The sequence below is a fragment of the Saccharibacter floricola DSM 15669 genome (assembly GCF_000378165.1).
GTDB lineage: Bacteria > Pseudomonadota > Alphaproteobacteria > Acetobacterales > Acetobacteraceae > Saccharibacter > Saccharibacter floricola.
Genome location: NZ_KB899335.1, coordinates 57,672 through 115,342 on the forward strand (window position 1 = coordinate 57,672; position 57,671 = coordinate 115,342).

Genomic DNA, 57,671 nt, shown 5'->3' on the forward strand with positions numbered 1-57,671 from the left:
CAGCACGCGTAAAAGAGCGGTCTTCAGCTACCTGCGCCATAATAGCCCAGGCCTCAAAATCAGGCAGTAACGTCACAGTACATTCCTGAAAAACTAAGGTTCACTTCTGGATATGGCACAGTAGCGCTTCTGGCACTACGTCTTCTTCACGTTCTTTTCCCATAATGTGAGGGAGACACCCCATGATTGAGATCCGCCCGTTTACGTCGTTAGGCCACGCTAACCATGGTTGGCTTAATGCCCACCATCATTTCTCTTTTGCCAATTATTACGATCCTGCGCGCATGCATTGGGGGCGGCTCCGTGTTTGGAATGACGACCTCATCGCTCCCCAAACGGGCTTTCCTACCCATCCTCATGCCGACATGGAAATTGTCACCTACGTGCGCAAAGGGGCGATTACCCATCGCGATACGGTCGGCAATGAAGGCCGCACGGAGGCCGGAGATGTACAAGTCATGTCTGCCGGCACAGGCATTGCCCATAGCGAATATAACCTTGAGGACGAAGACACGCTCATCTTTCAGATTTGGATGATCCCCGACCAGCAAGGTCATAAGCCTTCTTGGGGCCAACGCCCCTTCCCCAAAAAGAGCCGAGAAGGACAGTTTGTCGCTCTCGCTTCTGGTTTTCCGGAGGATAAAGACACTGCTTTACCCATCCATACTCCCGGGCGCGTTTTAGGCAGCACCCTTCGTGCTGGGCAAAGCCTAACCTATGCCCTTAACCCCCAACACAAGGCCTATCTTGTACCCTCCACAGGCACCATTGACGTCAACGGCCACCGCGCCAACACACGCGACGGTGTGGCGATTGAAAATGAAGAAACACTGACCATCACAGCTCACGATGATGCTGAACTTGTCATGGTCGAAACAGCCAGCTGACCATCTCCAAATAGGAGGAGTGTTAAGCCTTAGAGTAGCGTAGCAACGGCTTTGCTACGAACAGACAGCCAGAAGAAGGGATCACCGCCCTTCTCTGGCCCCAACTCACACCAAACGAGAGTCCCGTTAGGTCTTGCAAAGCGAAGCAGACCCCCTGCCTTTCACGAGCATGATGCCGTCCGTTCTTTTCTGACCAGAACTCGTCTTTTTAAAAACCGCTTGTTGAGGGCATCCGTCCCAAAGGAACAACCTCCCCATCTGCTTGGGAATCTGTGAGCAAGGCCCAAGCTGTGGAGAGCTATCGCAATCGTAACCAAATGCGGAAAGACTGCACCATTGTGCCTTTCTGCGATCCCTATCGCCGCTACAACAGATTGCTTCAAAACCTCAGCTAATGAGAAGGCTTCTTTGTCCTCTGGGTCATGCTCAGAGAAAGAGCATAAGCTGCAACAATGAAGGCTCAGTGAGCTAGAAAGCCGCTCCATCGCGGCTCATACCCCAGCAAAAAGAGCCCCTGTCATTTCACGCAGTAAACCTCTTAGAGCCAGCTCCAAAAACGCTCCCAGAATCCACCTTTTAAATCGTCTTTACAGCGATCAAACTGACGCTGATACAACTGAGCCCGTGCTCCAACTTTGTCAGCCACATTAATAAGCCACGCCTTGGACGCATAGGTACGACGACGATAGCCGCCCCATCCATCATGATAGGCGAGATATTGGCGGTTTGCATCGGTAACGGGAATATGATCAATCTGCCGTGTGTTGGTAATGTACCAATTCATGAAATTGAGCGCATCAGCAAAATTATCGCGGCTTCCGCTCACACCAGCGCGACGCTCATAGTCATGCCACACATCCGTCTTGGCCTGTGCATAGCCATAGGCTGTCGTGATATACCCCCACGGGATGACCCAGAAAATATGCGTCCGTCGTGTATGGACATTGCTCCGAAAGCTGGATTCCTGGTGCATGATCGCCATCGGCACAGAAGAAGGGATATTCCACTTGGCTTCCTGCCGCATGGCCGCGTGATACCAGCCTCGTTTTTCGTGATAAATAGCGCAGAGATCGTTAGGATGGGTTGGCGGCGCTGTAGCACAAGCCGCCAACGCCGCCATCAAGGCAAGGCTAACCACCAGCCTTGCCTGACGCATGACTACAGGCATCGTTAACAATGCCTCACATCAGAACGGAATTTCGTCATCAAGGCTGTTATCAGCCGGGGCATCCCAACCACCGCCACCACCAGATGAACGCTGCGGTGCCCCAGAAGAACCCCCAGTATTATTGCGGGCAGGGGCCTGCTGATCGCTATATCCGCCTTGTGACGGGCCACCGCCAAAGCTGTCGCCACCGCTGCGTTGGCTATCAAGTAACACCAGATCCCCACGGAAACGGCTAATCACGACCTCTGTCGTGTAACGCTCCATCCCCTGCTGATCGGTCCATTTACGTGTTTGAAGTTCACCTTCAAGATAGACTTTGCGGCCTTTGCGGAGAAAGCGTTCTGCCACATCAGCCGTACGCTCGTTGAAAATAACGACACGATGCCATTCAGTGCGCTCACGACGTTCACCTGTGGTGCGATCTGTCCATGTATCGCTGGTGGCCACGGTCAGATTGACAAGTTTTGCCCCTGACTGTGTGTTGCGCACCTCTGGATCACGGCCCAAATTCCCCACCAAAATGACCTTATTAACGCTTCCTGCCATCCGCTTTGCTTCCATTTTTCAAAAAGATTGCATTATCGGGGTGATCCTAGCGCTCTCAGCGCGTATGATCTACCGTCGTTATGCTGAACGGTGGAACATAATCGCGTGAAAAACTCTCCTGATACCCTTAATCCAAACGCTATCCGGGTTCGTGGAGCCCGCACCCACAACCTTCAGCAGGTGAGTGTTACCATCCCACGCGACCAGCTTACCGTCATTACGGGGCTTTCTGGCTCGGGAAAATCGTCCCTCGCTTTCGACACGATTTATGCGGAAGGCCAGCGCCGTTATGTCGAAAGCCTGTCAGCCTATGCGCGTCAGTTTCTTGAACTGATGGGCAAGCCGGATGTCGATTCGATTGAGGGTCTGTCACCCGCCATTTCCATTGAGCAGAAAACAACGTCCAAAAATCCGCGTTCAACGGTTGGGACGATTACCGAAATTCACGATTATATGCGCCTGCTTTGGGCACGCGCCGGAACACCCTACTCCCCCGCGACCGGTCTGCCGATTGAAGCCCAAAGTGTGAGCCAAATGGTCGATCGTGTCATGGCCATGCCTTCTGGCACACGGCTGATGCTGCTGGCCCCTGTTATTCGCGACCGTAAAGGGGACTGCGCAAAAGAGCTGGCAGAACTAACACGGCGCGGCTTTGCCCGTGTGCGCATCGACGGCACGTTGTACGACATTACCGACACACCAAAGATTAACCGCAAAACCCGCCACAATGTCGATGTGGTCGTGGATCGTATCGTCCTGAAAGAAGGTATCGAAACGCGTCTTGCCGATAGTTTTGAAACAGCGCTCACCCTCTCCGATGGCCTCGCCTCTGTTGAGGAAGTGCTTCGCTCTGGAGAAGAGCGCGAGCCTCTCAAAGCGGCCTTTTCCTCACGCTATTCCTGCCCTGTGTCGGGCTTTATTTTAGAGACGATTGAGCCGCGCCTTTTCTCCTTCAACGCCCCTATGGGCGCATGCCCCACCTGTGACGGGCTCGGCACTGAGACACATTTTGACCCCAACCTCATCATCCCCGATGAAAGCCGCACGCTTCGTGATGGTGCAATTGCCCCATGGCGTGACGAGCAAGACCCTCTTTTCGAGCAAACATTGGCCGCCCTCGCTCGCCATTGTGGGGAAGACTTGGATACACCGTGGGAAAAGCTCAAAAGCAGCACCCATGACTTCCTTCTCAATGGCAGTGCCGATCCGGTCAAAATCCCGTATTTGGACGAAGACAACCGCACCCATACGGTCAACCGACCCTTTGAAGGGGTGATCAGTCATCTTCAGCGCCGCCTTGCCCAAAGCCATAGCGTTTATGTGCGCGAAGCCTTGGGCCGTTATCAGTCGGCCATGCCATGCCCCGCGTGCCACGGGGCTCGTTTGCGCCCTGAAGCGCTCTGCGTCAAAGTCAATGATGCGACTATTGCACAGGCCTCTGACCTCACGATTACAGAAGCTCTTGCATGGTTTAGCGGCGTTGAAGAAAATCTCACGCCACAAAAGGCAGAAATCGCCCGCCGTATTTTGCGTGAAATTGTCGAGCGCCTGCATTTTCTCGACCGTGTCGGCCTCGACTACCTCACCCTCTCACGAAGCTCTGGCACCCTCTCAGGTGGGGAAAGCCAGCGCATTCGCCTTGCCTCCCAAATTGGGTCGGGCCTGACCGGCGTGCTCTATGTGCTTGACGAACCCTCTATTGGGCTGCATCAGCGCGATAATGCCCGCCTTCTCGCTATGCTGGAGCGGCTGCGTAATCTCGGGAACACGGTGCTGGTTGTCGAGCATGATGAAGACGCCATCCGCCAAGCGGACTATCTGGTGGATATGGGCCCGGGTGCAGGCACACAAGGCGGCCATGTCATGGCGTACGGCACGCCTGAAGAAGTCGCTCAAAATCCTGACAGTATTACCGGCGCATGGCTCGCTGGGAAGCGCGGTATTCCTGTCCCGGCTCAGCGACGCAGCAGCAAACGGTGGGTCGGGCTCAAGGGGGCTCGCGGCCATAACCTGAAAAACGTCTCCGTCAAAGTACCGCTGGGCACCTTTACCGCTGTAACGGGTGTGTCAGGGAGTGGGAAATCAACCCTCATTACCGACACGTTCTATAAAGCACTCTCACGTCAGGTGATGAAAACAGGCGCTGTGCCCCTGCCTTATAGCCGCCTTGAAGGGGTCGATCAGCTCGATAAAATTATCGAAATCGACCAATCCCCCATTGGGCGCACCCCTCGCTCTAACCCCGCAACCTATACGGACCTCTTCGCTCCAATCCGCGATTGGTTTTCTGAACTGCCTGAAGCCAAAGCACGCGGCTATAAACCGGGACGCTTTAGCTTCAATGTGAAAGGCGGACGGTGCGAAGCCTGCCAAGGGGATGGCGTGCTGAAAATTGAGATGCACTTCCTCCCCGATGTTTTTGTGACCTGCGACACCTGCAAAGGCGCGCGCTATAACCGCGAAACGCTGGACATTACTTTCCGGGGGAAATCCATCGCCGATGTGCTAGCCATGACGGTTGATGAAGCCCTACCCTTCTTCCAAGCCGTACCGCGCATTGCAGAGCGCCTGTCTATTCTCCAACGTGTTGGGCTAGGGTACGTCGCTCTCGGTCAACAAGCCACGACCCTTTCTGGTGGGGAAGCCCAGCGTGTAAAGCTGGCCAAAGAACTCGCCCGTCGTGCAACAGGCCGCACGCTCTATATTCTGGATGAACCCACCACCGGGCTTCATACCGAGGATGTTAAGAAGCTCCTCGAAGTGCTGCATGCCCTCGTTGACCAAGGCAACACCGTGTTGGTGATTGAACATAATCTCGATCTCATCAAAACAGCCGACTGGGTCATTGATGTCGGCCCTGAAGGGGGTGCCGGCGGTGGGCAGATTATCGCCACAGGCACCCCTGAAGAGATCGCAGCCTGTAAAGACAGCTATACAGGCCAGTTCCTCAACGATATGCTTGCCCGTCCTTCGCTTGCAAGCGAAGCAGAGCGTCCCAAGGGCTCTAAAGACAAGCCTAAAAAGACTAAGAAAAAAACCACCGCGAAAAAGAGCGGGAAGAAAGACAAACACTCATGAGTGCCGCCACCCTTTCTTGGGCCTTTCTCTTTGTCGCCATCGTGCTAGAGGTGGGTGCTACAAGTCTGCTGAACCTCAGCGATGGCTTCCGCAGGATACTGCCCACCATCGGCTCTCTCGCGCTGTATGCTGGGGCGTTCTACTGCCTGTCTTGCGCACTACGCCATATCCCCCTTGGCATCGCTTATGCCGTCTGGTGTGGCTTTGGCAGTGTGTGCATTGTGGCGATCGGCGTGGTGGTTTTTCGTCAGTCCTTTCCCCTCCCCGCCTATGGAGGGATCGCCCTGATTGTGCTTGGCACCATTTTGGCCAGTCTGTTTGGTGGGGTTAAAGGCTGATCCACGCTTATGGCACTGATAGAACGCCTTTTCTTGCCGCCTCACTCAAAACGACGATGGGGACTTGTCTCTTTCCTCCTCATCGCTCTCGTGGGGCAACTGGGCCTTCAATCATTCGCTTATAGCGGCGAAAGCCCGCGCGCAACGCTCTACCGCTTAACCTCTATTGATATTGCCCCTCAATCGGCACCCATAGAGGCACCGCACTGCGCAGAAGGGCACCATCACCACCCGGTTTCTCACCATCAGCATGATGGGGACTGCCCGCTTTGCCCACTTTTGGGGCATATCCTCTTTGCGCTCAATGCGCTGGCTTTCTTCTTAGGCACTGGTGCGCTCATGCAGGCTCTATGGCGCTGCACCCCGCCATCGCAAGCGCCGCCACGCCTCACACGCGACCGTCCCCCCAGCCGCGCCCCACCACTGCCTGCCTGAATCTGTTCTCGTAACACCCCTGCCCACTATGGCGATGAGGGTGTTTTGCCGTGACCTCTTTCAGGATAACATCTCGTGTCCTCTACTGCTCCCTTTGCGCACTGCTCTGCGCATAGGCCGCGAACCCCTGTGTTCCCAGCCTCTCTGCTTGTTTGTACGGTAATCACCTGCGCACCTTTTGGCGCTGCCTCCGCCCAAAGCACCGCCGTGCCCTCCTCACCATCCGCCTCTCCTGCGCCAACGGAGAGGATGACGGTTGTCGGCAGTCGGCACTCTTTCCAACAAAGTGCTGACACACTCTCGCTCTTCAAAGACACACCCGGATTTAGCTCTTACGCCACAGGAGGCACAGCCTCTCTCCCCGTTCTCAACGGCATGGCTGATGACCGTGTTGCAAGTTTTGTTGACGGCATGCGACTGGGCTCTGACTGCCCTAACCATATGAACCCCGCCTTTTCGCAAATTGACCCAGACGCCGTTGCGACCAGCAGCGCCATTGCGGGCATAACCTCGGTCAGTATGGGCGGTGACAGCACAGGCGGAACCATTTCTGTTGAACGCAAGGCCCCGCAATTTGCTCAAAAGGGGAATATCCTCGTCACAGGGAATGGACGGCAAGACTGGCGCAGTAATGGTGGCGGTTCTGGTGCCTCTGGGTCTCTCACCATCGCCAATGACAGTTTCAGCCTGCGTTATGAAGCCTCCTATAACCATGCCAGCGATTATAGCGCAGGCGGCCGTGGCGGGCGCGTCCTCTCCACCAGCTATCTCAGCTATAATCACGCGGTAACGGCCGGCTTTAAGCACCGAAACCATCAGTTTAGCTTCACCTTTGGCCAGCAAGATGTGCCTTATGAGGGCTTTCCCAATAGCTATATGGATGAGACCAATAACCGTTCAACCTTCGTAAACGGCAAATATACAGGCCAGTTCCATTGGGGAGAACTTGAAGCGCGCGGATTTTGGAAACGCACCACCCATGCGATGAATATGCTGTCTGATAAAGGCGGGCATAGCGCCACTACAGGCATGCCGATGAATAGTGACGGGCGTATGGCTGGGTATGCCATCACTGCTACCATCCCCCTTACCAACCGACACCACCTAAAAGTGGGAAGTGAATTCGAGCATAACGGGCTCAATGATTGGTGGCCCCCCGTCATGGGCAGCATGATGATGGGCCCCGGTACCTTCCATAATCTCAATGGAGCCTCTCGCAATCATCTGGGGCATTTCTTCCAGTGGAATGCACAATGGACACCGCGTTTTTCCACCGAACTCGGAGCCCGCAGTGACGTCATTATGATGAACACGGGCCCGGTCAGCCCCTATAGTTGGGGAGGGATGAGCGGCATGATGGGGATGATGGGGGGCATGGGTATGATGAGCATGGGAGACGCCAAAAATGCCCATGCTTTCAATGCCGCCCATCGTGGTCGCACAGACAGCAATCTCGACATCACCGCCCTCGCACGCTGGAACCCAACCGATCAGATCAGCCTAGAAGGCGGCTACGGGCGTAAAACACGCTCCCCCAACCTTTATGAACGCTATGGCTGGAGCCAAGGCGGGATGACCGCCAAAATGATTGGCTGGTTTGGCGATGGAAACGGCTATGTCGGCTCGCTCAATCTCCGCCCTGAAATTGCCAATACCGCAAGCTTTACCGTGCATTTTCATGATGCCCACCATGCCGTATGGGACGTGATGATCCAGCCCTTTTATACCTATACGCAGCATTATATTAACGTGGTGCGGCTGAAAGGGCTTTCACGCGGGTTTAACCTGCTTCAATTTGCCAACCATAATGCTCAAAGTTACGGCATTAACGCCGCAGCACACACGATTTTATGGGACAGTCACCGTTGGGGAATGGGCCATCTCAGCACAACGTTGAACTGGGTGCGTGGGCAGGATAATGTTACCCATTCCGGCCTTTATCAGCAAATGCCCCTCAACGGAACCATCAGCCTGCACGAAACGCGCGGCCCTTGGTCGGGGCATGTCGACCTCACTCTTGTTAAAGCCAAGCACACCGTTGACTGGGTACGCAATGAGCCCAAAACCCCCGGCTACGCCCTGCTGGGGCTCGGCATGGGCTATCATTGGCGTTTTGTCCGCCTTGACCTGAGCTTAGAAAACCTTCTCAACCAGCGCTACTTCCTCCCCTTAAGTGGGCGGGCTTTGTCCTCGCTTCCATCGGATGGCTCTCTGCCCTCTCCGGTGCTGGGCATGGGGCGCTCGGTCAACCTTACCTTGCGTGAAAATTTCTAAGAGCCATACAGGGCATCACTCATCCCCCAAACGCCTCCATAATGCTTACAATACACCCACAGCATTATAAACGAGGCTCTCACACAAACGGCCATGCAGTTTTCACACTACATGGCCGTTTTCTTGAACCGCTCAAAGCATGTTTTAAACTTGGGTTTCAGCCTTTTCCCCAAGATGCGCCTTCCCACGTTTTTCAGCTAATTTCGCTTGGTGTTGCCGCTCCCGATAGCGCTGACGCTGGGCGTCCGTGCGCGTATCATAGCAGTGAGGGCAGCTCACCCCCTCTTCATATTGAGGAGAGGCTTTATCCTCATCATCAATGGGGCAACGGCAGGCGTGACAGAGGTCATAATGCCCCAATTTCAGCCCATGTCCTACCGAAACGCGTTGGTCAAAAACGAAGCACTCTCCATCCCAGAGGCTTTCTTCTTCCGGGATTTCCTCAAGATATTTCAAGATACCACCTTGAAGATGGTACACGTCATCAATCCCTTCCTCACGCGCAAAGGCTGTCGACTTCTCGCAGCGGATCCCCCCTGTGCAGAACATCGCCACTTTGGGCGTACGCCCTTGTGCCTCAATCTCACGGCGCCAGTTCCGGAACCATTGGGGGAATTCACGGAATGTTTTAAGGTCTGGGTCAACCGCGCCACGAAACGTACCAATCGCCACTTCGTAATCATTGCGCGTATCCATCACGACCGTATCCGGGTCAGAGATCAGCGCATTCCAATCTTTAGGTTTTACATAACGCCCCACGCAGGCCAGCGGGTCGATATTTGGTTGGCCCATCGTGACAATCTCACGCTTAAGCTTCACCTTCATACGCAGAAATGGCATGTCTTTCGCGCGGGATTTTTTGAAAACAAATCCCTCACAACCTGGCAACTGGTTAATATAGGCAAGAACGCGGTCAATCCCTTCATCAGACCCTGCGATTGTGCCGTTAATCCCTTCTGCAGCCAAAAGAAGGCTACCTTTAATACCAGCCTCCCGACAGCACTGTAGCAATGGCTCGCGCAACGCTTCATGGTCGCTAAATCGTGTGAAATGATACAAAGCCGCAACGCAAATGGGCAGATCAGTTTCAGACATCATGGTATCTCCCAAGTTATGGCCTCTCTCACATGTCCAAAGGCCATCTTTTTACTGCGTTCTTCCCTAGCATATTCTTCCCTGCATGGGGAGAATAGAGCCAAAGGACACCGACACAAAACGCTCTCACTTTGGTGACAATGCCCTATAAAGGTCAAAATTCTTTCCCATAATATCATTTCTTCTCTTCATGACTTTGTTCTTATAACTGACTCTTATGGGCTTTACCTGCTCATGGCTCTTTCTTCTTGTACGTCCTCCCGCAGCACGTGGCTCTCCCCATGGGGGTATGCTGGTTTTCTGGTCCTTTTTTGCGCTCAAGAAGCGCGCGCAGACCAGCATCTTTTCAAGAATTCACCCAGCCCGTGGCTCCGTGACGTGACGCTCTCTGGACTGCTCGAAGGTGGGATTACAGCGAACCCGGCCCGGCCGCATGACGGGGTAAATTTTGGTAATTTTATCAGTGATCGCGCTAATCAAGCACAAATTAACCAGCTTGAACTCACTCTAGAAAAAGCAAACGACCCGACCATCCCCCGATATCAAATCGGCTTCATACTTGAAGGAATGTATGGCTCAGACCCCCGTTATTTCCACCTCTTGGGCGTCTCCAACAAATTAACAAAAGACCGCTACCAGCTTGTCCCCGCCCAAGCTCACGTGAATTTTCACCTCCCCATTTTGACCAAAAAGGGTCTCGACCTCCAAGCCGGTATTCTCCAAACCCCCATGGGAGTGGAGCCTCTCGATCCTTCCGAGCGTCCCTTTTACACATTGACGTATATCTCCCAATATTCTGCGCCAGTCGAACATCTAGGCGCAATGGCTTATTGGCATCTTACCCATAGGGTCGACCTCAATTTTGGGATTGATAGTGGCAACCAAACGACGTTTGGCCACCGGGAAAATCATGGCTCCGCCGCCGGTTATGTCGGGTTTACCCTCAATAACTTGGCACATGGAAAACTCACCATTGTTGAACTCTCCCGTATCGGTCCTGAAAACACCGTCTCTCCTGAAGGTACTCCCCACAAAGCGCAACGCTACTGGAACGATATTGCCGCTTATCTCAGCGTTACAAAACGTCTTTCCCTCACGGGAGAATTCAACTTTCTTCGCGATAACGGCATGCGCACTAATGCGTGGGGGCTGGCTACTTTTCTTTCCTATAAACTCTCACCAACAGTGACCTTCAATTACCGAGGTGAACTCTACCGCGATAGTTCCGGCAATCTTGTAGGCAGCACGACGCCCCAAGGCACAGCTCTACCCACCACGTTTGGTGCGCTCAGCCTCGGCTTTGCTTATAAACCAGACTTAGGGCACGGAATACGCGTGTTTGAAATCCACCCAGAAATCCGTTTTGACCGCTCTCTTAATGGACGACGCATTTTTAATGATCGCCGAAATATAGGCATGTTCACCTTCGGAGGGGACATGATGATCGGCTTTTAACCCCAAAGCCACCGCCTCACCGTATGCGCCCCCTCACTCTGTTCTTTTCGACGATACACGCGTCTTACTCTTTCGTTTCTTTCCCAATTTCGGCACAGCATAGTCCTGACAAACACGATCAATCGTCGCTTTGACGTAGTCCGCAGTAATAATGCGTGTGCACTCAAAGAAACGCGGCGTATCCTTATGCCGCGGGCAAAACATGTAATCATCATGTTTAAAGGGCGTGCGCACATCATGCCAGCAGCTATTACAACCATGCGTTGAAAAAACACGATACGGCGTGTGAAATTCATTACTTGGATGGGTAAAGCCGCTAATGAGCACGACTGGTGTTCCTACTGACCATGCCAACCAAGAAAGACCTGACGACAAACCAACAAAGAAATCCGCATGTTTAAGCCAACGTGCGCGTTCCTTTAGAGGACGATTGCCTGTTTCGTCCTCGACCCCATTGGGAATCACGTTCCAATGGATCGAACTAGCGACAGCAGGGTCACGGTCAATGCAAATAACCCGATAGCCTTTTTCTTTAAGATGCTGGATTGTATCCATCCATCCTGTCGGATTGTTCCACATTTTACAGCCACATGAAGCTTGCACAGCCACAACTACGTAAGGCTCTTCTATCGGGCGTGTCTCTTCATCCTCAATAGCAACACGCGGCGCTTCTTCTGTTGGGTCAACACCTAAAATATACCCGGCAGTTCGATGAAGCCCGACATAGCGGAAATCAGCCGGTTGCCAACTATTCTCCTCATCATCAAAGAACAGGCCCAAATAATAGGTCGCGTAGAGCGTCTCACGAATAGCATCAAACTCATCCGCTAAGATAAACCGAATATCTGGATAAACAGGCTCTAATAACTTCTTCAACGGTTCTGACAACATAACAGTCAGGCGGCATTGATGTTTTTGCGCAAACCGCACCGCATAGGGGAACCAACCTAGGGAATCCCCCAATGTCCCTCCAGGCATGACGACAGCCACATCTTTGCCTGCTGCGTCATAATCATGGGTCCAAACAATCTCGCCATCTTTCTCAAGCTCAATCCGCGCATTAATAAAATGGCGTTTGCGCGATAAAACCTGAAGAGCATCACCCTCCGTTTGATAAAGAACCGTATATGTATCAAGGTCTCTAAAACGGATTGTCCATTTCCCCGGCGGCAAAAGCGCCCGGATGCCTATATTAAAATCAAACCGCAGCCCATGCGCTCCCTCTTGTGTCGGCATAAAAACCGGATCGGGGAAGGGCATTCCCTTCATCATCCCAGCCCCGGCCTTTTGATCGTCTGAAGACGTGTGCGACGATGCTGAGGATGCCGATGATGCCGATGATGCCGATGATGCCGAAGCACTAGACGATGGTTGCGCGGAAAGAGAGCGCCCATCCAGATAAACCGAAGAGGAAGAACGAGAAGACAAAGAAGACGTTGATGATGACGGCTCAAAACCCGACACTAACGAACGCTTCTCTGGCGCTGAAGATGGCCCTTTGAGGGTCACAATATCATTAAGAATGCGGCTTTTATCATGTTTATCAGTCATCACGCTGCACTCCAAACCCTGGGATAGTCTCTATAACAGACGTCACATGCTGTGCAGAAATAGCCCGGGTACATTCGAAAATACGGTCTGTTCCCTTATGATACGGACAAAAGAGTGGATCTTCTGGATGGAGGCGCTGCGTCACATCATTCCCACAGCTATTGCAGACATGGCGGTTAATAATCCGATACGGCGTGTAAAACTCATTATAAGGCTGTGTATAGCCACTAATCATCACCACAGGTGTTTCTACCGCCCATGCGAGCCATGATAATCCAGATGATAATCCAACAAAAAAATCAGCATGTTTGAGCCAACGCGCCCGCTCACTCAAAGGTCGATCGCCTGTTTCATCCTCCACACCATGTGGAATCATGCGCAGCGCTGTTTCCGTTCCACCAATCCGAGACCGGTCAATGCAAATCACACGATAGCCATGCTCTTTCAAAAAACGCACCACCTGATACCAGCCCACAGGATTGTTCCAATATTTACTCAACCCTGACGCTTGCGAGCCAATACACACATAACGCTCTTTTATGGGGCGCCCACCCGGATCAATCGTAATGCGTGGTCGACGCTCCGCATAAGGGAGCCCCAACGTATCAGCCCCCATATGAATCAGGCCAGATTGGCGATAATCAATCGGTTGAAAATTATGCTCTTTATCTTCAAAAAACACTAAAACACGATAATGCGCATAATAACGCTTCATCGCGTCATCATCGACATTTGAAACAAAGTGAATATCAGGATATGTCTTCTCAAAAAGTGGAATAAGCGCTTCTTGCATACAGCACGTCAGACGGCATTGATGGTGCTGAGCAAAAGCAGCAGCATGCCCTATCCATGCGAGCTGATCCCCTAACCCACCCAAATGCATGGTGATGAGCACATCACGCTCTTTAAGGTCACAATTATGAGTGAAAACGAGCTTATCGTCTTTCCATACTTTGATCTCGAATGGAATATAATAGCGCTTAGAGCTTTGAACCATGCCTGTTGATGTAAAATCATGCTGATACACCACCGTATCAGCAACTCTATCACGCAAGCGGATGCGCCAATTACCGCCTTCTGGCACCCATACACGGCAACCATCCACAAAGTCATAGCGGATGCCTTCTGGGCCTTCTTGTGTCAGAACTACTACGTCACTCATCAGTCCCGCCTACGCGCTTTTACATCCATGTTTCTTGCCTATCTCCCAGCACTATCTCGCCCTTACAGCCGCATTTCAGGCCGGTTAATGACCTCAACCGTTTTAAGCCTCTCTTCTCCAAACTGCTGGTCATCCAGCACAGGAAGGCCCCCTTCTTCCAAAGCTGTACGCGTTGCTGAGAGACGTATCTTACCGCTTGGTGTGCGGCAAATCCCCCCCGGTCTTACCAAAACGATACGCATAGACCTCACAATCGGGCATACCCGCGCAAGTGCTCGCACCATTGTCCATGCCAATGCCTCTCGCTGAGCACTGGGTACGGACGCGGCAACCTCTCCGAGAACGCATAAATCATCATTTTGACGAAAAATAGCAAGACTCCGCCCTTTAAAAACTGGACAGGCGACACGAACCACATGCGCTAAATCGTCAGGATCAAACACCCGCCCTTCAAACATGATCTGATTTTCCATCCTCCCCGTGACATAAAGCTCACCCTGATGGAAGAACCCCATGTCACGACTACGGAAAAAACGCTTCCCATCATGTTCAAAACTAAAACGCTCTCGGTTTTCATCATCACGATTAAGATAACCGGGTGTAATAGAAGGCCCACTGAGCCAAAGCTCACCGACACATCCTTCCGGTAAGACATCTTCACTCTCAGGATCAACCACAAGAATAACGTGGTCTTCAATCACCTTGCCACAACTTGCTAATACGCGCGCATCATCCTCATGCTGTGGCGACTCAACATGTTTGCAAGCAAGTGCGGAACGTGAAAAACGACCAAAAGAGACGACCTCATGCCCTTGCCGCCCCCCACTGGCAATCATCAAGGTTGTTTCCGCCATGCCGTAACCAGGGCGCAGCACAGTCTGCGCTAGGTTGGACGATTCAAACCGCTTGAAAAACGTCGCAACAGAGTCTTCTTCAATCATCTCCGCACCGATGACAGAACGTCGCCAACAGGATAGATCAAGCCGTTGCGCCTGTTCATCAGACACATGATGCGCACAAAGCTCATAGGCAAAGTTGGGCCCTGCTGAGAAGCCAACACGGTAACGATCAATCGCCTCTACCCAGCGTTGTGGCTTTTCAATGAAATGCTGCGGCAACATCAACCAACAGGGCCCACCAGCCACAACACCAATCAACAAGCCAATCATCAAACCCATATCATGCGATAAGGGCAACCAGCTCAACCCTAGGCCACCATCATAAAAACCTGTGCGCTCCAACAAACGAGACAAATTGGCGCCTAGATTGCGATGGGTAATACATACTCCGCGTGGCCGTCCAACAGAGCCAGACGTATATTGCACAAGAGCTGTATCATCCATTCCGGTTGCATGATGGCGATAAAGCGGCTCTGCCTTTTGGGCCCCTTCAATAGGAACCCATTTCACGCCTTTCCCCCGCCCTTCTGCTTGACGACGAAAATCCATCAAGGTTTGCCGCAACCCAATCACCGCAACGGCTTGAGAATCATCCAAAATATCGAACAGTCGGTCTCGGCTACCAACAGAGGACGGGTACACGCCAGAAACCGGCACCATATTGGCGTAGGCGCAACCAAAGAAGCCCGCGATCGCCTCCATGCCATTATCAAAGCACAGCAACACCCGTGACCGTTCAGGCACAAAGCGCGTCAACAATCCCGCAACCAAACAAGCCCAATCATGTGCCTGCTTAAATGTCATCTCATCTGTAACATTTTCCCCATCCCCCAATACGGCGAACTGCCGTTGATCGGGCCTCTCCAACGCCCGAAAGCTCAGCAGCTCATCTAGCGTTGAGTTCTGCCAGTCCAAAAGCACACGACCATCATCATAATAACAGCAGCGATATTGGTCTAAATGTGCCATCAACGCGCCTCATCAGCTGAGCTATCTTGCGTCGTCGGCAGAGCTGCCTGCCCATTTTTGACCTGTAGCGCTTGGCGTAACAATGACCGCGACATATCAATGATGGTCTCATTACGAGCGAGCAGCACCAACGACACATCCACGCCAAACTCCGAGCGGATCGCCATTTGCAATTCCACACCTGCCAGCGAATCAATCCCTAGCTCAGAAAGACGCGCATTATCGCTGATGCTTTCAGGGTCAATTTGTAAGACGGAACCGAGCTTCTCTTTCAATTTAACCAACACATAGCCCAGACGCTCCATCTCCGGCATCGCAAAAAGCGCTTGCAGCGTGTCAGACAGCCCATCTTTGCGGATTTCTTGCCTCACCGTCGCGAAACGCGCCAAAGGCTCCAGCCATGTCAGGGCATTAAACGCCTTAAACAGGTTAATATCGACAACAGAGACATAAGACCGCCCGGTCTTTAGCAAGGTTGGTAAAAACGCGAGCGCGTCTCTTGCTGCCATGGGCGTCACACCCACCGTATCAAACACACGCGCTGCTGCATCATGGCGGGTTAACATCCCCACATCACCAACAGCACCCCAACCCACAGCAAGCGCAACCTCACCACGTTGACGGCGACGTTCAGCTAAGGCGTTCAGATAGGAATTTGCAGCGATATAAACACTTTGCCCAATATTGCCGATCTCCGTCGTGAAGGAGGAATAGAGCACGAAATAATCCAACTCTACCCCACGACAGGCTTCATCCAACACATGACCACCTTGCACCTTAGGGGCCAGAACCCGTGCAATCGCATCAGCTTCCAAATTAGGCAGCATCACATCATCAATGACCCCCGCCGCATGAAAGACCCCACGCAATGGTTTAGGCCCTTCTTTAAGGGAAGAAACAAGCGCGCTCATCTCCGCTTGATGTGTCACATCGGCCTGATGAGGCACAACCTCACACCCCATAGACTGCGCCGTCGTGCTTAACTGCTGAAAAGCCTCTTTCGCTTCGACCGTTTTAGGGAGGTTACGCCCCAAAACATGCACCGCACCCGCACCCTGCCGCACAAGCTCTTCAGCCGTTTTAAGGCCCAGCCCCCCAAAGCCACCCGTCACAAGATAGGACGCTCCTGAATGAACATGAGGCTGCGGCTTCTTAACTGGACGCACTTTAAGAGAACTCATGTCCTCAAAAGACAGCATGACCTTGCCAATATGTTTTGACGACGCCAAAAAGCGGAAAGCTTCCGAGACTTCTTTGGCAGGATAGACGGTACAATCAATAAAATGCAGTTTGTGCTGACGTGCCAACGCGAGTATCTCGTCCAAAATATCATTCAGACGTGGATCAGGCATCAAGCGATCCATATCGAATGAGAAGAAGGACAAATTCTCATTAAAGGGCGTTAAATCAAGCCGGCGATGTTCCACAATATCGCGCTTACCGATTTCTACAAAACGTCCCAATCGCGCTAAAAGCCCAAGACTATGGGTCATTGCTTCACCCGGCAGTGAATTCAGCACGACATCCACGCCACGTCCGTTTGTGGCCTCACGCACACCGTCAACAAACTCTAACGTGCGTGAATCCCATACCCCAGCACAGCCTTGTTTACGTAAAAATTCGCGCTTTTCTGGGCTTCCCGCTGTGGCATAAACCGTCGCCCCACGATAATGAGCAATTTGAATAGCCGCTTGCCCCACACCGCCAGCACCTGCATGAATCAAGACACTCTCACCATGTGACAAATGAGCAAGCGTAATGAGGCAATAATAAGCGGTTACAAAAACCAGCGGAGCGCCTGCCACAACATGAGGCGAATAGCCCGCCACTTCATCGTTGAGCGCCACCATATTGACACCAATATCAACAACACGATGCGACGCGAAACTATCAGGGTATACCGCCAAAACGCGATCCCCAACACTATATTCTGTTACACCTTCTCCTACAGCGACAATTTCAGCAGCTGCCTCCATCCCTAAATGATGGCCATTATAGGTGCCTTCCATCACACTTTCAGGCAGCACAGACATAACCTTCAGCACGTCTTTAAAGTTCAAACTGGCTGAGATAGTTCGTAACGTCACCTGATGAGGGCCGGGCTCTGGCACGTCATAGGCTTGCCATGTCAGCCCTTCTAAGACACCAGAACTCCCTGGAGTAAGGCGCACACCAAGGCGATCTGTGCCATAACCGTCAAGGCTCTCAAATGGCACAGGGTCCGGCTCAGGATTGAGGGCAGGCGTCATCAGGCGCTGAACAGCGCGTTCCTCCGGTCGCAACGCCACCGTATCTTCTGATGTCTCTTCCAACACGATTTCCGCAGCGAGCTCTTCCATCATCGTATCTGGGACATCAACGGGAACATCGACACAACGGATCGCTAAGTCTGTTCGCTCACTTTGAACCGCACGGAAGAACCCCGCTACTGCGCGCTGTGCTGGACTAACAAGAGGCGGATGCCCGTCAAGAGCATAAGCCCCACGGGTTACCACGACAAATGGAAGACGCTCTTCACGCACACGCACCGCTATCGCATTCACAACCTGACGCGCTGTATCAATGAAAGGAAGAACATCGTCCTCCGACATATCAGCCGGAAGCATCCACACGACAGACCGCAAGCCAGACAATGTCTTATCATCCCCCAATAAGGGATGAAGCGCTTCAAGCTGCGTATCTGGATAGGCGAGAACATCAATCCCACTCTCTTGGAGATACGCCCCCAAACGCGGCGTTAACCCGCTTCCCTCGCCCAAAAGCGCGACGCTCATCGGCTCACTCATCAGCATTTGCTGGTCAGTTACCACCCAACTCGGTGAGTAGAGGTAGCGCCCAACACGGCTCGCTTCATCATGCCCTGCCCGTGCCAAGCGGCGGCATGTCAGCCCCAAAAGCTCCGCAACAGGCGCACCCTCAGGGGTGTAAAGGCGCAAATCTGCCTCTACTTTTGCCTCTGTCCGTAAGGTTGGCGTCACTTTAACGACCAGCTGTGATGTTTTCATTCCCCAATAGCTGAGCCGACGCAGCTGTGTGGGCACAAACACACCCATGTCCCCCTCAAGTGGGAAAGCACCAATCATCGTGTGCATCGCTCCATCTAACAGAGCTGGATGCAGCCAATAATCATCTGCGGCTTGGGCCTCTTTGTCGTTGAGCGCAACCTCCCCAACAGCAAACCCTTCCCCACGATGAAGCCGGGTTAATGTGCGGAAAGATGGGCCATATTCTAGCCCATGCTGTGCAAACTCATCATACACCGCCTTCCCCTCAAAAGCGGTAGTTTCTTTGTAAAGCGATGGGATATGAACAGCTGCTTGCCCCCAAGGAGCAGCCTGCAGAACGGTAACACGCCCATGCTGCTGCCAATCACCATTCCACGCGACCGTTTCACTGGAGAATGTAAGCTCACGCGACGCTGGATCAAACGACCACATCACGACAGGGGCTTGACCTTCTTGCAGCACAAGAGGGGCATCAAGGCTAAGGTCTTCCAGCACGGCAGGCTCTTTGGACTCAAGCTGGTAATGAGCCGCTAGGGCAGCCTCAATATAACCCGCAGCAGGAAAAAGCGTCACGCCATCAATGCGATGGTCAGGCAACCACGGCATGAGAACCGTCGTCATATCCGCCCGCCAGGATGGCTGGTTCGTCAGTAAAGAAGGCGTGCCCAATACGGGATGCACGTGCAGATCCAACCGGTCTCGTCGAGCTGCTTCTGTCTCAAGCCAGAGATTGTCTTCAACACACCAAGAATAGAAGGGCAGATCAACACGCCCGGGGCGCATAATATAGCGCCAGTCCGGCTCTGCCCCAGCCAAAGACAAGCGCACCAGTGCTTGCGTTAAGGTATCAGCAACCTCTTTATTACGCCGCAAGGTCGGGATAATCGCGACATTATGGCGGCTCTCCGCGGCCATCTGTTTAATGAACGCTCCCAAAACAGGCTGAGAACCTAACTCAAGGAAAACAGTCTGTTCGTCTTCCAGCATATGCCGAACCACATCAGCAAACCGCACGGACTGACGCGCATTGTGATACCAATAGGTCGCATCATGGCGTGCTCCCTCCTCCCAACGCTTTCCTGTAACGGTGGAATAGAGCGGAATGGTTGGCGCTTGATCGTCCAGATCAGCCAAAGCACGGAGCATGTCTTGCTCAATCTCGGCCATTTGTGGGCTATGATAAGGCACGTCTACCTTAAGGAAGCGGACAAACACGCCCTCCTCTTCCCATGCAGAAGCCAGCTTCTCGAGCGCTGCACGCTCACCAGCGAGTGTGCAAGATTTTGGTGCGTTCACCGCGGCAATCGACACTGTCTCTGCATAAGGGGTGAGGGCTGCTTGAAGGTCATCTTCACTCAACCCCACAGCCAACATCGTCCCACGGTCTTCTAAGCGCGCCTGCAGCTGACTGCGATAATAAACAACCTCAATCGCATCCTTCAGGCTGAGCGCACCGCTCACATAAGCCGCTGCGACTTCCCCCACACTATGCCCAACAACAGAGCCAGGGCGAACACCATGCTGCGCGAAAAGTTGAGCAAGACAAATCTGAACTAAGAAAATCGCCGGCTGAGCAATCCGTGTATCATGAATGCGGGACTGTTTTTCAGGCTTGCGCAACTCTCCAAGGATAGACCAGCCTGCTTTTTGCGCAAACAACGCATCGCAGTCTTTTGCCAGTGCTTTCACCGCCGCAGGGGCTTTGTTCAGGATGAAGCGCCCCATCCCCCACCATTGCGTGCCCATTCCAGAGAACACAAAGGCTGGACTGACTGGCTGATCCGTCACAGCGTCTTCTGCAACTAAGGCGGGATGTTTCTGGCCCGCTTCTAAAGCGCGCAACGCCTGTAAAGCCTCTTCACGCACATCTTCTCCAGCACGCGGCAACACAAGCCCACGATGGAGAAAACGCCCGCGATACCGCACAGCCGAGAAGCACAAGGCCTCCCAATCAATCTGCGGCTTGTCTTCCAACACATCAGCATAACGTCCCGCCATCGCTTGAAGCGACTTTTGAGAAAAGGCAGAGACAAGCAGTGGAATCCGCTTCATAAAGCCAGCAGGACGCACGCCCTTCAGTCTGTTTTTAGGCCCCACTTTACGCGTCGCAGACGTACGCTCTGCCTCTGTTGGCGCGCGCAGCAAGGCCACGGCATTCGTCCCGCCATACCCAAAGGAGTTCACCACAGCATAGAGCGGCCCTTCTTCTGGCAACGAAACAGACTGATGCTGCGGAATAGACAGCCGATACTCATCAAAAGGGATGGCCGGGTTCAGTTCCGTTAAGTTCGCTTGAGCTGGCACACGACGATGCTGCAAGCATAAAGCTGCTTTAAGAACGCCCAACGCCCCCGCAACCGCTTCTGTATGGCCCAAATTCGCCTTCACTGCCCCGACAACGAGGGAGCGGTCTGCAGGCTGATACTGCGCCACAGCACGGGAAATCGCCTTGGTCTCAATCGGATCCCCCACTGGGGTTCCTGTCCCGTGCGCCTCCACATACGCCACCTCTTGAGGGGAGACATCAGCACGGGTCAGCACGTCACGGATCAGCTTTTCCTGTGCGTCTGCATCCGGCATGGTCATCACCGGTGTTCGGCCATCTTGGTTCACCCCTGACCCACAGATGACACCACGCACATCATCCCCATCACGCAGCGCATCATCAAGGCGTTTAAGCGCCAGCATCACACAGCCTTCACCACGGCCGTAACCATCTGCGGAGGCATCAAAGGTCTTGGAACGCCCATCCTTAGCCAAAAAATGCCCTTTGGTCATGAGCATGGCCGTTTGTGGGGACGACATAAAATTCACCCCTCCCGCAAGGGCGAGGTCACATTCATGAAGACGTAAGCTATTACAGGCCTGATGCAACGCGACGAGCGAAGACGAACAGGCCGTATCCATGGCCAAAGTCGGCCCTTCAAAGCCATAAACATGCGCAATACGTGCAGCCAGCATCGTCATCGGAGCGGAGACAGCGGCAAACTGATCGCGAATTTGCGACCGCATAAACGGGCTGCCACAATGAACCAAATGGTCTTGCGTAAAGCCACCAATAAACACCCCAGTCCGGCTACCATTAAGGTCTGACGGCACGAGAGACGCATCTTCCAGCATGTGCCATGTCACCCCCAACAGCAAACGCTGCTGAAAGTCCATCACCGTGCCTTCACGCGGGGAAATACCAAAGAAAAGCGGTTCAAAATGATAAGATGCTTGATCGAGGAAGTTCCCCCACCGCATAGACGTCTTGCCCGGCGTCTGCTCAACGGGGTCATAGAAATGCGCAAGACTCCAGCGATCTTTAGGAATTTCAACTGCTGCATCCCGTTGTTCTTCAAGAAAAGCCCACAAAGCATCAGGCGTGCTTAACCCAGCGGGAAGCTCGCATCCCATGCCGATAATGGCAATATCACCATAACGCTTCTGACCCATGACCGACCTTTCTTGACTTTAAGTGCGTGGCTTTAGCAACGTGTCTAAGTTCATTCATTGGCGTTCTAAATGAACGGAAAGCGACTGTGCGAGCCTCTCCCGATCCACTTGCCCGGCTTCCGTATAAGGCAACTCCCTCACCCAAATGACCGTAACGGGAGGAAGAGCGCTATAGCGTTGACGCAACCGCTTTGACAATGCCTCTCCATCAAGCTCTCCGGTCGTGATAAGTGCGCAATAAAGCGCCTGCTGTCCGTCCTTACCCCACCGCACAAAAGACGCTGCATCTTGCACAACGCTTTCTTCTTTGACCATCTGATCAATAAGATGAAGGTCAAACTTCCCACCACCAATAGCGACAAGGTCATCCACCCGACCACAGAGATGAAGCTCCCCAATCGCTGAAATAAATCCGCGATCGCCCGGATAAAACCATCCGTCACGAAAACGCTTTTGCGTCACATCCGGCTCATTCAGATACTGCGTAACGGCCCCTGTCGCACGCACACGGATCACCCCTTTCTCCCCTTCGGGTAGAGGGTTTTCCTCCGCGTCAACAATTTGCACCCCGGCCCAAGGAAGCACACGCCCAACACTTTGAGGGCCCTCTCGCTTAGCGGCATCTATACTAGAGAGCACACCACACTCATCAATCCCATACGCTACAGAGACATGAGGAGTAAGACGACTTTGTGTGCGCTCCAACAACAACGGTGACAAGGCCGCCCCCACGACGGTTAAATGTAGGTGGGAAACGCGCTTCATCCCCGGCGGTAAAGACCGTAATAAATACTCTAAATGCACAGGGGTCAGTACGACAAACAACGCATGTCCCTGTGCAACTTCTGCCCCCATAGTTTGCTCACTCGCGATACGCACCGTCGTGCCCGCCACCAGCGCCGCCCCCACCATGAGAAAGCCACTCATCGACACAGGGCTAATGGTGCACAGCAAATGTGGCTTTTGCCCATCAGAGGCCATAAGAGCCAAGGCCTCGCCCATGTCCTGATAAACCAGCCGCAACAAAGAGGCCTCAACATCAGCGTAACTAAAGCCGAGAACATGCATATCACGATCTGTTCCCATCGCGACGGCAACGCGGCATAGCGCATCCGACGCCACAGGGACAGGCGGGTAATAATCCTCAGAATGGTCATCGTCCACGCCATCAAGCACAGCACGAAACCAACCATCATCAAGAGAGAGACGCCCTTCTTGAGCGGGAAGATCCCCATTATGAAGAATAATCAGGTCAGGCGACAAAACAGCCAGCATTTCCTGAGGTACATCAGCATCGGGAAGAGAAACAGACGCCACACCAAGACGACTCAGCACAAGAAGGAGCATCCAATGGCGCCAACTATCGACACATTGCACCGCAACCAACCGCGGCGCGAGCTCCCGCAACCCCTCTAAAGCACGTGCTAAACGACTAACCGACGCTTCAAGCTGGTCAAACCGACACTGGCGGACAAGTCCACCTAATGCCACGACATCCCCACAACGACGCGCGTTATGGAGCACGAAACGATCGAGCACGCCTTCTCCTCACATAATAACTGTTTCTCTAAACATTAAATGCACTGATAAAACCACCCTATCGGCCCTTTATCTCGCACATCTCGTCCCCTGCTTTCGCGTAAGTCCTTCTTCTCATTAAGGAAGTCTATCAACTTTCTTCAAGAAAAGAGAGCGCTATAGACTTTATAGAGAGATTTTTCTGTCACGTCTGGATGATAACGGCGTGCTGTAGCCACACCATGCTGTCGCATTTTTTGCCACACTATCCCCCCGTTTTCAGTCATCTCAAGGGCCAAGGCTAGTGAATCAACTACCCCCTCAAGGTCTTCTGGAGAATGCCAAAACCCATTTTGAGCCGTTGCATAGTCTTCCCCACCACTCCCATGAAAGCCTACGACGCAACATTCTGCCGCCATCGCCTCTAGGGCTGTCATGCCCAGGGCCTCCAAGCGCCCCAAAGAGAGACAAACGGTCGCTTGTCCCATCGTGTCCGCCACGACCTGCTCTGACACCTCCCCTAATGCTGACCAAGGAACAGATGTGAGAGCAGGATATTTCCGCCGCAACATCTTACGAATAAGCCGGTCATAAGGTGGCAGATGGTTCTCTCCATCCCATTTCCATCCTGCTGAAACGATACGCGGCTCTTTATCGCGTGCCACGAAAAGCTCTGGATCAATAGAGGGCTGGACAACCTCCACATCTTCAACGCCCAAAACGGACTGCACAGTCCGTTTCGCCCATTGGCTTGGGACAATGATGCGCTCAACACCCCATTGCTCAAGCTCTTCTTTAGAATGACAATACCAAAAGAAGTAATAGGGATTTTGGCAAAAAATAACCTTCTTCGCCGGCAAAGGCGCGCGGATCACCTCCCCAAACCATCCACTCAATGTTTCCGGGAAAACAGCAACATCACCGCGATCCAACGCGACATCCTGACAAACAAGTTCTTGAGCACGTGTATCTTTGAGGCGCACAGGCGGCCCTTCAGGCTGTAAGACATGCACGTCAAACCCCTGCGCTTTCAGACATACCGCATGGTGATAAGTTGTTTTAATCCCTCCTGAAAACTGATCTTTCGGAAAGCAATTAAGAAAGACAATCCGTCCCATTGAACATTCCCTTATAGTCTCTACGAATGATCGACAGAATGCGTAATCATGTCGATCACCCCATGGGGCGTTAAGATTTGAGGTAATGTCGTACCGTCCTGGTGCGGCGGGTAATAAAGATAAAACGGCACGCCGTCGCGCCCATGTTTTTTCAGATAAACCGAAATGGCCTCATCACGATTGGTCCAGTCCCCACGCAATGTCACAATATGGTGCTGATCAAACAAAGCCCGCACAGACGGCGCCTCAAGAGCAACGCGCTCATTCACCATACAGGTAATGCACCACGATGCCGTCATATCCACAAAAACAGGTGTGCCTTCAGCACGTAAGGCCGCGAGCCGGCTTTCTGAAAAAGGCTCTACAGCACCACTCTGCTTCCGGGCCATCTCCGATGAGGGCGCCGTCTGGTCAGATGACAGCGCCATGCCCAGCCCGACGCAGCTTAATATGCCACACAGCACGGCCAAACCATACGCCATACTCGTCTCAAACGCGCCACCCTCGCGCATGGCACGACGCTGCCCAAGCCCGTAAAGCCAACAGCCCAACGCCAGAAGCACCGCTCCTCCGGCTGTCACGAGCACAAAGCTCGAACCATGCTGGACACTCACCACCCACAGCAACCACACGCAGCTTGCTAAGAGGGGGAACGCAAGGAACTGTTTGAGCACTTCCATCCAAGCCCCCGGCCGTGGCAAGCGTGATGCCAGCCCCGGCACCGTTGCGATCAGCACATAAGGAGCCGCCAAGCCAAGCCCCATAGCAAGAAACACAGCCATACCAAGCAGCACAGGCCCTGCAAGCGCCCCAGCAATAGCCACCCCCATAAAAGGAGCTGTGCAAGGTGTCGCGACCAAAACAGCTAAGAACCCCGTGAGAACATCACCACTGCGCCCTTGTGTGCGGCCCATCTGGTCTAATGTTCCTGCTAATTTCCCTGTCGTTACTTGGAAGACGCCCAGCAAATTGAGCGCAAGAATGAAAAGAAGCCAACAGACCGCCACGACAAAACCAGATGACTGAAACTGAAAGCCCCATCCAGCCACCGACCCCACAGAACGCAACGCGATCATGACAGCACCAAGAGCACCAAAGCTCACCACCACACCACAGGCATAGAAAGCCGCACTCTCGACTTGCTCACGCCGTCCAGCCCCGCCCATACGCGCTAAAGAGAGCGCTTTCATCGCTAATACCGGGAACACGCAGGGCATCAAATTTAAGATCACCCCTCCCAAAAGAGCAAAAAGCAGCACTTTTGCAATCCCCGGTGCCGTGAACGGCGGCGGCATTGGAGACGCAACAGGCGTGACAGGCTGGGCAAACACCTGCATAGCAGAGCGCTCCCCCGCTTTATCCTCCAACACCACCACGCCTGAAAGCGGCACTTGCCATAATGGGGCATGCTGACTGGCGTCCGGCAACAAGCTCAACGACACACGGCCCTTTGTGACGGTCAGCTTTTGCGGAGCCGTTTGACGGATCATCCCCCCTTGAAGAGGCAGAAACCACGCATCTTTGACCATCTCTGGAGAAAGCCCAGCGCCTTCCATCTGGAGAACCCCATCAGGAAGGAGCGTCGTCTGGAAAGGAGACGTTTGAGGTAAAGCCGCTTCAGCCGCATGAAAGAGCGACGCTTCTGCGCTTTCCTCACTAGAAGCTGAGGCACTGCGCGGAAGAGTGAGAGTAAACTCCCCGTTTTCTGGCACACAGACATCCGCGCACACCAACCAGTCCGCCGTTGCCTTTAGGGTGACAGAAGACCCGGACGAGCCAACCACATGAAGCGTCTGAGACAGCAACACGGAACCTGTATAGGCATAGGCCATCAAGCCGCCTTCATTAATCCGCTCTGGCACCGGCCATTGAAAAAGATGGCTTTCCCCTCGGGCGCCCCCACTCGCCTCAACACTCATATGCGGCGCATCGCCCGCATCTCCGGGGTTAACCCAGTAGGTATGCCAGCCCGGCTGTAGTTGAAGACGAAGCCCAACCTTGATCGTCCCATCAGGGCCGATTGTGTTATGATCTGTGATTAAACTCGCGCGACTATGAGCGGTGATATGAGCGGTACTTTCTGCCGCGTTACCATACTCACCCCCTAGTACAATGGCCACTAGTGCCATCATTACGATGATAAAACGCGGCATCCTCATAAAGATTCCATTCTGTCGCTTAATATTATGTCAAAAAACAGCATACAAAACTTTATCACAGACAAAAATGCCCGCTCATCAAAATGATGAACGGGCATTCCAAAACGCATGACAAAACTGACAGAAAGATTAATGCATAATCCCCGTATGACCAATGCTATACCGGCCCGGTTGTGGCCAAACTGTCAGACCATGGGGCTCATACCCAACACGAATTTTCTTAACCGCCCCTGTTTGCGTATTGATCGCGTACACTTCGTCATCAAAACGCCCAGAAAGCCACAGCATAGACCCATCCGCACTGACATTGCCCATATCTGGGCTTCCACCACCGGGGATCGGCCATGTTTTGAGGACTTTATCCGTCGCAAAATCCACAACAGCTACGCTGCCTTTGCTATGACGTGGGCCATGAATCATGTGAGAGCCACGATTGGCGACATAAAGCAGCTTCGCATCACGGCTTGGATAAAGCCCATGTGTCCCAAGCCCCGTTGGGATAAAGCCTGTTTCCTTAAACTGGTCTCCGTCAATGATAAACACACCATCAGCATGCATATCAGCAACATAGAATTTATGCCCATCAGGAGCTGCGAGCACATCTTGTGGCATCCCCCCTTTAGAGAGCTTCAACATCCCTAAAAGCTGACGATTAACCGTGTCAACCTTGGCGAGATACCGACCAAACTCACAGGTAAAGAGCGCATAACGCCCATCTGCAGAAAAGGCTGCATGGTTGATCCCTGCACAACGTGGCGCTTCCACAGAACCTTTGAGCGCCATTGTATGTGGGTCGCGAAAATCAAGCCGATGATGAGCTTCTGCCACCACAATGGCATTCTGCCCATCGGGGGTGAAATACATATTGTAGGGGTCATCCACGGGAACCGCCTTCCCCGGCTTGCCCGTCATCGGGTCAATCGGCGTAAGCGACCCATCCGTGCGCTCTTCGCTATTATTGGTTGTCCACAGCGTCTTCAAGTCCCATGACGGCACAACATGCTGTGGGGAACGCCCAACAGGGAACGTATCCACCACCTTAAATGTGCTTGGGTCGATGACTGAAACACTATTGCCGCGTAAATTAGGCACATAAACACGGTTAAGCTGTCCAGCAACCGCCGGAGACATTTTGTCAGGCCCGCTGGCTTCACTATAAATATTAGCTGGATCAACCACCGGGGGCATTCCGGGAATTGTCTGCACAGTCGTCGCGGCCGGTTGTGCGGTGGCAGGCGCCTGACCTGCCACGGTGGGAGCCGTGCTTTGTTGTGCTTGAGCATGCCCCACGCCAAACAGCGCGCAGGCTGCAAGAAGAGACGTTTTCAGCCTCATAGATGACTCCTGTTAAATGAAGAGATGGCCTCAACAGCGGCCTGCACTTGCAGATCAGTCCCAAGCCGACCCAGCTCAGCCGTTGCCTGCCGTGGGTCGCCACCATAAACCCCATCGGCAGAATGTGGTTGTGCAGCGTGGCGTAACGCCTCTTGCCGCACAAGGGAGGGGTCAACCGCGAGCATGAGCGACGTATCGCTCAGCTCTGCATGTTGCCCAACAGCATTCCCATAACCGCGCTTACGCAAAAGCTCTGCATAACGGGTGGGAATAACCTGATAATAGTTATGCACAAATAAAACCTGTGCCCCTTGGTGCTTCCATGCTGCATTGAGCGTTGCCGCCACATGAGCGAGAGCGCGCTGATACCCGCCATGATCGCCCAATAAAACAATCGTCTGGAAGCCCTGCACACGCAAGCTCTCCGCCGCACCACGCACCACAGCCTCAAAAATATCGGGCGGAAGTGACAGCGTGCCGGGGAAGCGCATATGAGAGCGGCGCGGCGTCGTGCTTCCCTCCGGCACATACGCCATCACGGGCGCAACAATGGTATGGCCTAACTGATGTGCGATAAGATCAGCTAACAGTTGAGCGCGCACATTATGCTTTCCAACAGCGATATAAGGCCCGCTTTGCTCTGTCCCCCCTATGGGGATAATAGCCGTACGCGTCCCTGCTTTTTGTGCGGCTGCGATCTCCGTCCAACTTTGGCACGCAAGCTCTACCTCACCTGCCAATGCGGAGCATGTTGGCTGTGGGGACAGTGGAGCAAAAGAGCGTTCTGCCGCCAGACTACGCGCCCCCCCACCAAGCATTATGATCATGACCAGAAAAGCACTCAGCAGAATAATACTATCTGCCTGCGCTCTCTTTACGTCCCGCCCTGTATCGCTGGCCTGCATAACGCGTCTTATGTCCGTCTCTATCGTTACGCGCGCATGGTATTCTAGAAATGGTGTGAAAGTCTTCCCCCATTTTCTAAATGTTTCTTAGAATAGTCTTAATTCCCCACCGAACACGTCTCACAGTCAACGATGTCATGCCCCTCCCCTTGAAGAAGCCGCGATCCTCCCTCAGAAAGAGACTTTCTCACCATGAATGAGGCGCGTGTCTATGAGTTTACCCTTCACACCAGAGACTGAAACCATTGATAGCGCTGCGCATCTGATCCAGATCGCTCTGACACCGGTCTTTATGCTTTCTGGGATTGGATCGCTCATTAATGTGTTTAACACACGCCTTGCCCGAGTGTCCGACCATCTGGAAGACGTCACAAAGCGCCTGAACACACCAAGCGATGATCAAGGCGATAACGGGAACCTCTGTGAATCACCGCATCGCCTCCGTGTGCATCAAATCCGCCTCAGACGACGTATCTTTGTCTTAGATTTGGCCATTATCTTAAACGCGATGGGCGGAGCAGCGACATGCGGAGCCGCTCTTGTACTCTTTATTGGCTCCTTGCGTGATAGCGCCACATCCACATGGCTTCTCAGCCTATTTGGCATCGCATTAGCCTGCACAGTGGCCGCCCTCACCGCCTTCTTTGCCGATACACTGCTAAGCTGGCACGGCATGAGACGGGAGGGCAAAGCCTCACTGCTTAATGAGAAGGAGACGTCTCCGACGAAGGCCAGCTCTTCATAATGCTTTCTTGCACCGTGCGAGGTAGGCCAACATAACCAAGCGTGTGATTGACCTCCTCACCATGGTCAAAACCCCAAGCAAAGAAGTCATGCACACCCTTCCCCTCAGGGTGTGACACGGCTTCCTCAGGAACTAAGACATAGGTTGGGGACACAATGGGCCAGCTTCCTGCCCCGGCTTGATCCAACAAGCTGACAGCATAATGGTTTTTCTCCTGCCAATCAGCCGCCTTGGATGCTGCCGCAAAACCTTCCAAGGATGGAGAAACAAAGTTGCCATCATGGTTCTTAAGTTGGGCAATGTTCAGATGGTTCTGCGACGCATAGGAATATTCAACATATCCCAAACTACCGGGTGTCTGCTTCACAAGAGCGGCAACGCCATCATTGCCACGGCCTCCTGCACCGCCTTTCCAATCCACCAACGTGCCAGCCCCGATCTGATCGTTCCATGATGGAGAAACACACGATAGATAAGACGTAAAGACATAGCTCGTGCCCGATCCATCCGCGCGATGAATGGCCACGACATCATCATCAGGCAACGTGACCCCAGGGTTCAATGCTTGAATACGAGGATCATTCCATTCCGTGATCGTGCCATCATACAGCATCGCCAATGTTGGGCCATCTAGGTGCAGCTTTCCTTCAGGAACATCTGGCAGGTTAACGACGACCACAACCCCGCTCATCACAGAGGGGAACTGGTAGAGATGGTTCTTCGCCAGCTTATCAGCCGCCATCGGCTTATCAGAAGCGCCAAAATCAACCGTCCGATCTGACACTTGGTCTTGCCCAGCGCTAGAACCAATACTTTGATAATTCACACTAATACCTGTTTGTGTCGCAACAGGCATACTCCAACTTTGATACACAGGAGCGGCAAAGCTAGAACCTGCCCCTGTAATCGTCACAGCCTGCGACGCTGCATGAGCAGAAAACGGCGTCACGAGAGCCACAGACATAAGCGCCCAAGCTCCACGAAAACAGTTGGACAAGACGGCGTGATTGCAGCCCATAAAGAGCTCCTCTTTTTGGAGTAGTCCTGTGTGGCTTTATAGTCTCACTACTGCTTTAAAACAATCAAAACAAACAATTCGATGCTGTATTTTTTACGATATTGAAATAGAAAAATCGTGTCCTTTCACTCAACGGCAGGCGCCCAAGATGACACCTTTGCCCCGCTTCAGGACCGCTCGTTTCCCCTCTCTGCTTGTTGCGATTACCGCACTAGCAGCTCTTATCCCCCCTCTCATACCCCGTCACGCCCATGCGGCTGGCTCCGCTGATGCCATCAGCATCATGGAAAAACAAATCCATGCCATGCAGGCTCAGCTGGCCACAATGAAACAGCACCAAGCTGCAGAAAATAAACGTATCCGCGCGGAACTCCGCGCCCAACGTGAACTGATCGAGGCAGACCCTTACGCCCCTCGCGCTCGCCTGACACGTAGCTCTCTTTCAACACCATCCATACTTGCAAGCCCAACGTCGGGATCATCAAACTCGGTTGATAGTTTCGGCATTGATAGCGCTCTTCTCTCCCCACCACGCACAGCAAGCACGCCTTACGGAGAGCTTACAGCCACACCTCCTGCCCATCCCGACCTCTTCAGCCCACTCCGCCGGGGGCAGCTCCAAATCGGTGGTATTCGCCTAACGCTCGGTGGCTATCTCGAAGCGGCGACTATTTGGCGCTCCCGCTATACGGGATCGGACATTTCCACAGGCTATAATGCCATTCCTTGGGGGAATAATGCCCTCCATCATATGAGCGAATTTCGCCAGACAGAGCGCCAAAGCCGCCTATCCGCTTTGGTTGAAGGCATGCTCACCAAAAATATTGAAGCCGATGCATACGTGGAGACCGACTTCCAAGGAGCTGGGTCTGCGTCCAACTCACGCCAATCCAACTCCTATGTTTTGCGCACCCGCAACGTCTATGGTGAACTCAAAGACAAAGCTGATGGGCTCTATCTCTTAGGCGGACAAAACTGGTCACTTCTCACCATGTTCAACAAAGGCATGTTCGCCCGTGATGAACAAGTGCCTCTGGTCATTGAAGCCCAATATGTTCCCGGCTTTAACTGGACGCGCAACAGCCAGATCCGCTTAGTGAAAACCTTTGGCGCACAAGAGCGTTACGCCGCTGGTCTTTCGATCGAAAACCCCAGCGGTGTGCCGGGGGGGAAAGCCTATCTGCGCCCAGGACAGACCAACACTGACCGTGTTTCTGGCACGAATGTAAACAATCCTGACACCTATTACGCGACAGACCCCGCCCCCGACCTCGTTGCCAAAATTGCGGCAGATCCAGGCTGGGGGCATTATGAGCTCACCGGGATTATGCGCTTCTTCCGCAACCGCACCAGCACTACCGGAGAGGGCCATAACCACACCACGATCGCCGGTGGTGGTGGTGGCGGTATGGTACTGCCCCTTATCGACAAAAAATTCTACTTCCAAGCATCCGGCTTAGTGGGCACAGGGCTTGGCCGTTATGGCACCTCGAACCTGCCTGACTATACCTATAACCGAAACGCCGCCGTTACCCCGCTGCCCGAAGCCAATGTGCTGGTTGGTTTTTATGGAGACCCCATGGCCTCTCTACGCCTTTATGCCTATGGCGGCGCTGAAACCGTCATGAGCCGTCGCGGCTTTGACGAAGGCGGCTCCCCCTACGGCTATGGCAGTCGAAACACCGTTATGAGCGGATGTTATACGGAAACGTCTTCTGCCTGCGGGGCGTCGGGTAATGTCCGCACGGTTGCTCAAGCCACAGGCGGCTTTTGGTACACCGCCGCCAAAGGCGATTACGGCACGCTCCGCGTTGGCGGACAATATGCCCATACCTACATACAAGCGTTCTCTGGTATTGGCGGAAAACCCCATACCGATGCTGATATGGTGCTGATGTCACTCCGCTATATGCCGTTTAACTAAGCCCTTTACTCATCCTTCTGACAGGGCCATAGCGCACCCCGCTATGGCCCTTTTCGTAAATCTATGCTTCAAATAGATCTCTATAGAATGTAATAAAACTGAAACATTATTATACCGTTATAACCATCTATTCGGATAAGCTTTGATGAAACGCCCCTCTCTTATTGTTTCCCTTTGTGCGCTTCTCATAAGCCTCTCCCCTCAATCACACGCACAAACAGTCACGGCTTATTTCCATTCGATTCTTTTTGAAGAAATTTTTCTAACGGGAGAGACCACCTCTATCCCCCACATGACCGATGACGGTCGCGCAGGAACCATCTTCCATACATGGCGCGAAAACGGCAATGCATGGGGATACCATGTCTATATGGTCATGGCTGACTCCGACAAAACAGACGCATCTATCAGCCCAACCTCTCTTGTCGAGATTGACGGGAAAGACAAACTCACGACCCACCCCCATACAGGACAAGATGCTCTCTCTTCAGCGGTCTTTGCGAGAGGAACAAAGCAAGGAGACACGACCTCCCATCTCTACCTCATTACCGCCAAACGTCCTCTTTTGGAGTCCGTCCCCGATCCCAGCCCAACCACTGTCCGCATTTACCGGCTCATCCATAGCTCCCCCGAGAAAGCTGGGCACGCAACGCTGGATCGTTTTGTCCTTCAAGAGAGCATCAATGTTGGAAACAGTTCAAACACTGAAGAAGTTCTGAGTGACGTCGTTGGGTTAAGCCAATTAGCGCATTAACCTCCCAAACGGTCTCCCTATGCTTATCACTATGAAAGACACACTCACCTCTCTCGTTTCAAACAAAAGCACAGGCATCACGTTTATGAAGAACACGCCCATACGTTCCGTCCCATACGCTGTTGCATTCCTGACCATCCTCATTTTAGGGACGTCCTATGCACACGCTGAAAACACCGTGGCGGCTTCACAGCCCAGTACATTTGACCTCATCCCGTTTGATCATAACAGCGCAGATGTTCCTGATATGACGACTGATGAACGTGACGGAACGATCACACGCACATGGCGTAGAACAGGGAAAAACCAAGGATATTACCTCTATTTCGTTACAATCGGCGATTCACCATACGGTAATGACTTTAATCCAGCTGGCCTCGTTCAAATTGCTGACCAAGACACGATGGCAACTGACCCGCAACATGTAGGAGAAAACTCTCTCTCAACGATTCTTTTCGCCCGTCGACAGACACACGATAACAACCATACGACGCTCTTTCTCCTCAGAGCTACACGCCACCCCCAGAAAGGCGTATCCACTGCTTCTCCACTCCCGACAACAGTAGAACTGTACGCCCTCACTGCCCGCCCACGGGAATTTACAATTGGTGAAACTCCTTATTATTTCCAACTTGATGCCAGTGCCGATATCGGTCATTTCACACGCGCTGAAGCAGCCCTTGATGCTGTTGTGAAGAAACATCTTGATCATCAGACACTCATGCTCCTTGGCATCCCGTAAGAGTCCTTCCTTCCTCGCGGCCTCACCCATAGAACCGTTTGAACACCTCCGTTTTACCCCTTTGCAGCGTCCACTCTGCTCGTTAGAGAGGATCATGCATCACCGTGGAGGGACATCATGAAGATTGCCATCATTGGCGGAGGCTATGTTGGCCTCGTCTCTGGAGCCTGCCTGGCAACCTTTGGGGCGTCTGTCACGATTGTTGACCGCGACCCTACCCGTTTTGCGCAGCTGCAAAGCGGCCATGTGCCCATTTATGAACCCGGGCTAGATGCTCTTTTCACTCAAGAAGCCAAACGCGGCACGCTACGCTTTAGTGCTGATATGGAAACCGCGTTAGCAGAGTGTGAAGCCGTCTTTATCGCCGTCGGCACCCCGACACGACGCGGGAGCGGCCATGCTGATTTGAGCTATGTTTATGCCGTCGCCCATGACATCGCCAAAATGGCCTCGCATTCTTTACTCGTCGTCACCAAATCCACCGTGCCCGTCGGAACAGGACGTGAAGTCAGCCGTATTTTACGCGAAAATCGCCCCGATCTTACCTTTCATATCGCTTCTAATCCCGAGTTCTTGCGTGAAGGGAACGCGATTGATGATTTCATGCGCCCCGACCGCGTTATCATTGGCCTCGACCAACAAAGCCCTGACAAAGGGGCGCATGCCCGCGCGTTACTGACAGAGCTTTATCATCCACTCACCACCCCCCATAACCGTCTGACCTTTATGGGGTTGGAAAGTGCCGAACTGACCAAATATGCCGCCAATGCCTTCTTAGCCATGAAAGTCACGTTCGCCAATGAAATGGCTGATCTGTGCGAAGCAACAGGGGCCGACATTCGTGAAGTCACCCACGGCATGGGGCAAGACCCCCGCATTGGCCCCGACTTCCTCACGCCCGGCCCCGGCTATGGTGGCTCCTGCTTTCCAAAAGATACGCGCGCGCTGGCTACCTCAGCCCGCAAAGCGGGCACACCAACACAGTTGATTGACATCACGATCGCCGCCAATGAAGCGCGTAAACAACGGCTTGCTGACCGTATTTTAAGCTTGCTCGACCATCCCATTCACACGAAAATTATCGCCGTTCTGGGCCTCACCTTCAAAGCCCATACCGATGATATGCGCGACGCCCCGGCTTTAAGCATTTTACCCGCACTGCATGAAGCCGGGGCACGCCTCCAACTATTCGACCCACAGGGGATGGACCAAGCCCGCCCGCTGCTTCCCCAAGACATCCCGTATGCAGACAGCGCTCTGAACGCGACAGAAGGAGCGGATGTTGTGCTTATTTTAACAGAATGGCCTCTCTTCAAAGACCTTACCCCTCAGCAGCTAAGCCGCACGATGAAAGGACGCCTCGTGCTGGATTATCGCGGCATTTGGGAGCCCACAGCATGGCAAGAGGCCGGTTTTACCTATCACCGTTTGGGACGCAAAAATGAAACGATTTCGTAATATGACAATGTCATTTTTCCCTATTTAACATTGACCTTTAATGGTTTTTAAATAGGTTTATGAAATTTATACACATATATAGATTTTTTATGGAGAATAGGTATGCCCCTTAGATATGTTGATACAAAAAATTCTGTTTTGTTTTTAGGCTCTGGTTTTTCAAAGTTCGCAACTAACATCTTAAATGAAACCCTTCCTGATGGACAGGAATTATTTAAAAAGCTATCAGATATACTAAATGCAGATGTGAATGGCTACGATCTGAAATCAATATCTGATATGCTTATGGACGAAAAAAAGGAAAGCATATTTGATGTTCTCTACAAAACATTTACTGTGGCAAGAACGTCAAATTTCCAACATGCTATATTATCACTTCCATGGGGTCGCATTTATACGACAAACTATGATGATATTATCCAAAATATTAAAGGATCCGAATTTAAATGCTTTACATTTTATGATGATGTTCCTAAAAAGCTGCCTAAATCATTTTCTATTTATTTACATGGCTCTATATCTAGAGTAAATGAAGAGGATTTTAGTGATAAAATTATACTCAACAATAGCTCTTATGATAGCATAAACCGTGAGCATATACAATGGCTCGATGAGTTTAAAAGCGATATAAGAAATTTTAATGCCTGCTTTTTTCTAGGCTATAGCTTAAGAGATCATCACATATCCTCTCTCTTGAGTTTAAGCTTAAAAGATACCAAAAAGGTATGTTTTATAGCGGGTAAAAATGCACCCAAACATTTCATAAAAAGAGCTGCAGAATATGGGGAAGTTCTTCCAATTGATTTTGATGTTTTTGCAAAAAAAATTAAAGAAGCTCCTACACCTGAAAAACCTCAAGATTTAAACAAATTACCGTCCTTCCGCTACCTGCATCCAGGACTTGATTCTAAATCCCATTCTACTCCAACCCCTACAGAAATCAATAATCTTGTTTGCTTCGGAACATTCTATAAAGAACGATTTTTTAGTTTGAAAGATATAAAAGACTTTGTCATTATACGAAAAAGAAAAGTGGATGATGTTATAAAACATCTCTCCGATAAAAAAACTATTCTTATCCATTCAAGAATTGGCAATGGGAAAACAATTTTCCTTTACATATTTACCTATATGGTGAAATCTTTTTCATATCACTGCCTATTTTGGAAAGGGCGGAACAGATGTTTTTCTCAAGAATTAGAACTTATAAAAAAATATAACAAAGTTATTGTCATATTTGACGATTATGATGAAGCTATTAATAATATAGAAAAAATATCAAGCGAAGCTCCTGATGTTAAATTCATCGTAACGATGAGAACAAGTCTCCAAGAAGTAAGGCTCCACGAGATTAAAGAAAAGCTCCCGTCTCCCCTTCAAAGAATAGATATAAATACACTATCTTCTGAAGAAAAAAATGATTTTTATAATCTCTTGTATAAAAACGGAGCTCAAAAGCAGAATCTTGAGCACTCTATAAAGAACAAATCCCGAGACATAAGGGATATTGTCACTAAATTATACGAACACAAAGAAATTAGAAAAAAAATATTAAACATATGCGACAGCTTATCTTCCACTTTACGAGAAACAGTTATAATTCTTTCTCTAGCAAAATGGTCCGGAATTACAGTTGATGACTCTACAATAAATTATATCCTTAAAAAAGACGTATTTCTTGACATAAAAGATCCAAACAATCACTCCATTAATGATCTTATAGAATTCAATGAAGAAAAAATAGATATGAGATCATCTATGCTTTCAGAATACATTATTCAACATATGTTAGATACTGATCATGTTTTAAATATTTGTCAAAAAATAATTATATGCCTTACGAATAAAAAACATAAAAATAACTATAGAAAATTTTCTAGAGAATTGGTGAAGTTCTCTACTTTCAAGCATCTATTTAAGCACAAAGAAGACTATATTCCTTCACTAGAAAAACACTACCAAATACTATCACAGAACAGTAAAGTAAATGATGATCCTTTATTTTGGCTTCAGTATGCAATATTTATGAAAATTAACAACCGAATAGAAGAATCAATAAACTTCTTAACGGCAGGATATGCTCGAGCAAAAAACATAAAGGGCTTCAAGTCATATCAACTAGACACACAAGCACTAAGTATATTTCTTTTGAAAGAGTCAAACAATACCAATAGATGTATTGATAATTTTGACCGAATTACACATTATATGAATATCGTTGTTAATATGATAGAAGACGAAAGTCACAGGCACTATGCTTTAGTCGTTATAGATGAGATTCCTGATTTCTTAGAAAAGAGAGGGGAGTTCTTAACGAAACCGCAAACAATACGTATCATTGCATACACAGGCAAGGTGATCAAAATATTACAAACTATCAATCCAGATACCTTATCCCCACACGAAAGAAATATCGTAAACAGACTAGAAAAGGAGAAAAATAAGCTAATACCTCATTGAATCTGCCTTAGCCTACACTTATCCCTATAGTTTACTATTATCTATTCATAATAGAGGGAGAGGCTATTTCCAAAGCCCCTCCCTCTATTGGCCCTTCTTACAGGCTCACAGCGCGGTTAACCACCGTGACGAACTCAGTAATGCAGGCCTGCTCATCACCATCGGCAGGCAGCACGATGTCGGGTTTTTGCGGGGCTTCGTAAGGGGCGGAAACACCTGTGAAGTCTGAAATACGGCCATCGCGCGCTTGTGCGTATAAACCTTTCGGATCGCGCTTTTCACACAAGGCTTGCGGAGCGTTAACGAAGACTTCGTGCCAGCCTTCCCCAATAATCCGCTGAGCAATCGCACGATCCTCCGCTAAGGGAGAAACGAGTGCGACCAACACGATCTGTCCTGCATCCGCCAAGATCTTCGCAACATGAGCCGCGCGGCGAATGTTTTCACGTCGATCCTCTGGCGAGAAGCCAAGGTCAGAGCATAGACCAGAGCGCAGCGTATCGCCATCAAGGACGGTCACCGCACGTCCGGCCGCAGCGAGGCGTTCTTCTGCACCACGGGCGAGTGTGCTTTTGCCTGACCCTGGCAGGCCCGTCATCCAGAACACACCGCTCTTATGGCCCTTCAACGCTGAGCGTTCTTGCGGGGTCACGCGGCTCGCCGTGGGGTGAATCGCATGCTGTCCCTCAGCCGTTTCAGCAGGGCCCAACAAGGGGGCTCCCCCCACAATACGCTGATGACGATCCACCAACACACCGCGCCCATCAGGCATGCCCGGAGCAAACGCATCAAACAGCACATTATGAGAAGCCGCCAGCGTGATTTCGGCAAATCCGTCAGGGGGCACTTCCTCACCGGGACGGAGGCTGAGATCATCCAGATCCACCACCGCATCAATAGAAGCAACCGTCACATCATGCTCGGCTGTTGCGAGACGCAGACGGAAGCTCTCACCAACCTGTAGCGGTTCACCACGCAGCCAGAAGAGACGCGTTTTCAGACGGGGCGCACAGAGCGGCTTCGCAGCCTCATCATGCGCAGGATAAAGCAGATCACCACGGTCTGGCACTAAATCGGGCTCTAACCGCAACGCGATAGATTCACCAGAACCCGCCACGCCACGATGAGGCGCATGCCAACGACACACTTCCGCAACCGTTGCTTCTTGGCCTTGGCTGCCAATCACCAACCGATCGCCTTCACGCACCGTTCCACGTTCAATGCGCCCAGCGACATAGCGCACGCCGTCAAAGCGATACACGTCCTGCACAGGCATACGGAACGGCAGCGCCCAGCGTGACGGTGGAGCAGGAATAGCGGCCAGTGCCTCCAACAAGGTGGGGCCCTGATACCACGCCGCCCGCTCTGAGCGGTTCGCGATATTATCCCCATCGCGTGCCGATGCCGGGATGACCTCTGTCACCGGAATCTCGAGCTGTCCAAGGAACGCACGTACCTCACGTTCGGTCTGAGCCAGTTTTTCCTGATCAAAATCAACCGCGTCCGCTTTGTTCATCAAGACGATGACATGACGAATGCCGATCAAGCGCAGTAACATGGCATGACGACGCGTTTGCTCCCGCACACCTTCACCCGCATCCACCACCAAGACAGCGGCTTCTGCATCGGCCGCCCCCGTAATCATGTTGCGCAAAAACTGGCGATGGCCGGGTGCATCCACAATCACATAATCGCGGTCATTGAGTTGAAAAGGAATACGTGTTGAATCAACCGTTACCCCTTGGTCACGCTCAATCTGAAGAGAGTCGAGCAAAAAGCTCCACTCCACCGCCAGACCACGTTTCCGGCTCACCTCAATGATCTGTGCAACCTGCCCATCGGGCAAGCTGTCTGTATCGTAAAGAAGGCGGCCGATGAGGGTTGATTTCCCGTGATCCACATGACCCACGATCACAATCGGTGTGCTCACCGCGTGACGACGCGGTGATGATGATAAATCTGTCATAAAATACGCCTCAACCCTTAGAGATAACCAGCCACACGAAGACGCTCAAAAGCATCCTCAGATTCATGATCCATCGCACGCCCTGCACGTTCTGACGTGCGACTATGTTCAAGCTCTTCAATCACCTCTGCGACGGTTGAAGCATTGCTCTCAATCGGGCTTGTAATGTCTTGGTCACCCAATGACCGGTAGCGTTTGCCGTTCTTGGCGAAATACAGATCCACCAGCGGAATATTCTCTCGCTCAATGTAACGCCAAATATCAATTTCACGCCATGACAGAAGCGGATGAACACGCACATGCATCCCCTCTTCATAAGGTTTGGCGTATTGATCCCAAAATTCAGGTGGTTGATTGCGCACATCCCAACGATGGCCAGCCCCACGAGGGCTGAACACGCGCTCTTTCGCCCGGGTTGCCTGCTCATCACGGCGGATCCCCGCTACAACACCACGCAGCTTCTCTTTTTCAATCAAAGACGCCAACCCTGCCGTTTTCCGCGCAGCAGAACGTGCAGCGGGGGGAAGGGACGGATCCATCTCTTCCACAGGGGGGCAGTCCCCCAGCAAAAGATCAAGATTCCATTTTTTAACGTATTCCTCTCGAAACGCATACATTTCCGGAAATTTCTTCCCGGTATCCACATGCATCACGGGAAACGGCACATGCCCCATAAACGCTTTACGCGCGAGCCAGACCATAACGTTGCTGTCTTTGCCAAGGGACCATAGCAAGGCCATCGGTTTGAGCGTGCGGTAAGCCTCACGCAGGATGAAAATGCTCTGGGCCTCCAGCTGGTCCAAAGCGTCCATCGCTTGCGGTTGTTCAAGGGTCGTCATGCTTATGCCTTTCGTAAAATCCTGTCCGGCGATACGTATTTTATGAGGGAGAAGAAACGGGGCGATGAATACCACATTCAGTCTTCGCCTGCCCGGCCCAACGTCCAGAACGGCTGTCTTCGCCTGCTCCTACCGCCCTCGTGCATGGCGCACAGCCAATAGAAGGGTAGCCTTGTGCAACAAGGGGGTGCGCAGGAAGATGATGAGACTCCATAAAAGCGAGAACCTCTTGTCGGCCCCATCCCGCCAATGGGTTGAGCTTTACGCCGCCATCGTCCTGCGGTTCCACCACGGGCAGAGCGGTGCGCGTTGATGCTTGGTTACGCTTCCGCCCAGTGATCCACACATCAAACTCTGGCAGCACGACATCCAAGGGTTCTACCTTGCGCAGCGCGCAACACGCATCGGGGTCAAAATCAGCGAGCTGATCATGGGGATCACGCGCCTCTAACGCTGGCCGCTGAGGTGATAAGACGCGGACATCACGCAAGCCCAGCGCCTGGGTCAATGTCTCACGATAAGCCAATGTCTCGGGAAAATGACGTAACGTGTCGAGGAAGAAGACAGGGATTGTCGAATCATACTGAGCAACCTGCGCTAATAAAACGGCAGACTCCGCCCCAAAAGACGATACGACAGCCACACGTCCTCGCAATGTATCCGCCACATAACGCAACACATGCTGTGTTGTTTGTGCGGCATTACCGGTTGCTTCTACCTCTCTAAGAGCGGCTAACTCCTGTGTTGAGAGCGCCATAGACTCCTGTCCTTTCGCTTCTACGCTTCCTTAGGACTAGACCCTTATTCTCTATTTATCAATGTCCTTTTACAAAACAACGATCTATTATCGTCTATTTTTCATCCTTTCCTTCCCCGTCTCCTCAAGATGGGCCTATCATCACAGAACAAGAGCCCCTATACTGTCTTGTCATTTCGGGAATTGTGACCGCAGAGAGTATAGCGCCCCTAGCGCGTATTATTCTCAAGCGTCCAACATTGGGAGTTCATGCGTGAAGAAGCGTCCTATCCTGTCCGCCCTCCCTCTTCATGGGCATATATTCGCTCTCAGCTTACTGAGCGCACTCACGGTGGGTGCCCCTCAGGTTCACGCAGCGCCTGCCACGCGCTCCTCCGTCTTTTCTGGCGACGAACTTGACCTCAGTGCCCCCTGTGCCTCTGTTCATTTAAAAGTGGATCCCGCACTGAAAACAGGACTTTCTCTCGACGAGGCAACTAACAGAGCAACAGTCGTCCATACAACAAAAGACGGTGCCGAACAGAGCGTGCATGTCGCTTTGCCAAGCTGCCGGCAACATCTCCCGCTCTTCCTACGTCTGGCTCCAGGCACCACGCTCACCCTACATGACAGCCCCCTTGCGACGATTACTATCGCGGGGACACTCTCCACGTTAGAAAGCAACCTCACAGATGCTTCTTTAGAGATAGACCATGTGCAATCGCTTGACCTCTCTCTTCGTGGCACATCATCTGTGCATATTCATCAGCTAGACCGCGCTGCTGAAATTCTCATCGCAGAACAAGCCCGCTTGCATGTTGATCAAGCCTTCCTCACCGCTTTATCGGCACAAATGAGTGGATCAAGCCAGCTCTCTATTACACAAGGGCAAATCGACACATTGTCTCTTATGATGGCAGACCAGTCGAACGCCTCTATCATGGCCCAGCTTGGCACTGCGAACACCTCCACACGCGACAATGCTTCCCTCACACTTGGTCATATTACCGATAGCCTCAATCAATCGGGAAATGGTCATATCCACCAAACAACAGAAGCTGAACAAGCCGCAGCCGCCGCACCGCCCCCAGCGAGCCCCGCTGCGCCTGCACCCAATAAACCAGATGGTTCGGCTCAGGGGTTAGGCACAGCTCAACCCATCCCTAGCCCGCATGTTTCTACACAAGAGGCTCCCCATCTGCACCCGGTGCCGCCTTCTCATTCATCACCAACAGTTCCGACACCGCCGGCGGCTACGCCATCACCGGCGCCCCCTCAGAAAACACCGTCCTCTGCCCCTCCTGTCTCCCAGACTGACGGAGCCGCTCAGGGGTTGAGCAATACACCACCACTCTCTAATGCACCTTCATCCCCAACGACGCAGACGGCCCCTTCTCTCTCCACAGAACATAAGGGCTCGTCTGCCACTCCCCACCCGCATATAACGCCATGAGGCAGCTCTCTTACATGGCGACCACGCGTAACAAACCGTAAGAGAGGGCTAGCGTGTGAACATCTTTCTATCTCCCTTCGTCCATCTTGGACGCAGCACTCTTTCCATCCTACAGCGGGTCGGCAGCATCGCGCTTTTCGGCCTGAAAGGGCTCTCTGGAATTGTCCGCCCACCTTTTTACGCTGCTATCTTTGGGCGGACATTGGTCGAAATTGGGTTTCTCTCACTCCCTGTTGTCGCTTTAACAGCGATCTTCTCCGGGGGGGTTATTGCGCTGCAATCTTATAGTGGTTTTCGCCATTATCACGCAGAAAACGCCATAGCGAATATTGTGGTTCTTTCCATCACGCGAGAGCTTGGCCCCGTTTTAGCCGGCCTCATGGTCGCCGGCCGCGTTGGAGCAGCGTTATCGGCCCAAATTGGCACGATGCGGGTGACAGACCAGATTGATGCGCTGCGCACTCTATCCACCGACCCGATGAAATATTTGGTCACACCACGCCTTCTTGCAGCGATTGTTGCGCTGCCTTTCTTGGTGCTCATCGCGGATATTCTCGGTGTTTTTGGCGGCTTTACCGTTGCGGTCGGGAAGCTTGGCTTTACACCAGAAAGCTATATGAACAGCACGCTGGCTTCTCTTAATGCGATGGATGTGAGCGTTGGGCTTATTAAAGCGGCTGTCTTTGGCTTTCTCATTGCTCTGCTAGGCTGCTACCATGGCTACCACAGTAAAGGTGGGGCTGAAGGTGTCGGCGCTGCGGCAACAGCCACTGTGGTGACCGCTTCCATCCTTCTTCTGACCTTTGATTATCTCCTCACTGATCTTTTCTTTACCTCCTAATCCCCCCTGTCTCTGAGCGCTTTTATGACCCAACAGCCCCGCATCCGTATTCGTGGCCTTAAAAAATCTTTTGGCTCTAAAGTTGTCCTTGATGGGGTTGATCTGGACGTCGAAACAGGCACATCCATGGTCATCATTGGGGGCTCTGGCACGGGAAAGTCCGTCCTCCTACGGTGCATTCTCGGCCTCATTGAGCCTGATGCCGGCACAATCGAGATTGATGGCGTCGATGTCTTGCGTGCCAAGCCACATCATCAGCATCAGATCCGTCAAAATATCGGAATGTTGTTCCAAAATGCAGCCCTGTTCGACAGTATGAGTGTGCTTGATAATGTGATGTTCGGCCTGCGTGCTAAACGCCGCGCTCAATCCAAGCCTCTCCTACGTTCCGAAATGCAGCCTGAAGCCCTCACACTCCTCTCTCAAGTTGGGCTTGATGAAGCCGTCGGCACTCTCAGCCCATCGGAGCTTTCCGGTGGCATGCAAAAACGCGTTGGCCTCGCTCGCGCTATTGCTGGGCATCCCAATATTCTCTTTTTCGACGAGCCTACCACCGGACTGGATCCCATCATGGGGGCGGTGATTGATGGGCTTATCGCAGACTGTGTCAGCCATCTTGGGTCTACAGCCATTGCCATTACCCATGATATGGCCTCCGCCCAGCGGATCGGCAATCGAGCCGCCATGCTCTATCAGGGCAAGCTTATTTGGCAGGGCCAAGCCTCTGAGCTCATGCACTCAGGCAACCCGATTGTTGACCAATTCACCCATGGGCGGCGTGAAGGGCCCATCAAGACTGAACATCCCCTTTAAGGGTTAAAGCGATGGCCAAAAAACCTGCAACTACGTTCATCTGCCAATCCTGCCACGCCCGTACCACCAAATGGGCCGGACGTTGTGAGCAATGTGGGGAGTGGAACACGCTGGAAGAGGAGACCGTCAGCGCCACACCTAACCGCACCTCACCCAAAAAAGCAGGGCGTCTCGTAACAACGCGGCTGGACGGAACCGTCCAACCACCAGAGCGGATTGATACCAGCATTACTGAGCTCAACCGCGTTCTTGGCGGTGGCATTGTCCCCGGTTCTGCCGTGCTGGTTGGCGGCGACCCAGGGATTGGGAAATCCACCCTCATGCTGCAAATGACCTGTGCTTTAGCGCGCTCGCAGCACCCTGTACTCTACGTATCGGGAGAGGAAGCAATTGACCAAATCCGCCTGCGGGCCCAACGCCTTGAGCTTGACCATAACCCGCACGCTCTTGATAGTCTCGACCTCGCAGCATCCATCAATGTGGCTGATATTGCGGCCACGTTGGAAGAACGGCGCGTTCATAAAGTCGTGGTGATCGATTCAATCCAAACTATGTGGCTTGAAGATGTCGCCAGCGCCCCCGGTTCTGTCTCGCAAGTACGCCATTGCGCTTTTGAGCTGATCCGCTTGGCCAAGACAGTGGGCTTCTCACTCGTGCTGATTGGCCATGTGACCAAAGAAGGCGCATTAGCAGGCCCACGCGTGTTAGAGCATATGGTGGATGCCGTGCTCTATTTTGAAGGCGATCGCGGCCATCAGTTCCGTATCCTCCGTGGAGCCAAGAACCGCTTTGGCGCAACCGATGAAATCGGCGTGTTTGCTATGACCGATACGGGTCTGCGTGAAGTGCCCAACCCTTCGGCCCTCTTCTTGGCAGAACGACGCGGCAATATTGCAGGCTCCGCCGTTTTTGCGGGCCTTGAGGGCACAAGACCCGTCTTGCTGGAAGTCCAAGTGCTGCTCTCTGCTAAAGCAGGCGATGGCGCCGCTCGCCGTGCCGTCTTAGGGTGGGATAGTTCACGTCTCAGCATGATCTTGGCCGTGTTAGAAGCACGATGCGGGCTTAAGCTCGGCTCTATGGATGTGCATCTGAACGTCACGGGGGGGCTCAAGATCTCTGAACCGGCAGCAGACCTTGCCGTCGCCGCCGCCCTCATCTCCGCCGCAACAGGGCAACCAACCGCGGCGAACTCTGCCTATTTTGGGGAAATTGGCCTCTCTGGTGAAGTGCGGCAAGTGCCCCAAGCCGAACTCCGCCTTAAAGAGATTGGCAAGCTGGGCTTTCAACAAGCCGTCGTGCCGCGCCATGTCGGCAATGCCAATGCCCGGCCCAAGCCTCCCAAAGGACTCGCCTTACAAGAAACGGGCCATCTCAGTGATCTCGTCGAACGTTTCGCTACGAAGGAGGATAAGGACTAGACGCTCATAACGTGCGAACAGCCCCACTATAACGGCACATATATTGAGCTCGAATGAATGCCCACTCGGCTTCCTCCAAAGATGATTAAGATGTCAGTTTATAACTCTCAGCCAGCAATTCCTGTATGGTCTTTATGGGTAACGGTCCAGACAGAAGGATGCTAACCCAGTGTTTTTTGTTCATATGATAGGCAGAGAAAATACCATCTTGCTTACGTAAGGCCTCGACATGTTCTGGTTTAACCTTAACATCAAGAACATCAACTTTCTCATTCGTTTTCAATCCAATTTTTTCTCCGGGAATATCCATAACGATACCGAACCATTTTGCACTCTCATGGTGTCGAAATACGGCGTAACGAGGGAAATTACTCCACAAATATTCCGGTGTTGCGTGAAATTGTTCTTGAACGTCGTTAAATAACGTTTCTCTTTTCATCGTATCTCTCCTAGGGACACTCATTCGACCTTTATACAATCTTCAACATACTGAGCGCTATTTCTAAGGCTCTGCCCCAGAAGCGTACTCCTTCAGCCCCCTTATCGACAACCACTACACGGCAAATACCATCTTTTAAAAAGCTCACCCCACAATCACACAGTAGCCTGCGCCTCAATTCTCTATCCACATCGCATAAGACGCTACGCTGGATCGTCCAAAGCACGGATGGGTTTTTGTCCACGCGTAAGGTCACGCAACCACGTCGTGACGGCCTCGCACTCAGCAACAGGGACAGCCAGCACCATCTCCGCCCCTTCTGCGTCAAACTCACAGGAAAGCGTTTCCACCTGCCAACCGGGAAGTTTGGCTTCTACCTCACTGTAAATATGAAACGGGCAATGAAAACCAAGCCGTGTGCGTTCAATATGTTCGCTCTTACTCGCCTCCCGCAAGCACGCCGCTGCAGCGCCGCCATAGGCACGGACAAGCCCACCCGCTCCGAGCTTCACACCGCCAAACCAACGGGTAACGACCACCATCACGCCGTCAAAATCCTGCCCCTCAATGGCCGATAAAATGGGCCGCCCCGCCGTGCCAGATGGCTCCCCATCATCACTCGCACGGAAGCGCCCACCAGCTTTAAACGCCCAGCAATTATGCGTTGCATCCGGCACGGCAACCTCACTGAGGAAAGCAAACGCTCCGGCTTCATCAGCCACTGGCGCCGCCCGCGTGCGAAAGACGCTGTGGCGGATAACGCTTTCATGTTCTGCAATACCATCGAGTGTCCAAGTCATGGCCATTATTGTGCCGAAAAAAAAGGATTCTGTCAGCTCTCAGTAAACAACACTCGTCATCAAAACAGGGATAGAAAAAAACATCCTAGAAGAGTATGGGTCATACTTATGCTCTCGGATCTGACAAACAGGCTCAATGCCTTCTGCGCCCGCCACGCTTTCCTCGTCGTGGTTCTGTTCGTCCTCCTCTGCACAGGAGCAGGATGGCTCAGTATGAACCAGCTCGGTATCACCACCGAGACAGACAAGCTTTTTGCTGATTCACTGCCTTGGAAGCAGCGCAACACAGCCCTTGAGCACCAATTCCCGGGGGAAAAGGGCACCTTAGTCGCCATTATTGATGCCGCCACCCCAGAGGAAGGACGTGAGACGGCCCATCAGCTCGCCCTCTCTCTACAGGCCGATAAAGCACATTTTGTCTCTGTAAGCGAACCAGACGCAAACCCCTATTACACACGCAATGGTCTCCTCTTTTTAGACGCAGACACGCTTGAGCCTGTGTTGGATTCCACCATTGCCGCACAGCCATTTCTCGGCTCCTTAGCGGCTGATCCTTCGGCTCGTGGCCTCTTTAGTACGTTCGGGCTCATGGCTATGGGCCTTCAACATGGCCAAGAGCTGCCCTCAAGCTTTGCAAGCGCTCTTGGCACCATGGCCACCACGTTAGACCGAGCCTCACGCGGGGACGCACAACCGCTCTCATGGCAAACCATGCTGGCCGGTAAGCTGCAAGAAATGGGCGGGCATTATCAGTTTGTCGTCACGAAACCGCGTGTTGACTTCTCCTCGTTTGAGCCCTCTTCCGCTTCTACAGAGGCCATGCGCGCCGCTTTTAACCAGCTTCCCACGGTGAAAGCAAAACGCGCTTCTGCCCTGATTACAGGGGAAGCCAAACTGAATGATGAGGAGTTCTCAACCGTTGCGAGCGGCATGGTTTTAGGGCTCATCCTCTCGCTCGCTCTCGTCACCCTTTGGCTCGTTCTCGCTGTGCGCTCTTGGCGGATGATTGTGCCGATCTTGCTGACCCTTATCTCAGGGTTACTCCTCACCACGGGCTTCGCAGCCCTTGCGGTCGGTACGCTTAATCTGATTTCCGTCGCGTTTGCCATTCTCTTTGTCGGGATTGCGGTAGACTTTGCCATTCAATATGGCGTCCGTTTCCGCAGCCAAGAAAACCACAATGGTCGCCCTCTTTCTGCTCATGACGCCATTGAGCGAACCGGGAAAGAAAGTGGTGGGCAGATATTTATCGCAGCACTCGCCACCGCTACGGGCTTTATGGGCTTCACCCCCACCAGCTTTGTTGGCGTCGCACAGCTTGGCCTTATTGCCGGGGCTGGGATGATCATCGCCTTCTTCTGCACGTTGAGCCTGTTACCTGCGCTCCTGACCTTATTTGGTGCGCAACCTGTTGCCCGTAAACGTGCTACATCCCGTCTGCTGCCCGTTGATCTGTTCTTACGGCGGCATCGTCGCCCATTGTTAGGCGTCTTTGCACTTTTGGGCCTCGCAGGCTTAAGCCTCACGCCTTTCTTGTCGTTCGACTCAGACCCGCTGCATACCAAAAACCCCAACACAGAAGGGATGAAGGCGCTCACGCTGTTAGAGGCTAATCCTCTCACCACCCCTTATAATGCACAGGTATTGGTAGCAGACAAAGAAACAGCTGAGAAACAAGCGAAAGCCTTTAGTGCCCTTCCAAGTGTGCATGATGTCCTATGGCTTGGTGCGCTCGTTCCTGAAGACCAGAACACGAAGTTTCAGCTTTTGCATGATGCGGCTGATATTTTGCTCCCCACCCTCACCGTTCCCCATCCTGCTGCCCCACCTTCTGCGCAAGAACTTCGTGATGCCGCACATGCAACAAGCCAGCGCTTAAGTGCCCTAGGCGACAAAGCGCTTACCCCATCATTGCGCACGTTGCGCGAAGCTCTTGACCGCCTCTCACAAGCACCAGATGCAACGGTTATGGCGGCAAATGCCTCCTTAACACGCTTTCTGCCAGACGAGCTTTCACAGCTTCGCACAGTGCTGACCCCATCACCCGTTGGGCTGAAAGATATTCCTGACGATATTCGCGCCAATTATCTCTCCCCTGATGGGCATTATCGCTTGGTCATCCACCCAAAAGGGCAAATGTCTAACCCCGAAACACTCCATCGCTTTATTACAGAGCTTCGCACCGTAAACCCGACCATTGCGGGCCCTGCTTTGGAGATTACGGAGAGTGCGCACACCATTACGCATGCCTTCCTGATTGCAGCCTTATGCGCCATCATCGGCATTGCACTTATCTTGTTGGTAACACTCCGCCGGTTGGTCGATAGTCTCCTTGTCCTCATCCCCTTAATTCTTTCGTCCTTACTCACCGTCATCTTAATTGTGGCGATACCAGAACCGCTTAATTACGCGAATATTATCGCTCTGCCGCTCCTCCTTGGCGTCGGCGTGTCGTTTAATATTTATTTTGTCATGAATTGGCGTGCAGGGATCTGCCATCCATTGACCTCCCCAACCGCACGAGCCGTGCTCTTTTCAGCTCTGACAACAGGCTCCGCCTTTGGGTCTCTTGCTCTGTCAGCCCATCCGGGAACAGCCAGCATGGGGCGGCTTCTCCTGTTATCACTCGGCTGCACATTGCTATGCTCGTTGTTCTTCATCCCGGTTTTGCTGCCAAAAACACCACAGCAAGACAGCGAGTAACCCCTCATGAGCGGGCAACAAGCCCGCTCATTTACGATCTCGTTCTGCTGATAAACCGTTCAGCTAGGCAGATACCTTTTCCCAAGCTCTTCCAGCTACCAGCTAAACGTCGCTCAACGCGTGGGAGCACCTGTATGAGGTGCGTTCCTTCAGAGCAGTTGAGCCATTTCCATCCTGATCTCTTCGGTAATATAACGGTGATGTTTCAGCATACGAAGACGGTCTTCCACATCTCTTTCCCTTTGAAGAAAGCTTTCTTCTGCTCCAGCCGTCCAACGGCCTGAAAGACGCTCAAGATAGCGCCTTAAAGACCTACATTTCTCGATCACCGCACGATAAAGACGCTGGCACCTAGCATCTCCCTCTTTGAGATCAACAGAGGCCGTCACCCCTCCTGAAACCACGCCAGACCATGCAAGATTTTCTATATGAGGGAGCTCAAGATAATCATGAAGCGTTGCAAATTTGGGAGATAAAATGCCAAATTCCACCAAATACGATAAAGGCATGAAAAGAGCTTCCAAAAACCTCATGGCATGTTCTTGCCACATGTTAGGGACATGACCGTCTCCACCAGCCGTATAAAAACGAGCAAATAACTTTTCTCTCATTGTATGAATATCATCGTTCTGGAATGCATCCAAAAACATTGTCGTCCTTCCTGACGTCTAAAAATACCTGTGCGTGGGATAGAGATGTATCTTGTCAACAATAAGATTTTCCTCCCATCATCAGGGAGAAATGTGTGAAGGAAAACAAGGCGGAACAAACGTCTGGCCCAAATATAGTCTCCATGAGGACAACCAAACAGCCAAGGCAAAGCCGCTCTTCAAGGCATCACCTCACCGCTTCTTTGAACCATCATGATGATCTTCAAAATGCCCCAATAATACAGAAAAAGGATGCGTTTTTACCCTATCTCCGCCAAGAAGGGTCACAGATGCACGCGGGAATAATGGAAGGGGCCAAGGAATGACAAAATGGATCATGGTCTGGGGTATCGTCACCTGTCTTATATCACTTCTTTATACCCTCACTGGCCTAATCCCATTTCCCAGCAATCTCTTCTATGCTGCAGCTATTTCATTCGTCTTGGTTCTGCTTTGCGTCATACTCGCAGCTCATAAGAAGAAAAAGAAAACGCAACAAGACGCCCTTTCTTCCCCAACCATCCCTCTTCAAAATGGCACGTTAAACTTGGCCAAAGAATCCAATGACAATAAGGTTATTCTAGAAAACGGTCTCGTTATCCAACCACCAAGCCTTTTTCTGCCCGAACCAGAAAAATTATATGAAACGCATGCACAACCAAGCCGCCTAGCGATCACCTACAAAGACGATGACACCCCGACTAGGCGGATCACCTTTGTGATCCACCCTATTGAAATCATCTATATCGTGCGTGAAAATAACCTAATTATCACTGAAATTCATGCCTTCAACGAAACTGAGAATGACACCGATACTTTTACGTACCGCGATATTCTCAGCGCAACGGATACACGCCATCATCAGCCTATCAATAATCTAGGCCTCACCCTGTTAGGGAAAGAATTTCGTCATGATCAAGCGGACGCCCCGTCTTAAAAAACAGCGTCCCACAGAAGCTTTCCGTTGAGCACCACGACAATGCCAACAATCACCCACGACACAACCATAAGAGGGCGTGAGAGACGGAACGCCCCCATGATACGTTTATGAGACACAAAATAGACCAACGGAATCACCGCAAAAGGCAGCTGCATGGAAAGGACAATCTGACTGAAGACCAGCAAAGCCCCGACCTTACCCTGTCCATAAAGCCCGACAATCACCACCACAGGCAACACGGCAAGGCCACGCGTCACCATACGCCGTGCCCAATAGGGAAGGCGCAGATTTAAAAAGCCTTCCATCACAATTTGTCCGGCTAGCGTACCCGTCACCGTCGAATTCGTACCAGCTGCCAGCAGTGCCACCGCAAAAAGAGTAGAGGCCAGACCAAAGCCTAAAATAGGGGAAAGAAGCCGCCATGCATCGCTAATCTCCGCAACGTCATGATGTCCCGTTCGGTAAAAGGCCGCCGCCGCAACAATGAGGATAGCCGCATTCACAAACAAGGCTAAGGTGAGCGCAATTGTGCTATCCCATGTTGCCCAGCGTAACGCGTCTTTCCGCCCCTCAAGCGTACGATCATAATTACGGCTCTGCACGAGAGAAGAATGCAAATATAAATTATGCGGCATCACCGTCGCACCCACGATGCCGATGGCGATATACAACATATCAGGCTGCGTCAGAAGCGTGGAAGAGGGCAGAAAACCTCGAAAAACTTCGCCTATATCTGGTGATGAGGCGACCATCTGTATCCCAAAGCACACGGCAATGATCCCCAGAAGGGTCATCACAAATGCTTCCAACCATCGGAAGCCATGCCGCATAAGAAGCAGCACTAAAAACACATCAAGAACGGAGATCGCCGTCCCTACCAAAATGGGGAAGCCAAATAGAAGCTGCAAAGCCACGGCCGTGCCTATAACCTCGGCGAGATCACAAGCAATAATCGCAACTTCACAGGTCAACCACAAGGGAAGGCGCATCCATCCCGGCAACCAAGCCCGGCATGCTTGAGCCAAGTCATGATCCGTCACGACACCCAGCCGCGCGGACAGTGCCTGCAAAATAACGGCCATAATATTGGACAGCAAAATAGCAAAGAGCAACGTATAACCGAACTCAGACCCACCTTGAAGGTCTGTCGCCCAATTACCGGGGTCCATATACCCTACCGCTACCATATAACCCGGCCCAACAAAGGCCAGAAAACGCCGCAGCCAAAAAGCGGCTCGCCCCGGCACAGACACTAATCCTGCCGGATGCATGGAAGAAGACGGCTGAGCGTCAAGAAACGATGGCGGATTTTGCTTCATAGATTGACGACTATAGGCGTAATTCTTTTTATTGCCCAAGAAGTTATTGCCTATAGACGACAATAAACGCTTAAGCGCCAGCAAACCTGAGGCAAGTGCCCCTTCATCCCGCTCTTTAGGAAAACACTCTTCATAAGAACAAAAGAGTGAAGAGGCCACGTCTCACCTTTGATGACGACAGCCTACTCCACCCTTTTTTACTCTTTATGATGGTAGCGACATGTGACGTGCTAAACAGAAAAGAACTCTCTTACCACACGTCACCGCCCTACTTACTGAGCGCCTCCCCCTGTATGAAACAAGAGGGAAGAACCAGCCCCCATTACGTGTCTTTTAACACTTTATGGGTCACGCGTGGATCCACTCCACGAAGCATACCATTCCAGTATAAGCGTGGGAAAATCTGCGTTTTTAGCAGCCACGCAAAACGGCTTGGTTTACGCTGATCATATGGGAATGTCGGGGCAACCTTCCCGCCATAAAGGAACTCTGCCAGCACAACACGCCCGTAGGACACGGTCAAAGGGCACGCCCCATATCCATCATACTGTTCTGTTAACGGACTACCGGAAAGAGAATTCAGCACATTCCCCGCCACAATCGGAGCCTGATCGCGCGCTGCCGCGGCCGTTTTTGCGTTACTCGTCCCCAACACATCACCAAGACCAAAAACCGTCGCATAACGTTTATGCTGCAATGTATGAGGATCGACATCCAACCAGCCATTGTCATTCGCTAATGGACTATTTTTAACGAAAGCTGGCGCACTTTGTGGTGGAACGACATGTAACATGTCAAAAGACCGCACCACCGTTTCATCAGTGCCTACTTTCTGGAACGTCGCTTCCTTCTTCTCTCCATCAACGGCGATAAGATTTTCCTTATAATGGATATCTACCCCGTAATAATCCATCGTTTTTTGGAGAGACGGCACAAAATAAGGAACGCCAAATAACGCCCCACCCGCTAGGCAAAACTGCACATTAATATGATGGAGCACTCCCTCACGCCGCCAATAATCTGATGATAGATAAACAGCCTTTTGTGGTGCACCCGCACATTTAATCGGCATCGATGGTTGCGTGAAGATCGCCTTTCCTTGGCCTAAATGCCGTACGCACTCCCATGTATAGGCAGCACTATCGCGGTCATAGTTCGATGTGACACCATGGCGGCCTAATGTCTCTTTCAGGCCTTTTACGCTGTCCCAATCAAGCTGGATACCTGGGCAGACAATCAAACGTTGATACTCAACGACTTGGTCATTCTCCAGCGTGACAGACTGCTCATCTGGTTGGAAGGACTGAACAGCCTCACGCAACCATGTCACATCTTTGGGGATCAGCCCGCCTTCTTGCCGCAACGTCTGGGCGGATGTCATCACACCCGCCCCGACAAGAGTCCAACCCGGCTGATAGGCATGCGTTGCTGACGGATCAATCACCGCAATGGTAATATGCGGGTCTCGACGTCGCAATCGGGCGGCAACGGAGATCCCTCCTGCACCACCACCAACAATCACAACCGTAAAACGTTCTACGGAATGTGTCTCTACCATACCGGCTTCTCCTCATATGTCTTTATTTAGGAAGCAGCTTCTTCTTCCTTAAACCAGACTTCGACCGGCCCTGAAAGTTTCAGAGTCATAGGGCGTCCTTTACGGTCCAACGTACGCCCTACGGCCACACGAATCCACCCTTCACTGAGGCAGTATTCCTCAACATTGGTGCGCTCTTCTCCTTTGAAGCGCACACCAATCCCGCGACGTAGCACCTCTTCGTTAAAATAAGGGCTATCGGGGTAAATCGAGAGACGATCAGGAACCGTATCGCTCATAATTTTATGTCATCCTCTAATGGTTAAATATGTCTTCATGCAGGCAAACATTATATGGTCATAATCCCTCCCTGCAAAATGCTGTTACGCGACCTCAACCATTGCTTCAACTTCTACAGGGGCATTAAGCGGCAAACTTGGCACCCCAACAGTCGAACGTGCATGCGCACCTGCTTCACCAAAAATAGCGACAGACAGATCAGACGCCCCGTTCATCACCGCTGCATGGTCTGTAAAATCTGGCGTGCAGGCCATAAAACCACCCAACCGCACAACACGACGCACACGCGAGAGATCACCGTCCAGCGCCCCTTTGATCTGCGCAACCACATTCACTAAACAGGCGCGCGCAGCCTCAATCCCTTGCTCATTAGAAAGCTCTTTCCCCAATTTCCCGGTATAGAGAAGCTTTCCATCCACGAGCGGCAACTGCCCAGAAACAACCAAAATCTGCCCTGTCTGCATCGTTGGGCGATAATTCGCTACCGGCGCTGCTGCCTTGGGAAGAGTGATGCCAAGTTCAGCAAGACGTTGTTCAACCGTTGCACTCATCGACGAGGCTCCTTTGTTTCAAAATCACGTCCCCCTACCCTGCTCTTCACAGACGCCCTTTGCCAAGCCTGACATTCTAATTTCTTCTTAAACAGAAAAATGATCCTCACCCGCGAGCTCTCGACGACAGCGCTCAAGCTCGGCCGTATAACGACGGAGGGTGTATTGCTCACTAAGCTGCCCAACTACTTGGCGTGACTGGCGGTCTTCCACCACCACCAGCACATCTGCCTCCGCTTCAGCAAAGGCTTCGACCGCATCACGTGCGCTCATCGTCGGGAGCAGAACGGCGTCTTTAAAATGGGCAAGCTGCCCAATCGGCGTGTCTGAAGGTGGGGCTAAATGCAGCTCGGCAATCGCAACCATACCCTCGTACCGCCCCTCCGAATCCATCACGATGATACGCTGCCCCGTCTCAAGTGGGTAAAGTGCTTGTGCCTGTGCAACGGTTGCAGAGACAGGGAGGCTCCGCACACGGTCACGCATCAGACGTTGAACAGTCAGAGAGCGCATCCAGCCCACATCCACGGCTGAACGGATCGACTCCCCACGCAAATGGAAGCGCCATGTTGCAAAATTATACCCAAAGAGCCGCCGAACCGTCAGCAAAGACAGAACCGCCGCCAGCACAACACCACCCCCAATGGACGCATTATCGGTAATTTCGAGCATCATGCAGATAATCGTCATGGGGCCACCAATAATAGCCACCGCCATCGCGCTCATCCCCAAAACAGCGCAAATGGCCAAACTATCCGGAGCCAAACCGTAAGGGGCTAAAAGGGCCCCATAACCTTCCCCAGCAAGGGCCCCAAGATAAAGCGAGGCAAAAAACAATCCTCCACGAAAACCCGCCCCAATCGACAAGCATGAGGCCAATGCTTTCATCACGAACAGCAAGAGCGCAACCTGAGGCACGACCTCCCCTGCCAGCACACGCCCCATCCCCGCATGGCCAGCCGACAACACGGATGGATAAGGAGCGGCAATTAACGCGACAAGAGCGCCCCCCAAAACAGGACGCCCCCATGCTGGCAATGGAAAGCGACGAAAAAAGGCCTCCGTCTGCGTCACACAATACATCATCGCAATAGCACTGAGGGCGCAGGCAATACTCAGCACCGCCACACCCGTGCAATCATGCCACCCCATATGCCAATTCTCATGCAGGGCATTCGTCGCATGATGACCGTGGACTAGGTGAATAATCCCCACACCCACCACAGACGCCACCGCGACAGGGCACAAAGCTGCAATAGAATATGTGCCAATAATCAACTCAAAGGCGTAAAAAGCCCCAGCAATGGGGGCATCAAACGCCGCCCCAATGGCCCCTGCTGCACCCGCACCAACCAGCATACGCAAATCTTCACGCCGCACACGAAAGGCCTGCCCAATACGCGACCCTAAAGCCGCAGAGATTTGCGTATAGCCTGCTTCAAGACCGATCGACGCCCCTGCCCCATTGGACAGAATAGTTTGCATGACCAACAGCAGGCTTTCACGCACAGACATACGCCCGCCATGCAGGGCATTCGCCTCCACCGGGTCTACAGGCCGCCGGTTGAGCAAACGGCTCACCAAAAGACCAAACAGCCCCACGACAAGGCCACCACCACCGAGAGCCAGCACACATCGCCATAATGGAAGAGAAGGCAACCCCGAAAGCCGACCGCCATTATGCAGACCATAAAGAACACTATGAGCAAGAAGAGTGATGTTCGTCACGATCAGGACGCAAAGACCGCCCAGCGCCCCGACACATCCGGCAAGGATCGTCAGCCAGACCTCACTTTTGCGCACCAAAACACGTAAAGCAGGCGGCACATGCAACGCAAAACGACGTTCCCAACCTTCAGACAAGCGCCCCATCTCTCCCCTCCGGTCTGTATACCAACGCGGGTTGGGCGAGAGTCCTAACACAGAAAAC

Annotated in this window: 43 protein-coding genes (1 of these 43 only partly in view); 18 read left to right on the forward strand and 25 right to left on the reverse strand. The window is 52.2% G+C overall.

The annotated features are described in order from the left end of the window. Positions 1–76, reverse strand: partial view of a LysR family transcriptional regulator gene (locus F457_RS0103595; protein WP_018979768.1) — the 5' end (the start) only. Its footprint begins 848 nt before the window's first position; 76 of the gene's 924 nt are visible here — the first part of the coding sequence; the start codon lies at positions 74–76; the stop codon falls past the left edge of the window. Between the two features lie 106 nt (positions 77–182). On the opposite strand from F457_RS0103595, the gene F457_RS0103600 reads away from it, so the two are divergent. Next, complete coding sequence (locus F457_RS0103600) at positions 183–887, forward strand: pirin family protein (protein WP_018979769.1); 705 nt, start codon at positions 183–185, stop codon at positions 885–887. Between the two features lie 538 nt (positions 888–1,425). On the opposite strand, the gene F457_RS0103605 is transcribed toward F457_RS0103600, so the two are convergent. Next, positions 1,426–2,055 carry a transglycosylase SLT domain-containing protein gene (locus tag F457_RS0103605; RefSeq protein ID WP_018979770.1) on the reverse strand — a complete coding sequence of 210 codons (630 nt, stop codon included), beginning with the start codon at positions 2,053–2,055 and terminating at the stop codon, positions 1,426–1,428. A gap of 18 nt (positions 2,056–2,073) precedes the next feature. Next, positions 2,074–2,601: a single-stranded DNA-binding protein gene (gene ssb, locus F457_RS0103610; protein ID WP_026294156.1), complete on the reverse strand. Its 528-nt coding sequence runs from the start codon at positions 2,599–2,601 to the stop codon at positions 2,074–2,076. Between the two features lie 105 nt (positions 2,602–2,706). Between ssb and uvrA the strand changes: the two genes are divergently transcribed. From uvrA to F457_RS12085, 4 genes are all read left to right on the forward strand, one after another. Continuing rightward, positions 2,707–5,679, forward strand: a complete 2,973-nt coding sequence (gene uvrA, locus F457_RS0103615) for an excinuclease ABC subunit UvrA (RefSeq protein WP_026294157.1) — start codon at positions 2,707–2,709, stop codon at positions 5,677–5,679. Then, positions 5,676–6,017 (forward strand): DMT family transporter, encoded by a 342-nt coding sequence (locus F457_RS0103620; RefSeq protein WP_018979773.1) that lies wholly within the window; start codon positions 5,676–5,678, stop codon positions 6,015–6,017. The genes uvrA and F457_RS0103620 overlap by 4 nt, the downstream gene beginning before the upstream one ends. Positions 6,018–6,026: 9 nt before the next feature. Further along, positions 6,027–6,452, forward strand: coding sequence for a DUF2946 family protein (locus F457_RS13220; RefSeq protein WP_018979774.1), 426 nt, complete (start codon positions 6,027–6,029; stop codon positions 6,450–6,452). 249 nt (positions 6,453–6,701) lie between these two features. After that, positions 6,702–8,726, forward strand: coding sequence for a TonB-dependent receptor plug domain-containing protein (locus F457_RS12085; RefSeq protein WP_018979775.1), 2,025 nt, complete (start codon positions 6,702–6,704; stop codon positions 8,724–8,726). Positions 8,727–8,870: 144 nt separating this feature from the next. On the opposite strand, the gene trhO is transcribed toward F457_RS12085, so the two are convergent. After that, complete coding sequence (gene trhO, locus F457_RS0103635) at positions 8,871–9,821, reverse strand: oxygen-dependent tRNA uridine(34) hydroxylase TrhO (RefSeq protein ID WP_026294158.1); 951 nt, start codon at positions 9,819–9,821, stop codon at positions 8,871–8,873. Positions 9,822–10,055: 234 nt separating this feature from the next. On the opposite strand from trhO, the gene F457_RS0103640 reads away from it, so the two are divergent. Further along, positions 10,056–11,276, forward strand: a complete 1,221-nt coding sequence (locus F457_RS0103640; RefSeq protein WP_018979777.1) for an outer membrane beta-barrel protein — start codon at positions 10,056–10,058, stop codon at positions 11,274–11,276. A gap of 33 nt (positions 11,277–11,309) precedes the next feature. On the opposite strand, the gene F457_RS12090 is transcribed toward F457_RS0103640, so the two are convergent. From F457_RS12090 to F457_RS0103685, 9 genes are all read right to left on the reverse strand, one after another. Further along, positions 11,310–12,827, reverse strand: coding sequence for an autotransporter strand-loop-strand O-heptosyltransferase (locus tag F457_RS12090; protein WP_018979778.1), 1,518 nt, complete (start codon positions 12,825–12,827; stop codon positions 11,310–11,312). Continuing rightward, positions 12,820–13,989 carry an autotransporter strand-loop-strand O-heptosyltransferase gene (locus tag F457_RS0103650; RefSeq protein ID WP_018979779.1) on the reverse strand — a complete coding sequence of 390 codons (1,170 nt, stop codon included), beginning with the start codon at positions 13,987–13,989 and terminating at the stop codon, positions 12,820–12,822. Before F457_RS0103650 ends, F457_RS12090 begins: the two co-directional genes overlap by 8 nt. Before the next feature lie 62 nt (positions 13,990–14,051). Then, positions 14,052–15,857, reverse strand: coding sequence for an AMP-binding protein (locus tag F457_RS0103655; RefSeq protein ID WP_018979780.1), 1,806 nt, complete (start codon positions 15,855–15,857; stop codon positions 14,052–14,054). After that, positions 15,857–22,300, reverse strand: coding sequence for a type I polyketide synthase (locus F457_RS12095; RefSeq protein ID WP_018979781.1), 6,444 nt, complete (start codon positions 22,298–22,300; stop codon positions 15,857–15,859). The genes F457_RS0103655 and F457_RS12095 overlap by 1 nt, the downstream gene beginning before the upstream one ends. Before the next feature lie 54 nt (positions 22,301–22,354). Beyond that, on the reverse strand, positions 22,355–23,839 hold the full coding sequence (locus F457_RS0103665; protein ID WP_018979782.1) for an AMP-binding protein: 1,485 nt from the start codon (positions 23,837–23,839) through the stop codon (positions 22,355–22,357). Positions 23,840–23,979: 140 nt separating this feature from the next. Then, the gene (locus F457_RS0103670; protein WP_018979783.1) at positions 23,980–24,936 is read right to left on the reverse strand and encodes a glycosyltransferase family 4 protein; all 957 of its coding nucleotides are present in this window, start codon (positions 24,934–24,936) and stop codon (positions 23,980–23,982) included. Positions 24,937–24,956: 20 nt separating this feature from the next. Continuing rightward, positions 24,957–27,089 carry a protein-disulfide reductase DsbD family protein gene (locus tag F457_RS0103675; RefSeq protein ID WP_245539105.1) on the reverse strand — a complete coding sequence of 711 codons (2,133 nt, stop codon included), beginning with the start codon at positions 27,087–27,089 and terminating at the stop codon, positions 24,957–24,959. Between the two features lie 135 nt (positions 27,090–27,224). Continuing rightward, positions 27,225–28,430, reverse strand: coding sequence for a YVTN family beta-propeller repeat protein (locus F457_RS0103680; RefSeq protein WP_018979785.1), 1,206 nt, complete (start codon positions 28,428–28,430; stop codon positions 27,225–27,227). Beyond that, positions 28,427–29,335, reverse strand: a complete 909-nt coding sequence (locus F457_RS0103685) for a creatininase family protein (RefSeq protein ID WP_018979786.1) — start codon at positions 29,333–29,335, stop codon at positions 28,427–28,429. The genes F457_RS0103680 and F457_RS0103685 overlap by 4 nt, the downstream gene beginning before the upstream one ends. 211 nt (positions 29,336–29,546) lie before the next feature. Between F457_RS0103685 and F457_RS0103690 the strand changes: the two genes are divergently transcribed. After that, positions 29,547–30,080, forward strand: a complete 534-nt coding sequence (locus F457_RS0103690) for a DUF2721 domain-containing protein (RefSeq protein ID WP_018979787.1) — start codon at positions 29,547–29,549, stop codon at positions 30,078–30,080. Here the strand turns inward: F457_RS0103690 and pstS are convergent. Then, a complete protein-coding gene (gene pstS / locus F457_RS0103695; protein ID WP_026294160.1) occupies positions 30,037–31,044 on the reverse strand; it encodes a phosphate ABC transporter substrate-binding protein PstS in 1,008 nt (335 codons plus the stop codon). The two genes, F457_RS0103690 and pstS, sit on opposite strands and share 44 nt — an antisense overlap. 202 nt (positions 31,045–31,246) lie before the next feature. On the opposite strand from pstS, the gene F457_RS0103700 reads away from it, so the two are divergent. From F457_RS0103700 to F457_RS0103720, 5 genes are all read left to right on the forward strand, one after another. Further along, positions 31,247–33,022, forward strand: coding sequence for a hypothetical protein (locus tag F457_RS0103700; protein WP_018979789.1), 1,776 nt, complete (start codon positions 31,247–31,249; stop codon positions 33,020–33,022). A gap of 145 nt (positions 33,023–33,167) precedes the next feature. Beyond that, positions 33,168–33,776: a hypothetical protein gene (locus F457_RS13225; protein ID WP_018979790.1), complete on the forward strand. Its 609-nt coding sequence runs from the start codon at positions 33,168–33,170 to the stop codon at positions 33,774–33,776. Positions 33,777–33,861: 85 nt separating this feature from the next. Next, positions 33,862–34,518 carry a hypothetical protein gene (locus F457_RS0103710; RefSeq protein WP_156809338.1) on the forward strand — a complete coding sequence of 219 codons (657 nt, stop codon included), beginning with the start codon at positions 33,862–33,864 and terminating at the stop codon, positions 34,516–34,518. A gap of 117 nt (positions 34,519–34,635) precedes the next feature. Continuing rightward, a complete protein-coding gene (locus F457_RS0103715; protein ID WP_018979792.1) occupies positions 34,636–35,976 on the forward strand; it encodes a UDP-glucose dehydrogenase family protein in 1,341 nt (446 codons plus the stop codon). Positions 35,977–36,078: 102 nt separating this feature from the next. Next, entirely contained in the window at positions 36,079–38,436 is a 2,358-nt protein-coding gene (locus F457_RS0103720) for an SIR2 family protein (RefSeq protein WP_018979793.1), read from the forward strand. A gap of 97 nt (positions 38,437–38,533) precedes the next feature. Here the strand turns inward: F457_RS0103720 and cysC are convergent, their stop codons facing one another. The 3 genes from cysC to F457_RS0103735 all read right to left on the reverse strand — a co-directional run bounded on the left by cysC (position 38,534) and on the right by F457_RS0103735 (position 41,998). Beyond that, complete coding sequence (cysC, locus tag F457_RS0103725; protein WP_018979794.1) at positions 38,534–40,402, reverse strand: adenylyl-sulfate kinase; 1,869 nt, start codon at positions 40,400–40,402, stop codon at positions 38,534–38,536. Between the two features lie 17 nt (positions 40,403–40,419). Next, positions 40,420–41,214, reverse strand: a complete 795-nt coding sequence (gene cysD / locus F457_RS0103730) for a sulfate adenylyltransferase subunit CysD (RefSeq protein ID WP_026294163.1) — start codon at positions 41,212–41,214, stop codon at positions 40,420–40,422. A 67-nt stretch (positions 41,215–41,281) separates the two neighbouring features. Next, positions 41,282–41,998, reverse strand: coding sequence for a phosphoadenylyl-sulfate reductase (locus F457_RS0103735; RefSeq protein WP_018979796.1), 717 nt, complete (start codon positions 41,996–41,998; stop codon positions 41,282–41,284). Positions 41,999–42,251: 253 nt separating this feature from the next. On the opposite strand from F457_RS0103735, the gene F457_RS0103740 reads away from it, so the two are divergent. Genes F457_RS0103740 through radA form a run of 4 tightly spaced genes read left to right on the forward strand, consistent with a single transcriptional unit; the run spans position 42,252 to position 46,502 of the window. Beyond that, the gene (locus F457_RS0103740) at positions 42,252–43,430 is read left to right on the forward strand and encodes a hypothetical protein (protein WP_018979797.1); all 1,179 of its coding nucleotides are present in this window, start codon (positions 42,252–42,254) and stop codon (positions 43,428–43,430) included. 55 nt (positions 43,431–43,485) lie between these two features. After that, positions 43,486–44,271 (forward strand): MlaE family ABC transporter permease, encoded by a 786-nt coding sequence (locus F457_RS0103745; RefSeq protein WP_018979798.1) that lies wholly within the window; start codon positions 43,486–43,488, stop codon positions 44,269–44,271. 24 nt (positions 44,272–44,295) lie between these two features. Further along, positions 44,296–45,084 (forward strand): ABC transporter ATP-binding protein, encoded by a 789-nt coding sequence (locus F457_RS0103750; RefSeq protein ID WP_018979799.1) that lies wholly within the window; start codon positions 44,296–44,298, stop codon positions 45,082–45,084. An 11-nt stretch (positions 45,085–45,095) separates the two neighbouring features. Further along, positions 45,096–46,502: a DNA repair protein RadA gene (gene radA, locus F457_RS0103755; protein WP_018979800.1), complete on the forward strand. Its 1,407-nt coding sequence runs from the start codon at positions 45,096–45,098 to the stop codon at positions 46,500–46,502. 85 nt (positions 46,503–46,587) lie between these two features. Here radA and F457_RS0103760 read toward each other — a convergent pair whose 3' ends face one another. Continuing rightward, the gene (locus F457_RS0103760; protein WP_026294164.1) at positions 46,588–46,941 is read right to left on the reverse strand and encodes an MmcQ/YjbR family DNA-binding protein; all 354 of its coding nucleotides are present in this window, start codon (positions 46,939–46,941) and stop codon (positions 46,588–46,590) included. Positions 46,942–47,144: 203 nt separating this feature from the next. After that, the gene (locus F457_RS0103765; RefSeq protein ID WP_018979802.1) at positions 47,145–47,747 is read right to left on the reverse strand and encodes an IMPACT family protein; all 603 of its coding nucleotides are present in this window, start codon (positions 47,745–47,747) and stop codon (positions 47,145–47,147) included. A gap of 102 nt (positions 47,748–47,849) precedes the next feature. On the opposite strand from F457_RS0103765, the gene F457_RS0103770 reads away from it, so the two are divergent. Beyond that, entirely contained in the window at positions 47,850–50,444 is a 2,595-nt protein-coding gene (locus F457_RS0103770; RefSeq protein WP_026294166.1) for an MMPL family transporter, read from the forward strand. A gap of 149 nt (positions 50,445–50,593) precedes the next feature. Here the strand turns inward: F457_RS0103770 and F457_RS0103775 are convergent, their stop codons facing one another. Beyond that, positions 50,594–51,094 carry a hypothetical protein gene (locus F457_RS0103775; protein WP_018979804.1) on the reverse strand — a complete coding sequence of 167 codons (501 nt, stop codon included), beginning with the start codon at positions 51,092–51,094 and terminating at the stop codon, positions 50,594–50,596. A gap of 322 nt (positions 51,095–51,416) precedes the next feature. On the opposite strand from F457_RS0103775, the gene F457_RS0103785 reads away from it, so the two are divergent. Then, a complete protein-coding gene (locus F457_RS0103785; RefSeq protein ID WP_018979806.1) occupies positions 51,417–52,031 on the forward strand; it encodes a hypothetical protein in 615 nt (204 codons plus the stop codon). Here F457_RS0103785 and F457_RS0103790 read toward each other — a convergent pair. The 5 genes from F457_RS0103790 to F457_RS0103810 all read right to left on the reverse strand — a co-directional run bounded on the left by F457_RS0103790 (position 52,028) and on the right by F457_RS0103810 (position 57,613). Beyond that, a complete protein-coding gene (locus tag F457_RS0103790) occupies positions 52,028–53,353 on the reverse strand; it encodes an Nramp family divalent metal transporter (RefSeq protein ID WP_156809343.1) in 1,326 nt (441 codons plus the stop codon). The genes F457_RS0103785 and F457_RS0103790 overlap by 4 nt on opposite strands. A 322-nt stretch (positions 53,354–53,675) precedes the next feature. Next, entirely contained in the window at positions 53,676–54,911 is a 1,236-nt protein-coding gene (locus F457_RS0103795; RefSeq protein ID WP_018979808.1) for an NAD(P)/FAD-dependent oxidoreductase, read from the reverse strand. A 26-nt stretch (positions 54,912–54,937) separates the two neighbouring features. Beyond that, positions 54,938–55,189 carry a DUF3297 family protein gene (locus F457_RS0103800; protein WP_018979809.1) on the reverse strand — a complete coding sequence of 84 codons (252 nt, stop codon included), beginning with the start codon at positions 55,187–55,189 and terminating at the stop codon, positions 54,938–54,940. Between the two features lie 84 nt (positions 55,190–55,273). Further along, the gene (locus F457_RS0103805; RefSeq protein WP_018979810.1) at positions 55,274–55,741 is read right to left on the reverse strand and encodes a RidA family protein; all 468 of its coding nucleotides are present in this window, start codon (positions 55,739–55,741) and stop codon (positions 55,274–55,276) included. An 87-nt stretch (positions 55,742–55,828) separates the two neighbouring features. Continuing rightward, positions 55,829–57,613, reverse strand: a complete 1,785-nt coding sequence (locus F457_RS0103810; protein WP_018979811.1) for a chloride channel protein — start codon at positions 57,611–57,613, stop codon at positions 55,829–55,831. Positions 57,614–57,671 lie beyond the last annotated feature (58 nt).

Coding starts and splice junctions, on each gene's coding strand:
- F457_RS0103700 (WP_018979789.1), top strand. CDS start 31,247: ATGACACCTTTGCCCCGCTTCAGGACCGCTCGTTTCCCCTCTCTGCTT.
- F457_RS0103605 (WP_018979770.1), bottom strand. CDS start 2,055: ATGCCTGTAGTCATGCGTCAGGCAAGGCTGGTGGTTAGCCTTGCCTTG.
- F457_RS0103775 (WP_018979804.1), bottom strand. CDS start 51,094: ATGTTTTTGGATGCATTCCAGAACGATGATATTCATACAATGAGAGAA.
- F457_RS0103715 (WP_018979792.1), top strand. CDS start 34,636: ATGAAGATTGCCATCATTGGCGGAGGCTATGTTGGCCTCGTCTCTGGA.
- F457_RS0103750 (WP_018979799.1), top strand. CDS start 44,296: ATGACCCAACAGCCCCGCATCCGTATTCGTGGCCTTAAAAAATCTTTT.
- F457_RS0103770 (WP_026294166.1), top strand. CDS start 47,850: ATGCTCTCGGATCTGACAAACAGGCTCAATGCCTTCTGCGCCCGCCAC.
- F457_RS0103690 (WP_018979787.1), top strand. CDS start 29,547: ATGAGTTTACCCTTCACACCAGAGACTGAAACCATTGATAGCGCTGCG.
- F457_RS12095 (WP_018979781.1), bottom strand. CDS start 22,300: ATGGGTCAGAAGCGTTATGGTGATATTGCCATTATCGGCATGGGATGC.
- F457_RS0103670 (WP_018979783.1), bottom strand. CDS start 24,936: ATGGGACGGATTGTCTTTCTTAATTGCTTTCCGAAAGATCAGTTTTCA.
- F457_RS0103620 (WP_018979773.1), top strand. CDS start 5,676: ATGAGTGCCGCCACCCTTTCTTGGGCCTTTCTCTTTGTCGCCATCGTG.
- F457_RS12090 (WP_018979778.1), bottom strand. CDS start 12,827: ATGACTGATAAACATGATAAAAGCCGCATTCTTAATGATATTGTGACC.
- F457_RS0103805 (WP_018979810.1), bottom strand. CDS start 55,741: ATGAGTGCAACGGTTGAACAACGTCTTGCTGAACTTGGCATCACTCTT.
- F457_RS12085 (WP_018979775.1), top strand. CDS start 6,702: ATGACGGTTGTCGGCAGTCGGCACTCTTTCCAACAAAGTGCTGACACA.
- F457_RS0103795 (WP_018979808.1), bottom strand. CDS start 54,911: ATGGTAGAGACACATTCCGTAGAACGTTTTACGGTTGTGATTGTTGGT.
- F457_RS13225 (WP_018979790.1), top strand. CDS start 33,168: ATGAAACGCCCCTCTCTTATTGTTTCCCTTTGTGCGCTTCTCATAAGC.
- cysC (WP_018979794.1), bottom strand. CDS start 40,402: ATGACAGATTTATCATCATCACCGCGTCGTCACGCGGTGAGCACACCG.
- F457_RS0103650 (WP_018979779.1), bottom strand. CDS start 13,989: ATGAGTGACGTAGTAGTTCTGACACAAGAAGGCCCAGAAGGCATCCGC.
- F457_RS0103600 (WP_018979769.1), top strand. CDS start 183: ATGATTGAGATCCGCCCGTTTACGTCGTTAGGCCACGCTAACCATGGT.
- F457_RS0103810 (WP_018979811.1), bottom strand. CDS start 57,613: ATGGGGCGCTTGTCTGAAGGTTGGGAACGTCGTTTTGCGTTGCATGTG.
- F457_RS0103790 (WP_156809343.1), bottom strand. CDS start 53,353: ATGAAGCAAAATCCGCCATCGTTTCTTGACGCTCAGCCGTCTTCTTCC.
- pstS (WP_026294160.1), bottom strand. CDS start 31,044: ATGTCTGTGGCTCTCGTGACGCCGTTTTCTGCTCATGCAGCGTCGCAG.
- F457_RS0103675 (WP_245539105.1), bottom strand. CDS start 27,089: ATGCCGCGTTTTATCATCGTAATGATGGCACTAGTGGCCATTGTACTA.
- F457_RS0103710 (WP_156809338.1), top strand. CDS start 33,862: ATGAAGAACACGCCCATACGTTCCGTCCCATACGCTGTTGCATTCCTG.
- F457_RS0103685 (WP_018979786.1), bottom strand. CDS start 29,335: ATGCAGGCCAGCGATACAGGGCGGGACGTAAAGAGAGCGCAGGCAGAT.
- F457_RS0103680 (WP_018979785.1), bottom strand. CDS start 28,430: ATGAGGCTGAAAACGTCTCTTCTTGCAGCCTGCGCGCTGTTTGGCGTG.
- F457_RS0103760 (WP_026294164.1), bottom strand. CDS start 46,941: ATGAAAAGAGAAACGTTATTTAACGACGTTCAAGAACAATTTCACGCA.
- F457_RS0103785 (WP_018979806.1), top strand. CDS start 51,417: ATGACAAAATGGATCATGGTCTGGGGTATCGTCACCTGTCTTATATCA.
- ssb (WP_026294156.1), bottom strand. CDS start 2,601: ATGGCAGGAAGCGTTAATAAGGTCATTTTGGTGGGGAATTTGGGCCGT.
- F457_RS0103735 (WP_018979796.1), bottom strand. CDS start 41,998: ATGGCGCTCTCAACACAGGAGTTAGCCGCTCTTAGAGAGGTAGAAGCA.
- radA (WP_018979800.1), top strand. CDS start 45,096: ATGGCCAAAAAACCTGCAACTACGTTCATCTGCCAATCCTGCCACGCC.
- cysD (WP_026294163.1), bottom strand. CDS start 41,214: ATGGACGCTTTGGACCAGCTGGAGGCCCAGAGCATTTTCATCCTGCGT.
- F457_RS0103655 (WP_018979780.1), bottom strand. CDS start 15,857: ATGGCACATTTAGACCAATATCGCTGCTGTTATTATGATGATGGTCGT.
- trhO (WP_026294158.1), bottom strand. CDS start 9,821: ATGTCTGAAACTGATCTGCCCATTTGCGTTGCGGCTTTGTATCATTTC.
- F457_RS0103765 (WP_018979802.1), bottom strand. CDS start 47,747: ATGGCCATGACTTGGACACTCGATGGTATTGCAGAACATGAAAGCGTT.
- F457_RS0103800 (WP_018979809.1), bottom strand. CDS start 55,189: ATGAGCGATACGGTTCCTGATCGTCTCTCGATTTACCCCGATAGCCCT.
- F457_RS0103720 (WP_018979793.1), top strand. CDS start 36,079: ATGCCCCTTAGATATGTTGATACAAAAAATTCTGTTTTGTTTTTAGGC.
- F457_RS0103640 (WP_018979777.1), top strand. CDS start 10,056: ATGGCTCTTTCTTCTTGTACGTCCTCCCGCAGCACGTGGCTCTCCCCA.
- F457_RS13220 (WP_018979774.1), top strand. CDS start 6,027: ATGGCACTGATAGAACGCCTTTTCTTGCCGCCTCACTCAAAACGACGA.